32 protein-coding genes and 1 rRNA gene are annotated in these 48,396 nt (G+C 71.2%); 18 read left to right on the plus strand and 15 right to left on the minus strand.

Features of this window, described 5'->3' with window-relative positions:
- Positions 1-1,059: serine/threonine-protein kinase (locus tag QMK24_RS30460; protein WP_283470052.1), on the minus strand; the 1,059-nt coding region annotated here is incomplete at its 3' end.
- A 188-nt stretch (positions 1,060-1,247) separates the two neighbouring features.
- The gene (locus QMK24_RS30465; RefSeq protein ID WP_283470053.1) at positions 1,248-2,963 is read right to left on the minus strand and encodes a serine/threonine-protein kinase; all 1,716 of its coding nucleotides are present in this window, start codon (positions 2,961-2,963) and stop codon (positions 1,248-1,250) included.
- 406 nt (positions 2,964-3,369) lie between these two features.
- Here QMK24_RS30465 and QMK24_RS30470 point away from each other — a divergent pair, with 406 nt between their 5' ends.
- The 9 genes from QMK24_RS30470 (at position 3,370) to QMK24_RS30510 (ending at position 20,175) form a co-directional block, all read left to right on the plus strand.
- A complete protein-coding gene (locus QMK24_RS30470) occupies positions 3,370-6,525 on the plus strand; it encodes an FtsK/SpoIIIE domain-containing protein (RefSeq protein ID WP_283470054.1) in 3,156 nt (1,051 codons plus the stop codon).
- Positions 6,526-6,696: 171 nt separating this feature from the next.
- Positions 6,697-8,073, plus strand: a complete 1,377-nt coding sequence (locus tag QMK24_RS30475) for an ABC transporter substrate-binding protein (protein WP_283470055.1) — start codon at positions 6,697-6,699, stop codon at positions 8,071-8,073.
- Between the two features lie 70 nt (positions 8,074-8,143).
- A complete protein-coding gene (locus tag QMK24_RS30480) occupies positions 8,144-9,424 on the plus strand; it encodes a carbohydrate ABC transporter permease (RefSeq protein WP_283470081.1) in 1,281 nt (426 codons plus the stop codon).
- Positions 9,421-10,272 carry a carbohydrate ABC transporter permease gene (locus tag QMK24_RS30485; protein WP_283470056.1) on the plus strand — a complete coding sequence of 284 codons (852 nt, stop codon included), beginning with the start codon at positions 9,421-9,423 and terminating at the stop codon, positions 10,270-10,272. Before QMK24_RS30480 ends, QMK24_RS30485 begins: the two co-directional genes overlap by 4 nt.
- Positions 10,273-10,500: 228 nt before the next feature.
- The gene (locus QMK24_RS30490; protein WP_283470057.1) at positions 10,501-12,804 is read left to right on the plus strand and encodes a bifunctional glycosyltransferase/CDP-glycerol:glycerophosphate glycerophosphotransferase; all 2,304 of its coding nucleotides are present in this window, start codon (positions 10,501-10,503) and stop codon (positions 12,802-12,804) included.
- Between the two features lie 11 nt (positions 12,805-12,815).
- Complete coding sequence (locus QMK24_RS30495) at positions 12,816-13,781, plus strand: class I SAM-dependent methyltransferase (RefSeq protein ID WP_283470058.1); 966 nt, start codon at positions 12,816-12,818, stop codon at positions 13,779-13,781.
- A 257-nt stretch (positions 13,782-14,038) separates the two neighbouring features.
- A complete protein-coding gene (locus QMK24_RS30500) occupies positions 14,039-17,611 on the plus strand; it encodes a bifunctional glycosyltransferase/CDP-glycerol:glycerophosphate glycerophosphotransferase (RefSeq protein ID WP_283470059.1) in 3,573 nt (1,190 codons plus the stop codon).
- A 185-nt stretch (positions 17,612-17,796) separates the two neighbouring features.
- Positions 17,797-18,414, plus strand: a complete 618-nt coding sequence (locus QMK24_RS30505; protein ID WP_283470060.1) for a class I SAM-dependent methyltransferase — start codon at positions 17,797-17,799, stop codon at positions 18,412-18,414.
- Between the two features lie 150 nt (positions 18,415-18,564).
- Positions 18,565-20,175 carry a serine/threonine-protein kinase gene (locus QMK24_RS30510; RefSeq protein WP_283470061.1) on the plus strand — a complete coding sequence of 537 codons (1,611 nt, stop codon included), beginning with the start codon at positions 18,565-18,567 and terminating at the stop codon, positions 20,173-20,175.
- Between the two features lie 73 nt (positions 20,176-20,248).
- Here QMK24_RS30510 and QMK24_RS30515 read toward each other — a convergent pair whose 3' ends face one another.
- Entirely contained in the window at positions 20,249-25,192 is a 4,944-nt protein-coding gene (locus QMK24_RS30515) for an NAD-glutamate dehydrogenase (RefSeq protein WP_283470062.1), read from the minus strand.
- A gap of 396 nt (positions 25,193-25,588) precedes the next feature.
- Between QMK24_RS30515 and QMK24_RS30520 the strand changes: the two genes are divergently transcribed.
- Complete coding sequence (locus QMK24_RS30520) at positions 25,589-26,161, plus strand: DJ-1/PfpI family protein (RefSeq protein ID WP_283470063.1); 573 nt, start codon at positions 25,589-25,591, stop codon at positions 26,159-26,161.
- Here QMK24_RS30520 and QMK24_RS30525 read toward each other — a convergent pair.
- The 3 genes from QMK24_RS30525 to QMK24_RS30535 all read right to left on the minus strand — a co-directional run bounded on the left by QMK24_RS30525 (position 26,148) and on the right by QMK24_RS30535 (position 28,392).
- On the minus strand, positions 26,148-26,804 hold the full coding sequence (locus tag QMK24_RS30525; protein ID WP_283470064.1) for an HAD family hydrolase: 657 nt from the start codon (positions 26,802-26,804) through the stop codon (positions 26,148-26,150). The two genes, QMK24_RS30520 and QMK24_RS30525, sit on opposite strands and share 14 nt — an antisense overlap.
- Before the next feature lie 10 nt (positions 26,805-26,814).
- A complete protein-coding gene (locus QMK24_RS30530) occupies positions 26,815-27,735 on the minus strand; it encodes a DMT family transporter (RefSeq protein WP_283470065.1) in 921 nt (306 codons plus the stop codon).
- 150 nt (positions 27,736-27,885) lie between these two features.
- A complete protein-coding gene (locus QMK24_RS30535; protein ID WP_283470066.1) occupies positions 27,886-28,392 on the minus strand; it encodes a DUF6912 family protein in 507 nt (168 codons plus the stop codon).
- 192 nt (positions 28,393-28,584) lie between these two features.
- Between QMK24_RS30535 and QMK24_RS30540 the strand changes: the two genes are divergently transcribed.
- Positions 28,585-29,082, plus strand: coding sequence for an Rv3235 family protein (locus QMK24_RS30540; protein WP_283470067.1), 498 nt, complete (start codon positions 28,585-28,587; stop codon positions 29,080-29,082).
- A gap of 128 nt (positions 29,083-29,210) precedes the next feature.
- Here QMK24_RS30540 and secA read toward each other — a convergent pair whose 3' ends face one another.
- Positions 29,211-31,994 carry a preprotein translocase subunit SecA gene (gene secA / locus QMK24_RS30545; RefSeq protein WP_283470068.1) on the minus strand — a complete coding sequence of 928 codons (2,784 nt, stop codon included), beginning with the start codon at positions 31,992-31,994 and terminating at the stop codon, positions 29,211-29,213.
- Between the two features lie 197 nt (positions 31,995-32,191).
- Between secA and QMK24_RS30550 the strand changes: the two genes are divergently transcribed.
- Together QMK24_RS30550 and QMK24_RS30555 are read left to right on the plus strand one after the other, a co-directional pair.
- Positions 32,192-32,779, plus strand: coding sequence for a GNAT family N-acetyltransferase (locus tag QMK24_RS30550; RefSeq protein WP_283470069.1), 588 nt, complete (start codon positions 32,192-32,194; stop codon positions 32,777-32,779).
- 138 nt (positions 32,780-32,917) lie between these two features.
- Complete coding sequence (locus QMK24_RS30555; RefSeq protein ID WP_283470070.1) at positions 32,918-34,114, plus strand: winged helix-turn-helix domain-containing protein; 1,197 nt, start codon at positions 32,918-32,920, stop codon at positions 34,112-34,114.
- A 65-nt stretch (positions 34,115-34,179) separates the two neighbouring features.
- On the opposite strand, the gene QMK24_RS30560 is transcribed toward QMK24_RS30555, so the two are convergent.
- The 7 genes from QMK24_RS30560 to mtnA all read right to left on the minus strand — a co-directional run bounded on the left by QMK24_RS30560 (position 34,180) and on the right by mtnA (position 42,697).
- On the minus strand, positions 34,180-34,920 hold the full coding sequence (locus tag QMK24_RS30560) for a response regulator (RefSeq protein WP_502962677.1): 741 nt from the start codon (positions 34,918-34,920) through the stop codon (positions 34,180-34,182).
- A 108-nt stretch (positions 34,921-35,028) separates the two neighbouring features.
- Positions 35,029-35,706 (minus strand): ribosome hibernation-promoting factor, HPF/YfiA family, encoded by a 678-nt coding sequence (gene hpf, locus QMK24_RS30565; RefSeq protein ID WP_283470071.1) that lies wholly within the window; start codon positions 35,704-35,706, stop codon positions 35,029-35,031.
- A 282-nt stretch (positions 35,707-35,988) separates the two neighbouring features.
- Positions 35,989-36,702: a ComF family protein gene (locus QMK24_RS30570; protein ID WP_283470072.1), complete on the minus strand. Its 714-nt coding sequence runs from the start codon at positions 36,700-36,702 to the stop codon at positions 35,989-35,991.
- Positions 36,703-36,858: 156 nt separating this feature from the next.
- Positions 36,859-38,733, minus strand: coding sequence for an LpqB family beta-propeller domain-containing protein (locus QMK24_RS30575; RefSeq protein ID WP_283470073.1), 1,875 nt, complete (start codon positions 38,731-38,733; stop codon positions 36,859-36,861).
- Positions 38,733-40,640, minus strand: a complete 1,908-nt coding sequence (gene mtrB, locus QMK24_RS30580) for an MtrAB system histidine kinase MtrB (protein ID WP_283470074.1) — start codon at positions 40,638-40,640, stop codon at positions 38,733-38,735. The genes QMK24_RS30575 and mtrB overlap by 1 nt, the downstream gene beginning before the upstream one ends.
- 1 nt (position 40,641) lies before the next feature.
- Positions 40,642-41,319 carry a two-component system response regulator MtrA gene (mtrA, locus tag QMK24_RS30585; protein WP_138358886.1) on the minus strand — a complete coding sequence of 226 codons (678 nt, stop codon included), beginning with the start codon at positions 41,317-41,319 and terminating at the stop codon, positions 40,642-40,644.
- Positions 41,320-41,590: 271 nt separating this feature from the next.
- On the minus strand, positions 41,591-42,697 hold the full coding sequence (mtnA, locus tag QMK24_RS30590) for an S-methyl-5-thioribose-1-phosphate isomerase (protein WP_283470075.1): 1,107 nt from the start codon (positions 42,695-42,697) through the stop codon (positions 41,591-41,593).
- A gap of 87 nt (positions 42,698-42,784) precedes the next feature.
- On the opposite strand from mtnA, the gene QMK24_RS30595 reads away from it, so the two are divergent.
- Genes QMK24_RS30595 through QMK24_RS30615 form a run of 5 tightly spaced genes read left to right on the plus strand, consistent with a single transcriptional unit; the run spans position 42,785 to position 48,218 of the window.
- A complete protein-coding gene (locus QMK24_RS30595) occupies positions 42,785-44,062 on the plus strand; it encodes a DUF7847 domain-containing protein (RefSeq protein ID WP_283470076.1) in 1,278 nt (425 codons plus the stop codon).
- 5 nt (positions 44,063-44,067) lie between these two features.
- Complete coding sequence (locus QMK24_RS30600; protein ID WP_283470077.1) at positions 44,068-44,706, plus strand: DUF4129 domain-containing protein; 639 nt, start codon at positions 44,068-44,070, stop codon at positions 44,704-44,706.
- Positions 44,703-45,929: a DUF4350 domain-containing protein gene (locus tag QMK24_RS30605; RefSeq protein ID WP_283470078.1), complete on the plus strand. Its 1,227-nt coding sequence runs from the start codon at positions 44,703-44,705 to the stop codon at positions 45,927-45,929. Before QMK24_RS30600 ends, QMK24_RS30605 begins: the two co-directional genes overlap by 4 nt.
- Complete coding sequence (locus QMK24_RS30610) at positions 45,926-46,891, plus strand: AAA family ATPase (protein WP_283470079.1); 966 nt, start codon at positions 45,926-45,928, stop codon at positions 46,889-46,891. Before QMK24_RS30605 ends, QMK24_RS30610 begins: the two co-directional genes overlap by 4 nt.
- A 16-nt stretch (positions 46,892-46,907) precedes the next feature.
- Complete coding sequence (locus QMK24_RS30615; RefSeq protein WP_283470080.1) at positions 46,908-48,218, plus strand: DUF58 domain-containing protein; 1,311 nt, start codon at positions 46,908-46,910, stop codon at positions 48,216-48,218.
- Positions 48,219-48,319: 101 nt separating this feature from the next.
- Here the strand turns inward: QMK24_RS30615 and rrf are convergent.
- Positions 48,320-48,396: ribosomal RNA gene (gene rrf / locus QMK24_RS30620) — 5S ribosomal RNA — on the minus strand; the annotation flags it as partial.

Below are 48,396 nucleotides of genomic sequence, written 5' to 3' on the forward strand. Positions count from 1 at the left end.
GCCGCCGGAGGTCCTGGCGGCCACGCCGCGGCCGTAACCGGCCAGCTCCTCGGCGGTGGGCAGCTTCATGCTCGTGTGGGTGTCCCGGCTGGAGTCCGGGGCCGCGCCCCGCACCAGGGGCACGGCTCCGCGGTGGCTCGGCGGCTCGAACAGCCCGATGTCCGGCTCGTACGGGGTGTCGTCGTCGGCGTCGGCCGGGTGCTCATCGGGTGCGTCGATGTCGAGCGGCGGCAGGCCCGCCAGCTGCGGTAGCTGGTCGCGGAGCCGTTCGCCCAGCTCTCCGGCGGTGAGCCGGGACGCGGGGGCCTTGGCGAGGCACTGGGCGAGGAGCTGCCACAGCTCGTCGGGAAGGTCCGGAAGCGGGGCGACCGCCTCGGTGACATGGCGGCGCAGTACGGCGCCGGGGTGGCCGCCGCCGAACGGGGTGAAGCCGGCCAGGAGCTCGTACAGCACGGTGGCGAGGGCGTAGATGTCGACACTGGCACGCGGCGGGAGGCCCTCGATGATCTCGGGGGCGAGGTAGTCCGGAGTGCCGATGATGCGGGTGGCGCGGGTGCGGCGCGGGGAGTCGACGAGGCGGGCGATGCCGAAGTCGGTGAGGAGGGCGGGGGGCGCGCCGCCGGGGCCGGTGGGGGCGGCGGAGTCGAGCAGGACGTTCTCGGGCTTGACGTCACGGTGGACGACGCCGGCGGCATGCGCGGCGGCCAGTCCGTCCGCGACATCGGCGGCGATCGCGACGGCGGCCTCGGGGGCGAGCCGGCGCTCGCGCTCCAGCCGGGACCGCAGATCGGTGCCGCGCACCAGGTCCATGACCAGCGCGAGGTCGGTGCCGTCGACGACGAGGTCGCGGATGCCGACGATCTGCGGATGGTCGAGGGAGAGCAGCGCGGTGCGCTCCTGCACGAAGCGGCCGACGAGATCCTGGTCGGAGGCGAGATCCTCGCGCAGCAGCTTGATGGCGACCGGACCCTCGGGGCCCTCACCCAGCCACACCGTGCCGGCGGATCCCCGCCCCAGCACCTGGTGGGCGGTGTACCGGCTGCCGATCTTCCTTGCCAAAGCCTGCTCCGACTCCTCCGAAGGTCCGTCGCGCCGCAGCGCAGCGCTGTCGCGTTGGCGACAAAACTACGCGGCCCGGCGGCCGTTCGGGGGGCCGGTGGGTGGTGACGTGTGGTTCTGCGGGGGAAATCACCCCCCAGGTGTCGACAAGTCGCCAACGCAACGGGGGTGGTTGGGGCTGGTTGTGGCTAGTTGCCCGATCCGGTGACCTGGGCGATCTTGTCCCAGGCGGTGCTGACCCAGCCGTACGTGGTGTCCCACAGGTTCTTGCCGCTGTTGACCCAGTCCGGGAGCGGAGTGGTGTACCAGACCACCACGAAGATGATGATCAGCACGAGGATCGAGGTCAGACACCCCTTGAGGCAGCCCAGGCCGGGGATCTTCATCGGGTTGGCGCTGCGCGGACGCGGCTCGCGGCGGGCGGCGGGCTGCTCCGGCGGCGGCCGCTGCGGCTCGTACCGCTGCGGCTGTGGCTGCTGGTAGCGCGGCTGGACCTGCTGCTGGGGCTGCTGGGGCTGCTGCTGATAGCGCGGCTGGGGCTGGGCAGGCTGCTGCGGCGCGTACGGCTGCTGCCCCTGCTGCTGGTACTGCCCCTGCTGGCCCTGCGGGTTCTGCTGCCGGCCGCCGGGCTGCCTGCGCGGCCTGCGGCGCAGCGGGTCCTGCTCCGGGTCGAGGTACTGGAGCTCCGTCTGCTCGCCGCGCTGCCTGGCCGCGCTGAGCTGGGACTGCCAGGGGTGGGGGTCCTGGGACTGCGGGATCTGCGGCGTCCGGTCGTCCCCCGAGCCCTGCGGCGGGCCGCCGGGCACCGGCGGCATGACGCGGGTGCGGTCGGCGCCCGGCCCGGCCGGGGCGGAGTGCGGCAGCACACCGGTCGCGCTGTTCGGGTCGTAGCTGTTCGCGTCGTAGCCGCTGTTCGGGTTGTAGCCGTTCGGGTCGTACGCGCTGTTCGGGGCGGAGAGGTGCGAGGGCAGCACCTGGGTCGGGTCGGCGCTGCCCAGGACGGCCGTCGGCGCGAGGTCGGGGCCGAGCAGCGCGGCGGCGGCGAGCGCCGCCTCCGCCTCGGCGGGGCTGGCGTGCGCGCCGACTCCGGCGGCGACCACACGCAGCGCGCGGGCCAGGTTCTCAGCGCTGGGCCGCTCTTCCGGAATCTTGCGCAGGCAGCGCTCGATGACCGTCCACAGCGGCTCCGGCACGGTGCTGGGGCGGCGCGGCTCCTCGCTCAGGTGCGCGTGCAGCACCTCCAGCGCGTTGTCGCCGCGGAACGGCGGGCGGCCGGTGACCAGCTCGTAGAGCAGGATTCCCGCGCCGTACATGTCGACGGCGGAGGTCTGCGGCTTGCCCTGCGCGGACTCCGGGGCGACATAGGCCGGAGTGCCGACGAACTCATGGGTCCTGGTGATGCCGGGCGAGTCCGCGAGGCGGGCGATGCCGAAGTCGGTGAGCATCGGGTGCATGCGCGCGCTGCCGTCGTCACCGTAGGTGGTGGCGATCAGCACATTGGCGGGCTTGAGGTCGCGGTGCACCACGCCGTCGGCGTGGCTGGCGGCGAGCGCGTCGGCGACGGCGGCGGTCAGCAGGGCCGCGCCGACCGGCGAGAACGGGCCATTGTCGCGCAGGTAGTGGTGCAGGTCGGGACCGTCGACGAGGTCCATCACCAGGGCGAGCAGATCACCCTCGACGACCAGGTCCCTGACCCGCACGATGTGCGGGTGGCGCAGCCGTACCAGCACCGCGCGCTCGCGCAGGAACCGCATCACGATGTCGGGGTCGCTCGCGAGCTCTTCCTTGAGCACCTTGATCGCGACGACGCCGTCCTCGTCGCGTACCCGGGCGCGCCAGACGGTGCCCGTCGCCCCGCGTCCGAGTACCTCGTCGAGGAGGTACTTGCTGCCTACCGGCCGCACGTCATGCGCTCCCTGGTCTTGGTGCTGCGTGGTGCCCTGCTTCGCCATGGCCCGTCGGGCCGGCCTTGCCAACTGTAGTGCCGCCGTCCTGACAGCCGCCCGGGATGGCAGGCGACCGGACGGCTGAGCATGGAGTTAGGACGCGAGGGGCCTCCGCTTGGTTGCTCCGCCCGCCGTCCCTCCTTACGACAAGTGGCCTCTTTTCGGTCAACAACCGATCATTCAAGATCACTACTGTCAGGACCGGGGGCGGGTTGTCAGTGGCAAGTGGGAGGATGCTTCCCGTACGGGTGCGGCGGGGGGCAACAGGGGCCTGCGTGCTCGTGCTTGTACGTGTCGACGCGCCCGTGCGCGGTGGGGAGGACACTTCCTGCCGGGCATCAGGGCAGAAGGGACCGCGGACGAGATGCAGATCCGGCTGACCGTCCTCGGGCCGCGCAGCGGCCGAGCGGCGCGCACCTGTGACGTGCTGATTACCGCGCCCGCGGGGACCGCTCTGAGCGCGGTCTCCGGTGCGCTCGCGTCGGGAGCCGGCTCCGGCCAGCCCGCACGCTCCTCCGGTTCGTCCGTCGCGCTGTACTGGGGCGCCGAGCGGCTCGATCCCGGCGCCCTGCTCGGCATGCCCCCGCTCGTCGACGGCGCCGTGCTGTCGTTGCACACCCCGGCGGAGCAGCACGCCGACCCGCGCGGAGGCACCTCGGCCCCGGCCCGGCTGTGCGTGATCGGCGGCCCCGACTCCGGCGGCGTCCATCTGCTGCAGGGCGGCCAGGTCAGGATCGGCCGCTCAGCCGAGGCCGATGTTCCGCTGGACGACCCCGACGTCTCCCGGCTGCACTGCGACGTCACCGTCGCCGCCGACGGCCGGGTCACCGTCGCCGACCTCGGCTCGACCAACGGCACCACCGTCGATGACCGCCCGGTGGGCGACCGGCCGGTCCCGCTCTCCCCCGGCGCGCTGCTCCGTATCGGCGAATCCACCCTCTATCTGGAACCCGGCCGCGGCGGCATCCCCGTCCCGGCGGCGCCGGACAGCGAGGGCCACCTCCGCGTCACCCTTCCCCCGTCCGTCCGTCCGGACGGGGGTCACGGCTCCGCCACGTACCCCGGCGACCGGTGGGGGCCGGGCGGGCCCGGCGCGCCGCCACTGCCTCTGATCCCGCCCTCCACCGAGCCCCCGCGCGCTGAGGCCCCGCGCGCTGAGGCCCCGCGTACCGAGCCGTCGCACGCTGAGGCCCCGCGCACGGAGCCCCCGAGCACGGAGCCCCCGGGCACTGGGCCCTCGCGCCGGCAGGACACCCCGCAGAGCGGTTCGCACGGATACGCGGACCAGGAGGTGACCTACGGCCGCGGCGAGCGGCTGCGGCCCGAGGACGGGGCACCGCCGCCGCGGCAGGGACAGCCCGGCGGCGGACGGGTCGCCGGGACGATAGGAGCCTGGGCACGACGGCTGGCGGCCGGCCGGACGGGAAGCGGCACGGCGGGGCAGGGCGCGGACGGCGCCAGACTGGCCGCCGAGGCGGCCGCGCTGCGGGAACGGTGGCCGGACCCGGCCACCGTGCTGCTGACCGCACTGGGGCCCGGCCAGCGGCTGTGGGAGCGCGGGCCCGGCCACCCGGACGCGCTGACACTGCGGCTGGGCACGGCCGATCTGCCCTCGGAGGACGGCACGGGCACCCTGCGGGCGGTGCCCTTCACGGTCGATCTGCGGGATCCCCACACCTTCGCGCTGGGGCTGGCCGGGCCGCGGCCACGGCTGGCGGGCCTGGCCCGCGCCGTGCTGGCACAGGCCTGCGCGCTGCACTCCCCCACCACGCTGGAGCTGGTGCTGATCAGCGCGGACCGCTCCCGCGGCGCTGAGCAGCGGTCCGACGAATGGGCCTGGCTCAACTGGCTGCCGCAGCTGCGCCCCGCACACGGCCAGGACTGCCGGCTGCTGCTCGCGTTCGACCGTGAGCAGGCCGGCGCGCGCGTCACAGAACTGGCCCGCCGGCTGGAGGACGGACCGCTGGGCTCCGGCTGGGCCGGGGCCGCCCCGGAGGCCGTCGCCGAGGCCGCGGCCCGCAGAGAGGGCCCGTACACCCTGGTCGTGGTGGACGGCGATCCCGGTTCCGCCGCGCTGCGCGACACCCTCGGCCGGATAGCGGCCGCCGGTCCCTCGGTCGGGATGCATGTGGTCTGCCTGGCCGAGTCGCCAGAACGGCTCGCGACGGAGTGCGGCGCGGTCGCCCGGCTCTCGGGCGATGTCGCGACGACACTGCGGATGGATCCGCACGGGCCCGCGCAGGTCGTCGTCGACGCGGTGTCGCCCGCGTGGGCGGAGCGGTTCGCCCGGGCGCTCGCGCCGCTGCGCGAGACGGACACGGCGGCGCCGCGCACCCGCAACGCGCTGCCGCGCACCGTACGGCTGCTGGACGCGCTGGATCTGGCGCTGGCCACCCCCGCGAAGATCACCGCGCGCTGGGACGGCACACCGGATCCCGCACAGACCGAAGCCGAAGGCGGCGAGGACGCCGGGCAGCAGGGCCTCACCGGTTACGCACGGGCCGGCGGCCGGGCGCTGGCGGTGCTGGGTTCGGGTTCCGGCGGCCGGGTCGTCGTCGACCTGGCGGCGGAGGGGCCGCATCTGATGGTGGGCGGCGCCCCCGGTTCGGGGAAGACCGAGCTGCTGCGGTCGGTCGCCTCGGCGCTGGCCGCCGCCGAGCGGCCGGACCGGCTGGCGCTGGTCCTGGTCGACGGCGCGGGGACCGAGCGCGGCGAAGGGCTGCGCGCGGTCACGGATCTGCCCCATGTCTCGACGTATCTGGCGGCCTCCGATCCCACCCGGATGCGCGCGTTCGCCCAGGCGCTCGGCGCCGAGCTCAAGCGCCGCGAGGAGCTGCTCGGCGGCCAGGCCTTCGGGGAGTGGCACGCGGACCGGATGGTGACCGTGCCGAGGCAGTCCACGGCGCGGGGCGACGGCCGCAAACCGTCCGAGCAGGGCGCGCTGCGCGTCCAGACGCGCAACGATTCCGCGCTCCCCCGGCTGGTGGTCGTGGTAGACGATTTCGACGCGCTGGTCGCGCCGGGGCTCGGCAGTACCGGCCGCCCGGCGGCCGGTTCCGTCGTGCGGGCGCTGGAGGCGGTGGCCCGCGACGGCGAGCGGCTAGGCGTCCACCTGGTCGCGTCGACGGGGCGCCCGGAGCGCACCTCGGGCACCGAGGCGGACGAACGGTCCCGGCTGCGGATCGCGCTGCGCACCGAGGATCCGGCGTCGGCCACCCTGCTGGTCCATGTCGAGGACCCGGCGGGGCTGGACGAGGAGCTGCCGGGCCGCGGCTATCTGCGCCGCCCCGGCGGGGCCGTGGCGCCGTTCCAGGCGGGCCGGGTCAGCGGCCGCATCCCCCGTACGGCCACGCTGCGGCCCACGGTGGTGCCGCTGGAGTGGGAGCGGATGGGCGACCCGCCGACCCGAAGGCCGCTGCGCGAGCTGGGCAACGGGCCGACGGACCTCGCGCTGCTCGCCAGCGCGCTGCAGCGGGCCGCCGAGTCGACGGGGGCCGGTGCGGCCGTTCCGCTGTTGTGACGGATCACGTGGTGTGACAGATCGCGCGCGAGGCCCAAGTTTCCGCTGAATAAACCCCGCTGACACCGCATCACGTCATGGTCACGATCAACCCCTATACCCCACCCTTGCCCTTGCGTCGCCGTTCGGCCCGGGCGTAGGACAGACGGACGGGACCGAGGGGATGAGCAGATGCGTACATTCAGCACGCGCGCGCACAACCGCCAGGCACGAACCGCATTGGCCGTCATAGCGGCCACCGCACTGACGCTCACCGCGGCCGGATGCGGCGGCGACAGCAAGAAGGACAGTGGGGCGAAGGCCACAACGCCTTCCTCCTCCGGACTACAGTTGCCGGATCTCAAGGGCCAGAAGCTCGAGGTGGCCGCCGTATGGACCGGCCCCGAGCAGAAGAACTTCCAGAATGTGCTGGACGAATTCAAGAAGCGCACCGGCGCGGAGGTCACCTTCGTACCGACCGGTGACAGCACCTCCACGTTCCTCGGGACGAAGATCCAGGGCGGGGCGCCGCCGGACGTGGCGTTCCTGCCGCAGGTCGGCGTGCTGCACCAGTTCGCGGAGAAGGGCTGGCTGAAGCCGCTGGGCCCGGAGGCCCAGGCGCAGCTGGACAAGAATTTCTCGAAGGGCTGGAAGGATCTCGGCGGGTACCAGGGCAAGCAGTACGGGGTGTATGCCAAGGCCGCGAACAAGTCGCTGATCTGGTACAACACCGCGGCATTCCAGCAGGCGGGCGCGGCGGAGCCGAAGAGCTGGGACGACTTCCTGAAGACCGCGGAGACGGTCTTCGAGTCGGGCACGCCCGCGGTGTCGGTCGGCGGCGCGGACGGCTGGACACTGACCGACTGGTTCGAGAACGTCTATCTGAGCCAGGCGGGACCGGAGAAGTACGACCAGCTCGCACAGCACAAGATCAAGTGGACCGACCCGTCCGTGAAGGACGCGCTGACCACCCTGGCCGGCCTGTTCGGCAAGAAGGACCTCCTCGCGGGCGGCCAGAGCGGCGCGCTGCAGACCGACTTCCCGAAGTCGATCACCCAGACCTTCACCGGTACTCCGCCCGGTGCCGCGATGGTCTACGAGGGTGACTTTGTCGCCTCGGTCATCTCCGCCAGCACCAAGGCGAAGGTGGGCACGGACGCCAAGGTGTTCCCGTTCCCGGCCGTCGGCAGCGGCAAGGCGCCCGTGGTCAGCGGCGGCGATGTGGCTGTGGCGCTGAAGGACAGCAAGGGCGCGCAGGCGCTGCTGACCTTCCTCGCCTCGACCGACGCGGCGCAGGTGTGGGCGAAGCCCGGCGGTTTCCTGTCGCCGAACAAGTCGCTGCCCATGTCGGCCTATCCCGATGACGTCACCCGTGGCATCGCCACGGCGCTGATCTCGGCGGGCGACGACTTCCGGTTCGACATGTCCGACCAGGCGCCCGCCGCGTTCGGCGGTACGAAGGGCGAGGGCGAGTGGAAGGACCTGCAGGACTTCCTGGTGAAACCGGCCGATGTGGCCGGCGCCCAGGCCAAACTCGAAGCGGACGCCACCAAGGCGTACAAGGGCTGAGGCGTCGGTGACCTCGTCGGTGACCACGGGGGGCGCGGCCGGACCGCCCCCCGTGAGACGCAAGAGTCTGATGGGCACCCGCCCATGGGTGGCGATCGCCTTTCTGCTGCCCGCGCTGGTGCTGCTCGGTTCGCTGGTGCTGTACCCGATCGGGTACACCCTCCAGCGCAGCCTGTTCGACGCGGACAACGCGTCGTTCGTCGGCCTGAAGAACTTCGGTGAGGTCTTCAGCGACCCCGGCAATCTGACGGCCGTCAAGAACAACGCGATCTGGGTGGTGATCGCCCCGGTGGTGGCCACCGCGCTGGGGCTGATCTTCGCGGTACTGACCGAGCGGGTGTCCTGGGGCACGGCTTTCAAGCTCGTGGTCTTCATGCCGATGGCGATCTCGATGCTGGCCGCCGGGATCATCTTCCGGCTGGTGTACGAGAACGACCCGGGCAAGGGGGTCGCCAACGCCGTCGTGGTCTCGATCCATGACACCTTCGCCGAGGCGTCCGCCTATCCGGGTGCCAGACCACGGCCCAACAGCGATCTGGCGTCGACGGCGGGCGGCTCGTACACCTCCAAGTCGCAGGCCAGGCCGGGCACCGCGGCGGCGCTGCCGCTGATCGGGATCCCGCAGAACAGGATCCCGGCCGGGGCGCAGGACGCCAAGGCCGCCGCGCCCGCGGCGGACGGCGTCTCGGGCACGGTGTGGCTGGACTTCAAGCCCGGTGGCGGCGGGAAGCCGGGCGTGATCGACCCGGGCGAGAAGGCGCTGCCGGGCGTCAAGGTCGAGGCGGTGAAGGACGGCAAGGTCGTCGCGTCGGCGAAATCCGGTGACGACGGCACGTTCTCGCTGCCGGCCTCGGCGGCGGGAGCCCAACTGCGGCTGCCCGCCTCCAACTTCGCCTCACAGTACAACGGCGTCGACTGGCTCGGCCCGAGCCTGGTCACACCGTCCATCATCGTCTCGTACATCTGGATGTGGGCGGGCTTCGCGATGGTGCTGATCGCGGCCGGCCTGGCCGGTGTGCCGCGTGAACTGCTGGAGCAGGCGCGGGTGGACGGCGCCAGCGAGTGGCAGGTGTTCCGGAAGATCACCGTGCCGCTGCTGGCACCGGTCCTGGTGGTGGTCCTCATCACCTTGATGATCAACGTGCTGAAGATCTTCGACCTCGTCTACATCATCGCGCCGGGCGCGTCGCAGAAGGACGCCAACGTGCTCGCCCTGCAGCTGTACCTGAAGTCCTTCGGCGGCGGCAACGACCAGGGGGTCGGCAGTGCGATCGGCGTCCTCCTGCTGCTGCTCGTCCTGCCTGTGATGATCTTCAATATCCGGCGGCTGCGCAGAGAGGCACGACGATGAGCGCGATCGCGGCGAAACTCGCGGCCTGGGTCAGTGGCGGCGCGGTCCGCGTCTTCCTGATCGTGGTCGCGCTCTTCTGGCTGCTGCCGACCATCGGCCTGCTGCTGTCCTCCCTGCGCGACCCCACGGACATCGCGGCGACCGGCTGGTGGAAGGTCTTCAGCGCCCCTTCCCAGCTCACGGTCTCCAACTACAAGTCGCTGCTCAGCAACGACACCGTCGTCAACTCGCTCGTCAACACGATCCTCATCACCGTCCCCACCACGCTGCTCGTCGTCGTCATCGGCTCGCTGGCCGGCTACGCCTTCGCCTGGATGGACTTCCGCGGTCGCGACTGGTGGTTCCTGGCCGTGGTGGGCCTGCTGGTCGTTCCGGTCCAGGTGGCGCTGATCCCGGTCGCCCAGCTCTTCGGGAAGGTCGGCATCTTCGGTGACATCACCGGCGTGGTGCTCTTCCACACCGCCTTCGGCCTGCCGTTCGCGATCTTCCTGCTGCGGAACTTCTTCGCGGAGATCCCGCGCGAACTGCTGGAGGCGGCACGCCTGGACGGGGCCGGCGAGCTGCGGCTCTTCACCACCGTGATCATGCCGCTGGGCGGCCCCGCCATCGCCTCGCTGGGCATCTTCCAGTTCCTGTGGGTGTGGAACGACATGCTGGTGGCGCTGATCTTCGCCGACAGCAACTCGCAGCCGATCACCGTCGCCCTGCAGCAGCAGGTCCGGCAGTTCGGCAGCAACATCGACATCCTCGCGCCGGGCGCGTTCGTGTCCATGGTGATCCCGCTGGCCGTGTTCTTCGCCTTCCAGCGGCAGTTCGTGTCGGGGGTGATGGCGGGCGCCGTGAAGTAGCCCGGGTCAACACGCGGGCAACCCGGGTCAACACGCGGCCGACCCGGGTCAACGCGCGGGCAAGCACACCCGCGTACGCCGTAACCAGATCACTCTCCGCGACGTTGCGCCCCATATAACGGGCACAGGCCGCGTACATCACTGTTCATCCGATAACCGAGTAATCCTCGCATTTGGTGCGTACGCGGGCGCCCGTCCACAGCGCCCGCGTCGACTCCTGGATGTGCCTTGCCTCGGTTCAGCGTCATCGTTCCCGCCTACAAGGTTCAGGCCTATCTGCACGCCTGCCTGGCATCCGTATTGACCCAGTCCTTCACCGACTTCGAACTGATCGTGGTCAACGACGGCTCACCGGACGGCAGCGGCGAGATCATCGACGAGTTCGCCGGCCGTGACCACCGGATCACCGCCATCCACCTCCCGGAGAACGTCGGCCCGGGACACGCCCGCAACGCCGGCCTGTCCCGCGCCACCGGCGACTATCTGCTCTTCCTCGACAGCGACGACACGCTCGCCCCGGGCTCCCTGCGGGCGATCGCCGACCGCGTCAAGGAGACCGGCGGTCCTGACCTCCTCGTCTACGACTACGAACGCACCTACTGGAACGGCGACGCGCGGCGCAACCGGTTCGCCGGGCTCCTCGCCCAGAGCGGCCCGGCCGCCTTCGTCCTCGACGACCGCCCGGAGCTGCTCCGCCTGCTCACGGTCGTCTGGAACAAGGCGTACCGCCGCGAGTTCGTCGAACGCCGCGGGCTGTCCTTCCCGCCCGGCTACTACGAGGCCACTCCGTGGACCCATGAGGCGCTGCTGGCCGCCGGGTCGATCGCCGTCCTCGACCGGGTGTGCGTCCACTACCGGCAGCGCCGGCGCGGCAACATCCTCGCCACCACGAGCCGCCGGCACTTCGACATCTTCAAGCAGTACGACCGGGTGTTCGCCTTCCTCGACAGCCACCCGGAGCTGGAGCGCTGGCGGCCGGTCCTCTTCGGCCGGATGCTCGACCACCTCACCGCCGTCTACAACGTCCCCGGCCGGCTGCCGCGTTCGGCGCGCGCCGACTACTTCAAGCGCTGCCGCTCCTACTACCGCCGGCACCGCCCGCGGAAGTACCGCGCCCCCCTCGGCGGCCGCTCGGGGCTGCGCTGCCTCCTGGTGCGCCTCGGGGCACGCCGCACCTTCCGGGCGCTCGGCGCCGTCCACCGGCTGCGGCTGCGCTCGCAGGCGCGCGCGACCGCCGGCTGCGGCCGGATCCGCGAGGCCGCGCTGCGGCTGCACTACCGCCTCCAGCGCCGCCGCGCCCTCGACCCGGATCTGGCGGTCTTCTCCGCCTACCGGGACCGTGGCTATGTCTGCAACCCGGCCGCGATCGAGGCCCGGCTGCGGGAGCTCGCGCCGCACATCCGCACCGCCTGGGTCACCACCCTCGAGCACGCCCACACCCTGCCGCCGGGCGTGCGCCGGCTGCAACCGGGCTCGGCCGCCTACTGGACGGCGCTGGCCCGCGCCAAGTACCTGGTCAGCAACGCCGAGTTCGACCACCGCTACACCAAGCGGGCCGGCCAGCTCAATCTGCAGACCCACCACGGCACCCCGCTCAAGCACATGGGCCTGGACCTGCGGGAGTTCCCGGCCGCCGCGCGCGGGACCGACTTCGAACAGCTGCTCCAGCACGTGGACCGCTGGGACTACAGCCTGTCGTCCAACCGGCACTCCAGCCTCACCTGGGAGCGCGCCTACCCGTCCGGCTTCACCACTCTCGAGTACGGCCAGCCGCGCAATGACATCTTCCAGCGGGCCACCACCGAGGACATCCTCCGCATCCGCGCCGAGCTGGGCATTCCGCGCGACTCCACGGCGGTGCTGTACGCGCCCACCCACCGCGACTACCGCGGCGGCTACCGGCCGGAACTCGACGTGGACCGGATGGCCCGGGAACTTGGCCCCGGATTCACGGTCCTGATGCGCACCCATCACCTCTACGACACCGGAGCGCAGCACGCTGCCGGACAGCCGGCCTTCCTCGACGTGTCCCGGCACCCGTCCGTCGAGCAGCTCTGCCTGGCCTCGGACGTGCTGCTGACCGACTACTCGTCGCTGATGTTCGACTACGCCAATCTCGACCGGCCGATCGTCATCCATGCCGAGGACTGGGAGGTCTACCGTGCGTCGCGCGGAGCCTACTTCGACATCACCGCGCAGCCGCCCGGCCTCGTCGCGCGCAGTGAGGATGAATTGACCGACATCCTCGCCACCGACGCCTGGCGCGGGCCGCGCTCCGCCCAGCTGCGCGCCGCCTTCCGCGAGCGCTTCTGCCCGTACGACGACGGAAACGCCGCCGAGCGCGTGGTCCGCCGGCTGTTCCTGGAGGACCACCGGGGCCTGCGGGGCCTGCCGGAGGACACCCTCCCCTCGGTCATCCCCCTCGAGGACCGCCGTCCCGCGCCGGCGCCCGGCCAGGCGCGCGCGCTGTCCAGCCGGCCGCACACCGGGACCCTGTCCGTCTCCGCCTCACTCGCGTCAAGCGACCACTGAACGGAACCCCCATGACCGCCACCCCCGTGGAAGCCCCCGTGGAAGCCCCCGTGAAAACCGCCGAGCAGCTTCCCCTCCCCACGCGACTGGCCGATGTGAAGGGCTGGTTCTTCCCCGCCGACCAGGTGCTCTTCGACTGGTTCCTCAGCCGCCAGCAGGACCTCACCGAGCCCGGCGACCTGCTCGAAGTGGGCGTGTACATGGGCAAGAGCGCCATTTTCACCGGCTCCTATCTGCGGGAGGGTGAGCGCTTCACGGTCTGCGACCTGTTCGACGGGCCCGCCGAGGACACCGCGAACAGCGCCGAAATGGCCAGGTCGTACTCCACGCTCACCCGGCGGGCCTTCGAGGCGAACTACCTCGCCTTCCACCCGGAGCTGCCGACGGTCATCCAGGGCCTGTCCTCGGTCGTGCCCGACCATGTCACCGCCGACAGCTGCCGGTTCGTCCACATCGACGCCTCGCACCTGTACGAGCACGTCCACGCGGACATCGCCGACGCCCGTGACCTGCTGAAGCCGCACGGCATCGTCGTCCTCGACGACTTCCGCGCCGAGCACTGCCCCGGCGTCGCCGCCGCGGCCTGGCAGGCCGTGACCACCGGCGGGCTGCACGCCCTCTGCATCACCGGCACCAAGCTCTACGGCACCTGGGGCGACCCCGCGGCCGTCCGCACCGAGCTGCTGGCCTGGCTGGGGACCCGCGAGGACCTCTGGCACGAGGTGCAGACCGTCGCCGGCGAACAGCTCATCCGCATCAGCGGCAAGAAGGCCGCTCTCCCGGCCCAGCCCGCGCCCCGCCGCGGTATCGCCATCCCGGCCCAGGCCACCCCCAAGGACGGCGCCGCCGCCTCCGCCCCGGCCGCCGCCAAGTCCGCACCCGCACGAAGCCGCCGCTCCCCGCTCCGCCGCTTCGCGGTCAACGTGCTGCCGCCCTTCATCACAAAGGCGATCGTGAAGGCGAAGCAGCGCGACTAGGGCCTACCGGGGGCAGGGCCAGGGCGACGCAGTGCACGGGACAATCACCAAGAGCGACGAGTCCGCTACGCTGGGTCAAACCGAATTCTCCATCGCGCCGGAGCCGCCCAACCCACGGGAGGGGACGGGGTCGTAGGCGCGGGGGTCCGAAATGCTGCCGATCCATTTGTGGGCCGCCAGGCCCGTAAAGAGGCGATTTCGGACCCCCGTGCCGGAGAGCCCGGCCCCGCACCCTGCCCGGAAAGGCCCGCCTCCGAATGACGCCCCGACTGACCGTCGTCGTCCCCGTCCGCAACGTCGAGCAGTACCTGGAGGAATGCCTCCTGTCGGTCGCGGAACAGACACTGGACGGCCTCGAGGTAGTGATGGTCGACAACGGTTCGGCGGACCACGGCCCGGAGATCGCACAGCGCTTCGCCGACCGGGACCCGCGCTTCCGGCTGGTCCGCATGCAGCAGCAGGGCACCGAGGCCGGCACCGGGAAGGCCCGCAACACCGGGACGCGGCACGCGGATCCACGCACCACCTACCTGGCATTCCTCAACGGCGACGACCTCCTGCCGCCGCGGGCGTACGAGCGGCTCGTCGCCCTGCTGGACCGGTCGGGGTCGGACATCGCGACCGGAAACGTCTACCGGCTGACCTCGCGGGGCCGCAGCCAGGCGCGGCAGCAGCGCGGTATGCGCGAGACCGTGCGGGGCACTCACATCACCAGGGACCTCACGCTGCTCGCCGACCGGACCGTAAGCAACAAGGTGTTCCGCCGCACGTTCTGGGACGAGCACGCCCTCGTGTTCCCCGAAGGAGTGCACTTCGAGGACGCCCCCGTCACCATCCGGGCGCACTTCCTCGCCGAAGCCGTCGACGTCTTGCACGAGCACGTCGTCCACCGGCGGATCCACGAGGGCTTGGACACCCGGCGGCGCACCGACGTCAAGGGCCTGCGGGACCGCGTCGCGGCCGTCGACGGGGTCAGCCGCTTCCTCGCCCGCCCCGGCGCCAGCCCCGGCCTCGGCGCCAGCCCCGGCCCCGGCAACACGCCCTGGTCCGCGTACAAACGGGACTACGACCGTTCCGTCCTGGCCGATGATCTGCTGTCCTGCGCCCGGGTCCTGCCGATGGCCGGCCCGGAGTACCGCGAGGTCTTCCTGGACCGCGTCAGGGACTTCCTGACGCGCGTCGACCCGGCGCTCCACGGTGAACTCCCGGTGGAACTGCGGATCACCTGGCACCTGGTCCGCGAGGGCCGGCTCGGCGAGCTGCTGACCGTACTCGCCCACCAGGAGCGCAACGCGTCCGGCTTCACCGTCGCGGGCCCGCCGCTGCGCCGGCGCGCAGAACTCCCCGCCGAAGGAGGCGGCACGATCCGGCTGCCGCGCGCGACGACCGCGCTGTCCGCCGGTGACCTCCCGGTGCGGGCCCGCCTCCTGGAATCCCGCTGGGAGGACGGCAAGCTCGTCCTCACGGGCTATGCGTACATCCGCAACCTGGACGCCTCCAGCCGGCGCAGGTCCCTCAAGACCGCGTTCCTGACGTCCGGCCGCCGCAAGCTGCTGCTCCCGCTGCGTAACGTGCCGTGCCCCGAGGCCACCGACACCTCGGGGCAGGAGCAGCACTGCTACGACTGGTCCGGCTTCGAGATCACCGTCGACCCGAAGCGGCTGCGGCGCGGCGAGCGGTGGGTCGCGGGCCAGTGGCGGCTCGGCATCGCCGTGGCGACCTCCGGCGTCGTCCGCCAGGCCGCAGTGCGCGCCGGGGACAGCGGCTCGGGCGCCTCACCGCTGCCGCACGCACTGGGGAAGGGGTTGCGCCTGGTCCCGTGGTTCAAGGACGGGCGGCTGAAGCTGTCGGTCGAGCCGGTCATGGTCCGGCTGACCGGTCACCGCGCCCTGGACGACGACGGCGTCGAGCTGATCGCCGCCAACAGCGGTGACCAGCAGCCGCGCACCCTGCGGCTGACCCACCAGGCGTCCGGTACGGCCTTCGACTACCCCGCCGTCTGCCGCCCGGCCGGTCCGGCGGGGAGCGTGATCACGGTCCGGCTGTCCCTCGCCGACCTGGCGGGCACCCGCCCCACCATCGCCGACGGCCCGCAGGGCGTCATCGACGGGGCGACCGAGACCTGGGACGCGGTCTTCACCCTGCCCGACGGGCGGAATCCGCGGATCGTTCTCGACCGGCCGGTGCCGCCCGGCCGGTACGGGCTCGGCACCGACCCCCGGCTCGGCGGGATCCACCGCGAGCTGGTCTTCGAGGCCGGCCCCGCCGGGAACCTGGCGCTGCGCGACCGTACGCCCCAGCCGCTGGCCGACCGGGTCGTCCGGCGGCCCGACGGCTCGCTGCTCATCGAGGGCGACCTGCCGCCCGCCACGCCCGCCGGGGCCGAGCTGGTTCTCAAGCACGGCACGCACCGGGCGGAGGCCGTGTTCCCGGTCACCGCGGACGGGGACCGATTCAGGGTGACCGTTCAGCCGGCGGACGCGGCGCCGTGCGAAGGCCGCTGGTACCTCCACCTGCGTGCCGCGGAGACCGACGCCCCCATGCGCGTCGCCCCCGCCGCGTTCCCCGCCCTGCCGCTGTCGCTCGCCCTGCCGTACGGCGGCCGGGCCCTGGCGCTGAACCGCCGCCACCACGACCAGCTGATCCTGGACGCCGGTCCCGCCGTGCCGCCCGAGGACCACGGCCCGTACCGCCGGCGGCTGCTGCGCGAGCGGCACTATCCGCAGGCCCGCGGCCGGGAGCTGCGGGACTCCGTGCTCTACAGCAGCTTCGACGGCCGCCAGTACTCGGACTCGCCGCGCGCCGTCCATGAGGAGCTGGTGCGCCGCGGCGCCGCCCTCGACCACCTGTGGGTGGTCGGCGACGCCCGGGTGCAGCTGCCGCCCACCGCGCGCGCCGTCATCCACGGCAGCGCCGCATGGCACGAGGCGCTCGCGCGCAGCCGCCACCTCGTCACCAATACCCATCTGCCCGCCTGGTTCCAGCGGCGCGAGGGCCAGCGGGTCGTCCAGACCTGGCACGGCACCCCCGTCAAGCGCATCGGCCAGGACCTGGCCGGCACCCTGTGCGCCGACCTCAGCCACCTGTGGCCGCAGCCCCGGCGCGGCCACCAGTGGGACGTGCTCATCTCCCCGAACCCGTACAGCACACCGCTGCTGCGCCAGGCGCTCGGTTACGACGGCGAGGTCGCCGAGACCGGGCTCCCGCGTACCGACGTGTTCTTCGCCGACGACCGCGACAAGCTCGCCGAGGAGGTCCGCTCCCGGCTCGGCCTCCCGCCGGGCAAGCGGGTCGTCCTGTACGCCCCCACCCAGCGCGACGACCAGGCGTACGACGAGCGGCACTACAAGCTGGACCTCGCCCTGGACCTGGCCGCGGCGGAGTCGGCGCTCGCCGCCGATCACGTCCTGCTGGTCCGCGCCCATCCGCTGGTCGCCGACCGGGTGGCGGTCAACGGCAGCGGCTTCGCCCGGGATGTCTCCGGCCACCCGGATCTCGCCGAGCTGCTGCTCATCGCCGACGTGCTGGTCACCGACTATTCGTCCGCGATGGCCGACTTCGCGAACACCGGCCGCCCCATGCTCTTCCTCACCCCGGACCTGGACCACTACCGCGACACCCTCCGCGGCTTCTACCTCGATTTCGAGGCCCAGGCCCCCGGCCCCCTCCTGCACAGCACCGCCGACCTGATCGGCGCGCTGCGCGATCTGGACGCCGTCACCCGGCACAGCGCGGACAACTACGCACAGTTCCAGGCCGCATTCTGTCCCCTGGATGATGGATTGGCCGCCTCCCGAGTCGCTGACCTGCTGCTTTCCGTCCGCAGCTGAGAGTCCCCCGCACCGGTGTCCGGCTGCCCTGGTGTTCGCCGTCACCGCGCTGCTAGCGTTCATGACCAAAGCTTCCGGCGTCGGCCGGCTCAGCCGGGGGCCATCCCCGCCGCTGGTCTCCCGACCGGCCGGCTCGTCACCGCCCCGAGTTCATTCCGTTCATCCCAGAGAAGGCACTCCGGCTGATGTCCGACACCTCGCAGGACCGCAAGAGCACCGCCGACGCCGACTACACCGAGCGCCTGGCGACGCTGGAAAAGTCCGGTCTCAAGCGACTGCTTCCCACCCAGGCCCCCTACCGCTGGAACCTGCGCCGCCTCAAGCTGGGCCGGGTGCTCGACATCGGCTGCGGGCTGGGCCGCAACCTCCAGAACTGCGGACCGGACAGCGTGGGCGTCGACCACAACCCGACATCGGTGGCCACCGCCCGCGAGCGCGGCCTGAACGCGTATACCCCCGATGAGCTGGCCAAGGCGCCGGAGTGCGCGCCCGGCTCCTTCGACAGCCTGCTGTGCGCGCATGTACTGGAGCACCTGGACGAGGACGTCGCGTCCGGTCTGCTGGCCCAGTACCTGACGTATGTGAAGCCCGGCGGCTCCGTCGTCCTCATCACTCCGCAGGAGGCCGGCTACCGCAGCGACGCCACGCATGTGCGCTTCATCGGCTTCGAGGAACTGCGGGCCTACGCCGACCAGGCGGGGCTGACCACCCGGCGCACGTACTCCTTCCCGTTCCCCCGCGCCGCGGGCAAGGTCTTCCCGTACAACGAGTTCGTTCTGGTCTCCTCGGCGCCGACTGCCTGACCGGTACGCCTCTACGCATCGCCCGCGCGCCCGCTCGCCCGCCCGTTCAGCCGGGCCCGCGGGTGGCGCGGAGCCTCCGAAACGGCCAGATTCCCGTGCCATGGACAGGAGTTCGGGCCGATAGCATCGTCCCTCGATCACCAATCGGGGGTGTCGGACATCACCAGCAACGACAGCGGCAGCGGGCTCAGCGCACTGCGGCCGGAGGATCCGCGCGAGGTCGCCGGGTACCGGCTGATCGCCAGGATCGGCGAGGGCGGCTTGGGTTCCGTCTATCTGTCGCACACGCGGGGCGGCCAGCCCGTCGCCCTCAAGGTGATCCGCCGGGAGTACGCGCGGGACGAGGAATTCCGCCGCCGTTTCCAGCAGGAAGTGCGGTCCGCGCGCCAGGTGCGGGGCTACCACCTCGTCCCGGTCGTCGACCATGACACCGCCGGCAGCGAGCCGTGGCTCGCCACCGCCTACGTACCCGGGCTGCCCCTCGACGACGCGCTCGTCTCCTTCGGGCCGCTCCCGCTCCCCGCCGCACTGCAGCTGGTCGGCTGCGCGGCCGAGGGGCTGCGCGCGGTGCACGCGGCCGGTGTCATCCACCGCGATCTCAAGCCGGGCAGCATTCTGCTCGCCGACGACGGCCCCTGGGTGATCGGTTTCGGCATAGCGAGGGCCGCCGACTCCACGCACCTCACCCGGAGCGGCGGCCTGATCGGAACCCCGCAGTACATGTCGCCCGAGCACGCCAACGGGCACTCCCTCACCCCCGCGACCGACATCTTCTCGCTCGGCCTGCTGGCCGCCGTCGTCGCGACCGGCCGCCATCCGTACGGCGACGGCGGTGCGATCACGGTGGCCACCCAGATCGCCAATACCGCCATCCGGCCGCCGGACCTCACCGGCTACCCGGAGCGATTACGCCCGCTGCTGGAGCGCTGTCTGGCCGCCGATCCCGCAGGCCGTCCCTCGCCCGCCGAACTGGCCGGGATGTGCGAGCGGGCCGCCGGACGTCCGCTGCGCGACTTCAACGGCTGGCTGCCCGCACCGGTGGCAGCGGAGATCACCCGGCGGGAGGCGGCGGCCCAGCGGCCGCCCGAGCCGGAACCGGTGGCCGCCCCCGCCGCCGCTCCCCCGCCGGCCCGCCCCTCGTACCCGGCCAACGCCCCGGAGCAATGGCCCCGTGCCGTCTGGTCCAACTGGGGCACCGGCACACCGGACACACCGCCGGTGGGAGGCAGATACCGCCAGCAGACGCTGCTGGCGATCGCCGGCAGCGTCGTCGCCCTGGTGCTCGCGGTGACACTGACCTACGCGTTCCTGCGGGACGACGGCAGCGCCGCCACGGCCACCGCGCCACCGCCCGGGTACCGGACGCTGTTCCAGGACCGGCCGATGACGCTGCGGCCGGTCGATTCCTCGCACGACACCCGGGTGGACCTCGATCTCCCGGTGGTCGATCCCATGGCGCACCTGGACCTATCGGACATCGAGATCAGCTACGGCTACGGCGCCATGACCTTCCACACCCCGATGGGCAGGAGTTCCGGGCTCTCGCCCGAGGCATGCCGGGCCGCCGCGGAGACCCATCCGTTCCCCGGGACCATGGAGTGGAAATCCCTGCGGGACTCGGTCGCCGAAGGCGATCTGCTGTGCACCCTCACCCGCGCCCATCACCTCGCGATGATGCGGATCACCGGTATCACCCCCGGTCGGACCGCCGCTCAGGCGCCGACCTGGACCGTCCGTGTAACGCTCTGGCAGCTGACGTGACGCACGATCGCCGACCGGGCCCCGATGGTGCGGGGCCCGGCCGGCGATCACGGTCGTATGCCGTTCCGGCCGGCTAGCGGCGAGCGCGCAGCAGCGTACGGAACGTTCGCATCGCGACCGACAGGTTCGCGAGGTCGAACTCCTCCGAGCCCTGGATCTCCTCGAGGGTGGACCTGGCGCGGCCGATGAGTGCCGCGTTCTGCTCCTCCCACGCCTTGAAGCGCTGCTCCGGCGTGGAGGTCCCGTTCCCGGCGGAGAGCACGTCGGCGGTGAGTGACGCGTGCGCCGCGAAAAGGTCCTCGCGGATGGCCGCGCGGGCCATCGAATGCCAGCGGTCGGCCCGCGGGAGCTCGATGATGCGGTCCAGCAGCTGAGTGATCCGGAGGCGGTCGGCGAGGTCGTAGTAGATCTCGGCGACCTCCAGCGGGTCCTTGCCCGTGCGGTCCGCGACATCGACGATGTCGAGGGCCGGGAAGGCGGAGGAGAAGCCCGCGACCTGGGTGGCCAGCTCCTCCGGGACGCCCGCGCCGGTCAGTTCGTCATGGATGTCCTGGTACCACTCCAGATCCGTGCCCCGCACCAGCTTCGGCAGCTGCGACCAGACGGTGGACACGCCGTCGCGGAAGAACTCGATGGTCTCGGCGATCTCCAGCGGCTGCGGCCGGTTGTTGAGCAGCCAGCGGGTGGCGCGCTCGACGAGGCGGCGCGAGTGCAGCCGGATCCGGGTCAGCACATCGGCGGCCACGACGTTGTCGAGCGCCTCGACCTCGTCCCAGATCCCGGAGAGTCCGAAGATCGCACGGGCCGCGGTGTGCGCCCGGACGATCTCCTCGCCGGTCGCGCCGATCTCCTCGCGGAAACGGTGCAGGAAGGTCGTACCGCCAGTGTTGACGGTGTCGTTGACCAGCATCGTCGTGACGATCTCGCGGTGCAGCGCGTGGTTCTCGATCTGCGTCGTGAACCGCTCGCGCAGCGGCTTGGGGAAGTAGTCGTGCAGCAGCGTGCGCAGGTACGGATCCTCCGGCAGCCCGGTGTGGATCAGCTCCTCGGCGACGGTGATCTTCGTGTAGGCCAGCAGGACGGCCAGTTCCGGCTGGGTCAGGCCCTGGCCGTTGGCGAGCCGCTCGCGGATCTGCCGGTCGGTGGGCAGGAATTCCAGCGCCCGGTCCAGCCGGCCGTCGCGCACCAGCTTGCGCATGAAGCGCTGGTGGGCGTGGAGCAGGCTGGAGGCCTGTGCCATACCGTTGCCCAGCACGATGTTCTGCGCGTAGTTGTTGCGCAGCACGAGGGCGCCGACCTCGTCGGTCATCGAGGCGAGCAGCTTGTTGCGCTGCTTGACGGTCATGTCGCCGTCCGCGACGACGCTGTTGAGCAGGATCTTGATGTTGACCTCGTGGTCCGAGGCGTCCACACCGGCGCTGTTGTCGATCGCGTCGGTGTTGATCTTGCCGCCGTTGACGGCGAACTCGATCCTGCCGAGCTGCGTCAGCCCCAGGTTGCCGCCCTCGCCCACGACCTTGACCCGCAGGTCGGCGCCGTCGACGCGGATCGCGTCATTGGCCTTGTCGCCGACATCGGCGTGCGATTCGGTCGAGGCCTTGACGTACGTGCCGATGCCGCCGTTCCACAGCAGGTCCACCGGGGCCTGCAGGATCGCCTTCATCAGCTCGGCGGGCGTCATCTTGGCGACCGTCGTCTCGATGCCGAGCGCCTTGCGGACCTGCGCGGTGATCGGGATGGACTTGGCGCTGCGGGGGTGGATGCCGCCGCCGGCCGAGATCAGCGAGCTGTCGTAATCCGCCCACGAGGAGCGCGGCAGCTCGAACATCCGGCGCCGCTCGGCGAAGGAGACCGCCGGGTCAGGGTCCGGGTCCAGGAAGATGTGCCGGTGGTCGAAGGCGGCGATCAGCCGGATGTGCTCGCTGAGCAGCATGCCGTTGCCGAACACATCGCCCGACATGTCGCCGACGCCGACGACCGTGAAGTCCTGGGACTGGGTGTCGTGGCCCGTCTCGCGGAAGTGCCGCTTCACGGACTCCCACGCGCCCTTGGCGGTGATGCCCATCTTCTTGTGGTCGTAGCCGACGGAGCCGCCGGAGGCGAAGGCGTCACCCAGCCAGTAGCCGTAGCTGACGGCGACCTCGTTGGCGATGTCGGAGAAGGACGCGGTGCCCTTGTCCGCGGCGACGACCAGGTACGTGTCGTCCTCGTCGTGCCGCACCACGCCGTTCGGCGGGACGACCTCGCCGCCCACCAGATTGTCGGTGATGTCGAGCAGGCCGGAGATGAACGTCTTGTACGAGGCGATGCCCTCGGCCAGCCACGCGTCCCGGTCCACCGCCGGATCGGGCAGCCGCTTGCCGACGAAGCCGCCCTTGGCGCCGACCGGCACGATCACGGTGTTCTTGACCATCTGCGCCTTGACCAGGCCCAGCACCTCGGTACGGAAGTCCTCGCGCCGGTCGGACCAGCGCAGACCGCCGCGGGCGACCTTGCCGAACCGCAGGTGGACGCCCTCGACCCGCGGTGAGTACACCCAGATCTCGTACGCCGGGCGCGGCGCGGGCAGATCGGGGATCTCCTGCGGGTCGAACTTCATGGACAGGTAGCTGTGGGGCTGCCCGTCGTCACGGCGCTGGAAGAAGTTGGTGCGCAACGTGGCCTTGATGAGGGTGAGGAAGGCCCGCAGGATCCGGTCCTCGTCCAGCGAGGCGACCTGGTCCAGCGCGCCCTCGAGTTCCTCCAGGAGCCCGTCGGTAAGTTCCTTGCCGGCCCGCTGGTGGTCGGGGGACATCCGGGCCTGGAAGAGGTTCACCAGCAGCCGGGTGGTGTGGACGTTGTTGCGGAGAGTGTCCTCCATGTAGTCCTGGCTGAAGGTGGAGCCGGCCTGCCGCAGGTACTTGGCGTAGGCGCGCAGCACCATGGCCTGGCGCCAGTTCAGCCCGGCGCGCAGCACCAGGGAGTTGAAGCCGTCGTTCTCCGCCTCGTCGGTCCAGGTCGCGGCGAACGCCTCCTGGAAGCGCTCGCGGGCGTCGTCGCCGAGGTCGCCGAGGGAGGGGTCGAGCCGCAGTCCGAAGTCGTACACCCAGGCGCGGGTCTGGTCGGTGCGGCGCAGCTCGTACGGCCGCTCGTCGACGACCTCCACACCCAGCTTCTGCAGCACCGGCAGGACGGCGGAGAGCGAGACGGGTGCGCCGGTGCAGTAGATCTTGAAGCGGCGCTCCTCGGGTACCGCGCCGACCGGCTCGTACAGGCTGAGGGTGAAGTCGCCCTCGGGCTTGAGCTGCTCGATGTGCTGCAGGTCCGCGACGGCCGAGCGCGGGGTGAAGTCGGCCCGGTAGCCGTCGGGGAATGCCTGGGCGTAGCGGCGGGTCAGCTCGGCGGCCCGCTCCTCGCCGCATTCGGCGTTGAGCGCCTCGCCGAAGCCGTCGGCCCAGGAGCGGGCGGCCTCGACGAGCCGGGCCTCGATCCGGTCGATCTCGGCCTCGGTGAGGTCGGTGAGGCTGGCGCCGGGCGCCACGCGGACGACGAAGTGCAGCCGGGAGAGCACCGATTCGGTGTTCCAGGCGGTGAAGTCGACGCTGTGGCCGTTCAGCTCCTCCTGGAGGATGTTGGTGAGCCGCAGCCGTACCGCCGTGGTGTAGCGGTCGCGCGGCAGGTAGACCAGCGCCGAGTAGTAGCGGCCGTACTCGTCCTGCCGCAGGAACAGCCGCAGCCGGCGGCGCTCCTGCAGATACAGCACGCTGGTGACGATGGAACGCAGCTCGTCGGCCGGGGTCTGGAACAGCTCGTCGCGCGGGTAGGTCTCCAGGATCTGCAGCAGATCGCGGCCGTCGTGGCTGTCCGGGGTGAAGCCGGCGCCTTCCAGCACCTCCTCCACCTTGCGGCGGATCACCGGGACCCGGCGTACCGATTCGGTGTACGCGGCGGAGGAGAACAGCCCCAGGAACCGGCGCTCGCCGATGACATTGCCCTCGGCGTCGAACTTCTTCACCCCGACGTAGTCGAGGTAGGAGGGCCGGTGGACGGTGGAGCGGCTGTTGGCCTTGGTGAGGATCAGCAGCTTGTGCTCGTGGGCCTTGGCGCGGGCGCGGGCCGGCAGCCGGCTGAACGACGGCGAACCGGGGTGGGTGCTGTCCGCGTCCCGGTGCGAGGGGTCGGAGCGCAGGATGCCCAGGCCCGTGCCGGGCACCGCCGTCAGGAAGTCCTCGGAGCTCCCGTCCGGGCCGGTGTCGGTGGTTAGCTCGTACTCGCGGTAGCCGAGGAAGGTGAAGTGGTCGTCGGCGAGCCAGCGCATCAGCTCCCAGGCCTCGCCGACCTCCTGCTCGGGCAGCGGCGGCGGCGTCGCGGCCAGCTCTTCCGCGATCCGGAGGGCGGCCGCGCGCATCTTCGTCCAGTCCTCGACGGACTCACGGACGTCGGACAGCGCACGGCGCAGCTCGGCGGTGATCTCCTTGAGGTCGCCGCGGTCGGTCTCGCGGTCGATCTCGACATGGATCCAGGACTCGGTGACCGCGTCGTGCGGCAGATCCCCGGGGGCGACACTGTCGTGCAGCGAGCAGCCGGAACCGATGATCTCCAGGAGCTTGCCCGTCACATCGCGGCGCACCAGCATCTGCGGGTGGACGACGACATGGATCGCCCGGTTCGCCTGCGAGAGGGCATTGGTGACCGAGTCGACGAGGAAGGGCATGTCGTCGGTGACCACCTCGACGACGGTATGGCTGCACTGCCAGCCGTTTTCCTCGACGGTGGGGGTGTGGACCCGGACGTTCGCGGTGCCCTGGGGCCGTCGTTCCGCGAGCCGGTAGTGGGACAGCGCCGCGCCGAACACGTCGACCGGATCGCGGTCGAGCAGGTCCTCCGGTGCGCTGTGCAGGTAGTAACGCTGGAGGAACGCGGTCAGCGCCTCTGCATTGAGGCCCTGGCCGGGGTGTCCCCCTGCCGGGCTGTTCTCAGCTACCCGGGCCGCCCTTGCGAGCAGCTCGGCCTTGGCTTCGTCCAGCTTGGTCTGCATGTCCTCTGACTCCTGTCGCGCGCCGTTGCGTGACGTCGGGTGATGGCACGACGTCCCGGGGCGCGGGTTCACCGCTACGGGACGACGCTATGCCGGGATGTAGGTTCGTCGTGCCGTTGTTTACGGATTGGATCCACCTGCACGGATCAACGCTGATCACGCAGTAAGGCTATCGCTCCGGGCCGGGGGGCTGTCAGGAGACTCCTCTGTACAAAACCTGACCCGATTCTTGGACCAAATGGACAGCACGTGAACAGCGGCCGCGTGCGAGGCGGACGCCCGCGCGGGCGCCCGCGAGGATGGCGGTGGCAGGCCCTCTTGGCAAAGCCGGGGAGCGGGTGCACGTTGGGGCGGACACCCATCCCGTATGCCCCCTGCCCGGAAGGCGGTGCCGCCATGGCGGCCAAGATCCTCATCGTGACCGGCGACGCGGCGGAGTCACTGGAAGTCCTCTACCCCTATCAGCGGCTGCGCGAGGAGGGCTACGAGGTCCACATCGCCGCGCCCAGCCGCAAGCGGCTGCGCTTCGTCGTCCACGACTTCGAGGACGGCTTCGACACCTACACCGAGAAGCCCGGCTACACCTGGGACGCCGACCTGTCCTTCGCCGAGGTCGACCCCGGGCGGTACGCCGCTCTCGTGATCCCCGGCGGCCGGGCCCCGGAGTACCTGCGCAACGACCCGGAACTGCGGAAGATCCTCAAAGCGTTCTTCGACGCCGACAAGCCCATCGCCCAGATCTGCCACGGCCCGCTCATCACCGCGGCCATCGGCGCGCTCAGCGGACGCCGGGTGACCGCCTATCCGGCGCTGGAGCTGGACATGCAGACCGCGGGCGCGAGCTTCCAGGACTCCGAGGTCGTGGTCGACGGCATGATCGTCTCCTCCCGGGCCTGGCCGGACCACCCGGCCTGGATGCGTGAATTCATCGAGATCCTGCGCGCCAAGGCTCCCGTCACCCAGCGATGAGCCACTCGGCGGCCTCCACCGCCTCCGCGAGGGAGTCCACCACCGGCACCCCGGCGGCCTTCAGACTGATCCGGCTGTGCGACCCGCCGGTGTAGAGAACGGCGTGCGCGCCCGCATGGGCCGCCGCCAGCGCGTCGTCCACCGCGTCGCCGATCACGACGACGCGGTCGGGCGCGACGCCTTCCAGGGCGGCGAGGTGGCGGACCATCTGGCCGGCCTTGCCGGTGCCCGAGGGGCCGACGGCGCCATCCACCCGGACGAAGTGCCGCTCGATGCCGTGGGTGCGCACGATCGGTATGAGCCGGTCGTGCGGGGTCAGCGAACAGAGCGACTGGGTCAGCCCCGCGATCTGCTGGGCGGCCAGCAGCTCGGCGGCGCCCTCGGCCAGCCCGCAGTTCACCGCTCGCTCCCAGTAGTGGCGGTGGAAGGTCTCATCCATCACCAGCCACTCGGCGTCGGTGGGCAGCCGGCCGAGCAGCCGCTCGTAGAACTTCGGCACCGGCACGCAGTACAGCTCGCGGTAGCGGTCGAGGGTGATCGGGTCCAGGCCGAGCTCGGCGAAGGAGGCGTTCGTGGCCTCCAACACCGCGTCGATGTCGTGGAAAAGGGTCCCGTTCCAGTCCCACACCAGATGCGCGTTCACGGGAACGACGTTACCCGGCGGGTATGACAGCCCGGCGGCCCCAGGTGGTTCCGGCCAGAACCAGCACCGCACCGGCCAGTCCGAGAGCTCCTGGACGGTCCCCGGCCAGCGCGATGCCGACGGCGGCGGCCCACACCGGTTCTGTGCCCAGCAGCAGGCTGACGCGTGACGGCGAGGTCCGCCGCACCGCCCACATCTGCGTGAAGAACGCGAACAGGGTGCAGAACACCGACAGATACAGCAGCCCGAGCCACTCGCCGGTCCCGAAGCCCGCCGCGACCGACCACGGCGACCGCGTCACCCCCGGCGCACAGGCCAGCACGGCGAACACCGCCACCGCGCTGCCCAGCTGCACCGTGGTGAGCGACAGCGCGTCCGCGCCCCGGACCGACCGCATCCGGGACATGGCCAGCACGTACACGGTCCTTCCCACCGCGGCGAGCAGCATCAGCAGGTCCCCCGCCGACGGCTCGGTGAACCCCGCGCCCTGGGTCAACAGCAGCACGCCCAGCACCGAAAGACCGGCGGCCGCGGCGAAGGCACCCGGCACCGGGGTCCGCCTCAGCGCGGCCTCCGCCAACGGCGTCATGATCATGGTGAGGCTGATGATCAGGCCCGCGTTGGTCGCCGAGGTGTGCACCACCCCGTACGTCTCCAGCACGAAGATCGCGCTCAGGATCACCCCGAGCAGCCCGGCACCACGCAGCTGCGCCGGCCGCAGGGCGCGCAACTGCCGCCACCCGGCCACCACCAGCACCGGGAGCACCGCGGCGAAGCGCAGCACCAGGACGGCCAGGACGGTGTGCGCGGTGGTGATCCCCTTGGCCGCCAGATAGCTCGACCCCCAGACGGCCGCCACCAGCAGCACGGGCAGGTCGGTCAGCCAGGCGCGGCGTTGCGGCAGCGTGGAGACAGCTGTGGTCGCAGACATGGAATCGGGCTCCTCGGCAGGTGCGAGCGGCGCCCCGGCGTACCGGGATCGCCTCGCGGCATCGCCAGGGACCCGCTCACCGGCCTGCGCTCGCGCGTGGGTGCGGGGTCGTCCCCCGGAGAATCCCGGCACCACGCCGTGCCTGGGGGCTCAGCTGATCAGGTTAGGGATCTCCTGCGTCGCGTACCAGAGCAATTCGTGATCCTCCGCGCCGTCGACCGTGAACTGGGCGTCGTCGTCACCCGCGTCGGCTGCTCCCAGCGCCTCCGCGGCGGCCGTCACGTCCTGCTCCGCGTCCGGGGCGTCCAGGTGCACGGCGGCGGCCTTGCTCATCGGCACGGCGGCGGCCAGCCGCACCTCGCCGAGGCTGGCGGAGTCCAGGCCGCGGTCCGGGTCGAAGGAGACGGCCGACTCCGGCACGTCGACCGCGATGACGATGCGGCGGCGCGGGGCGTCGGCGAGCAGGGCGAGCTGCCGGAGCGAGGCCTGGGCGGCCCGGGTCAGGGCCGCGTACTCCAGCTCTTCGATGTCGTCGGAGACGTACCACTCGCGCAGGCTGGGGGTGACCGCGTAGGCGTCCAGCGGTGTGGGGCCCAGCTCGCCTGCCTTGTGGGCCTCGGCCAGGCCGGGCAGGGTCGTGGGGATGTAGACGCGCATGGCCGTCAGCATACGTGCGTTACGGCGCCACCACGCGGATAGGTGAACCCTCCGCCCGCGCCCGGCGCCGCCGGCCGGCCATTGCCCCCGTTCCCACCGCCCCGTACAACCGGGTTACCGAACGGTAGAACCCGGCAGAACCCGGGAGAGACCGGCGGATTCCCGGCAGCACCACACCACGGGGGCATCAGCATGGCCGTCACCTCACCCGCGTCCACCCGTCCAGGCCCCGGCCCCGGCCGTTCCCATCGGGCCGGGCCGCCCAACCGGCACGACCACCGGCGCCCGGCGGTCCGGGCGGACCGGCGCACCGCCGTACCGCCGCACCTGTGGTTCGCCGACCGGCTGCTCACCGTCCTCACCGGGCGGCAGCCCATCAGCTGCCTGGCCGGCCGGGTCCGCGGTACGGCCTACGACCGGCTCTGGGAGTTGGTGAACTCGCGCGCCGACTGGCGGCGGCGGGCCCACGGGCAGGCCCCGTACGTCCACAGCTGCCAGGTCGCACGGCAGCACGACGGCGCGCTGGAGGTGACGGCCGTCGTCGCCCTGACCCACGACACCTTCCGCGCCATCGCCTTCCGCCTGGAACGCGGCCCGACGGGCGGCGGGACAGGTGACGGGACGCGTGGCGGAGCGGGCGGGCGGACCGGCGCGGACGTCTGGCGGTGCACCGCGGTCGAGGCCCGGTGAACGGCCGCCGCCACGAACGCGGCCGGGGCCGGACCCCCGCGATGGGAGTCCGGCCCCGGCCGGTGCCGCGATACGTGCCATACGCCGGCACTGCATCGCCGGCGCTACGCCACCGCTACTGCTTGCGGCTACTTCTTGCGGCGCTTGCCGCCCTTGGCGGCCTTGCGGCGCTCCGCGCGCGTCTGGCCGTCCGAGTCGGAACCGCCGCCCTCGTTCTCGTTCTCGAAGTCGCCCTCGACCACGCCGCCCTCGCCGTCAACCGAAGGGGCGGAGAAGTGCAGCTGTGCGGGCCGCTGCGGGGCGTCCAGGCCCTTGGCACGGATCTCGGGACGGGCGTCCTTGACGAGGGACGGCGGCGCGTCCTCGACCGGGACCTCCTCGACCTGCTGCTCGACCTGGACATCCAGGTTGAACAGATAGCCGACGGACTCCTCCTTGATGCCGTCCATCATGGCGGTGAACATGTCGTAGCCCTCGCGCTGGTACTCCACCAGCGGGTCGCGCTGCGCCATGGCGCGCAGCCCGATGCCCTCCTGGAGGTAGTCCATCTCGTAGAGGTGCTCGCGCCACTTGCGGTCCAGCACCGACAGGACCACGCGACGCTCCAGCTCACGCATGACGTCGTCGGTGAGCTGCCGCTCGCGCTCTTCGTACTGCTCGGTGATGTCGTCCTTGACCGTCTCGGCGATGAACTCGGCGGTAATGCCGGCCCGGTCGCCCGCGGCCTCCTCCAGGTCATCGACGGTGATCTTGGCCGGGTAGAGCTGCCCGAAGGCGTTCCACAGCCGGTCCAGGTCCCAGTCCTCGGCGAAGCCTTCCTTGGTCTCGGCCTCGATGTACGCCTCGATCGTGTCGTCCATGAAGTGCCGCACCTGCTCGTGCAGGTCCTCGCCCTCCAGGACGCGGCGGCGCTCACCGTAGATGACCTCGCGCTGGCGGTTGAGGACCTCGTCGTACTTCAGGACGTTCTTACGGATCTCGAAGTTCTGCTGCTCGACCTGCGACTGGGCCGACGCGATCGCCCGCGTGACCATCTTGTTCTCGATCGGGACGTCGTCCGGCACATTGGCCATCGACATCACGCGCTCGACCATCTGGGCCTTGAACAGCCGCATCAGGTCGTCACCGAGCGAGAGGTAGAAGCGGGACTCGCCCGGGTCGCCCTGACGGCCGGAGCGGCCGCGCAGCTGGTTGTCGATCCGGCGGGACTCATGGCGCTCGGTGCCCAGCACGTACAGGCCGCCGAGCTCCTTGACCTCTTCGAACTCCGCCTTGACGGCCGCCTCGGCGCGCTTGAGCGCTGCCGGCAGCGCGGCCGCCCACTCCTCGACGTGCTCGACCGGGTCCAGACCGCCCTGGCGCAGCTCCGCCTCGGCGAGGTCGTCGGGGTTGCCGCCGAGCTTGATGTCGGTGCCACGGCCGGCCATGTTGGTGGCGACGGTGACCGCGCCCTTGCGGCCGGCCTGGGCGACGATGGACGCCTCCCGGTCGTGCTGCTTGGCGTTGAGCACCTCGTGCGGGACACCGCGCTTGGACAGCTGCGCCGACAGGTACTCGGACTTCGCGACCGAGACGGTGCCGACCAGGACCGGCTGGCCCTTCTCGTGCTTCTCGGCGATGTCCTCGACGACGGCCGCGAACTTCGCCTCTTCGGTGCGGTAGATCAGGTCGGCCCGGTCGATACGCGCGAGGTCGCGGTTGGTCGGGATCGGGACGACGCCGAGCTTGTAGATCTGGTGGAACTCGGCGGCCTCGGTCATGGCCGTACCGGTCATGCCGGAGAGCTTGCCGTAGAGGCGGAAGAAGTTCTGCAGGGTGATCGTGGCGAGGGTCTGGTTCTCGTCCTTGATGTCCACCCCTTCCTTCGCCTCGATCGCCTGGTGCATGCCCTCGTTGTACCGGCGGCCCGCAAGGATACGGCCGGTGTGCTCGTCGACGATCATGACTTCGCCGTCCATGACGACGTAGTCCTTGTCGTTCTTGTAGAGCTCCTTGGCCTTGATCGCGTTGTTCAGGTACCCGACGAGCGGGGTGTTCACCGACTCGTAGAGGTTGTCGATGCCGAGCCAGTCCTCGACCTTGGTGACACCGGTCTCGTGGATGGCGACGGTGCGCTTCTTCTCGTCGACCTCGTAGTCGCCGGTCTCCTCCGTGCCGATGCTGCCGGCCTCGCCCCTGTTCAGACGCTTCACGAGGCGGGCGAAGTCGGCGTACCACTTGGTCGCCTGGTCGGCGGGGCCGGAGATGATCAGCGGCGTACGGGCCTCGTCGACGAGGATCGAGTCGACTTCGTCGACGATCGCGAAGTTGTGGCCGCGCTGCACCAGCTCGTCCTTCGACCACGCCATGTTGTCGCGCAGATAGTCGAAGCCGAACTCGTTGTTGGTGCCGTAGGTGATGTCGCACGCGTACATCTCACGGCGCTGTGCCGGCGACATGTTGGCCAGGATGCAGCCGACCTCCAGGCCGAGGAATTTGTGCACCCGGCCCATCCACTCCGAGTCACGCTCGGCGAGGTAGTCGTTGACGGTGATGAGGTGGACGCCCTTGCCGGAGATCGCGTTCAGATACGCGGGCAGGGTGCCGACCAGGGTCTTGCCCTCACCGGTACGCATCTCAGCGACATACCCGAGGTGGAGAGCGGCGCCGCCCATCATCTGGACGTCGTAGTGACGCTGGCCGAGCACGCGCTTGGCGGCCTCACGGACCGTGGCGAACGCCTCGGGAAGCAGGTCGTCGAGGGTCTCGCCGCCCTCGAACCGCTCCTTGTACTCGTCGGTGAGGGCCCGCAGCTCGGCGTCCGTCAGATTGACGAAATCCTCTTCAATGGAATTGACCTGGTCCGCGATGCGGTGCAGCTTGCGCAGGATCTTGCCTTCGCCTGCACGCATGAGCTTGTTGAAGACGGACACGTAGGCTGGCTCCTTGCCGGTCGGGCCTGGCACGTAATCTCGCGCTGGGCACAGCGGGATGCACTCCGCCGCAACGGCCATCGTAAGCGAGGACACCATCGGGCCGGGAGGTCCGTCAGCACACCAGTCCCGCATCACCCCGCGTAGTGATACAAATCGCTTTTTCAACCGGCCCGGCAGTCAGGAATACTCCGCTCATGGAGCCGATCACCCTCACCACTGAACGCCTCATCCTGCGCACGCTGGAACCGGGCGACGCCGACGCGGTGTACGAAGCCTGCCAGGATCCCGAGATCCCGCGCTGGACCAGCGTTCCCTCGCCCTACACGCGCCAGAACGCGGCGGACTTCACCGGACCCGTGAGCGCGGACGGCTGGGCCGATGACAGCCTGTACAACTTCGGCGCCTTCACGAAGAGTGGCGGCACGCTGGTCGTGTCGGTCGCGCTGGTACGGCTCGGGCACCTGGCCGCCCCCGACCACCAGGCCGAACTCGGCTACTGGGCGGTCAAGGAGCAGCGCGGCCGCGGCTACACGCCGGAGGCCGGCCGGGAGGTGTGCCGGTGGGCGTTCGAGGACCTCGGCGTCGAGCGCATGGAGTGGTTCGCGGACGCGGGCAACGAGGGTTCGCGGGCGGTCGCGCGCAAGATCGGCTTCGTGATGGAGGGCACCCTGCGGTCCAAACTCGTGCACAACGGGACACGACGCGACACCTGGACCGGTTCCCTACTCCCCTCGGACCTGGGCCTGCCGACGGCGACACCGTACGTGCCCTACCCCGGCTGAATATGCAGCCCGTCCAGGGGGCACCTCCCAGCGGTAGCTGGGGGGATTGAGGACGAACCTGAGCCCGGCCCCGGACCCCGGGTTCAGGGGCTCCCCGGCTCCCAGGGCGTTGTCAGTGGTGCCGCCTAGGCTTCCGGCATGACAGCGCTGCCCCACCCCGTAGCCACCCTGTCCGCGGACGACGCCCGCCGGATCGCCCTGCGCGCGCAGGGCCTGCTCGGCGTGCCCGACCGGCGCGCCGGGGTACGCGGTGTGCTGCGCCGGCTGGGCGCCGTACAGCTCGACACCATCTCGGTGCTGGCGCGTTCGCACGAGCTGATCCCTTACGCGCGGCTGGGCGCCGTCGGCCGCGATGCCGTCGAGAAGGCGTACTGGACCGAGTCGCACGCCTTCGAGTACTGGTCGCACGCCGCGTGCGTCCTCCCCATCGAGGAGTGGCCGCACTTCGCCTTCCGGCGCCGCGCCCGGCGGGCCCGCGGCCACCGCTGGCATGTGCTGGAGGACGCCGACCGCTCGTGCGGCGCCGTGCTGGACCGGCTCAAGGCCGACGGGCCGCTCACCTCCACCGAACTGGGCGGCGCCAAGAACGGCGGCCCCTGGTGGGACTGGTCAGAGACGAAGATCGCGGTGGAGTGGCTGCTGGACACCGGCCAGGTGGTCTGCACCGAACGGCGCGGCTGGAAGCGCGTCTACGACCTGGCGGAACGCGCCATTCCCGACGCGCTGCTGCACGACGACATCGATGACGCCGAGTGCATGCGGCGGCTCGTCGCGCAGGCCGGGGCGGCGATGGGCGTGGCCACCCGCGCCGATCTGGCGGACTACCACCGTCTCAAGGGCGAGCAGGTGACCGCGGTGATCGAGACATCGGGGCTGGTCCCGGTCGAGGTGGAGGGCTGGGGGAAGCCCGCCTGGGCCGACCCGCAGGTGCTGGACGCCGAGTCCTCGGCGAAGCGCGGCCGGCACCGCACCACGCTGCTGTCCCCGTTCGACTCGCTCGTCTGGGACCGGCCGCGCACCGAGCGGATCTTCGGTTTCACCCACCGGCTGGAGGCCTATGTGCCGAAACCGAAGCGGATCCACGGCTACTTCGCGATGCCGCTGCTGGCGGGCGGGAATCTGGTGGGCCGGATCGACCCGGCACGTGAGGGCACCACCCTCGTGGCCCGCCAGGTGACGCTCGACGGCCCGAAGGCGGTGCAGCCGGCGGCCGAGGCGATCGCCGAGGCGGCGGGCTGGGTCGGCTGTGTGGAGGCGCGGGTGGAGCGGGTACTGCCCGCAACGTTGCGAGAGCCACTGACCGCCGCGTTGCGGCAGACGCACGACCACCGCTGACCGGCACCTGCCGGATACCGGGTAGCGGATACGGGTAGCGGATACCGGCTGTCCGTTGAAGCCGGCTACCGGATCTCGAGGATCTTCTCCCGCATCGCGTAGACCACGGCCTCCATCCTGGAGTGCAGCTGCAGCTTCTCCAGAATGTTGCGCACATGGTTCTTCACGGTGTTCTCGCTGATGAACAACTGCTTGGCGATGTCCCGGTTGTTCAGGCCGGTCGCCACGAGCTTGAGCACTTCCAGCTCCCGGTCGGTGAGCCGCGGCGCGGGCACCAGCCGCCGCTCATCGGTCCGCTGGATCATCGACTTGAATTCGGTGAGCAGCTTGGACGCCATCGACGGGCTGATCTGCGACTGGCCGTCGGCTACCGCGCGAATGGCGGTGGCGACCTCGTCCGTGGAGATCTCCTTGAGCAGATATCCCGTCGCGCCGGCCTTGATCGCTTCGTAGAGGTCGGCCTCTTCGTCACTTATCGTCAACATGATGATCTTGGCGCTGGGGGCGACTTCCTTGATCGAGGTGCAGGCCTCGATACCGCCACGCCGGGGCATCCGGACGTCCATCAGCACGATGTCGGGCAGCAGGTCGGCGGCCTTCTCGACGGCCTCCGCGCCGTCCCCCGCCTCGCCGATGACCTGGATGTCCTCCTCCTGGGCGAGCACGATCTCCAACCCCCGGCGGAAGAGGGCGTGGTCGTCGACGACCAATACCCTGATGGGCTCCTTGCGGGGCACTTCCATGTGGTCCCTCGCAGGGGCTTGCCCCTCGTCGCTGATGTCTGCGGGCTCGAAGCTGTCCGGCATCAGATCCTCCCCCTCAGGCCAGAGTTGGCAGCTTGACCCATGCTGTCACGCCCAGGCACGGCGTCGCCCCCAGGAGAGCCCCGGGGGCGACGCCATCAGTGCGGCGAATCAGCGGCGCAGAGCGCCGCCCGCGCCCGCGGGCGCCTCCTCAGCGGACGGGTCCGCCTTCAGGTGAATGACTCCGTAGTCGTAGCCGTGCCGCCGGTAGACGACACTCGGTGATCCCGTGTCCGCGTCGATGAACAGATAGAAGTCGTGCCCGACCAGCTCCATCTCGTAGAGAGCCTGGTCGAGCGCCATCGGCGCCGCGGCGTGGGTCTTCTCGCGCACGATCAGCGGGCCGTCCCCCTGCACCTCCAGCGACCCGATCCGGGTCGTGGGCACGGTGCTCTCCACGGCCGGGGCGACCGCCGAGCCGTTCAGCTCACCGGTCAGTGAGGCCGTGGCCTGGGCCACGCTGGTAGGCGTACGTCCTCCGCCGTGGTGCACGCGCCGCTTGTCGGCCGCCTTGCGCAGCCGCGCCTCGAGCTTGGCCACCGCGAGGTCGAGCGCGGCATACGGATCGGCCGCCGAGGCCTCGGCACGGACGACGGGGCCGCGGGTATTCAGTGTGATCTCCACCCGGTCGGAACGGTCCGACTGCCGGGGGTTGAGCTCTTTGGACACCTCGACGTCAAGACTGATCACCTTGCCATCGAGCTTCTGGATCTTGTCCAGCTTCTCGGTCACGTGCTTCCGGAACCGATCAGGCACCTCGGTCTTGCGGCCCTTGATGACGATGTCCACTCAGAACTCCGTTCCCGGATCGCTCCGAACACGCGGAGCGCATCCCATTTCGCCTAGGCCGGCCGGGCGCCTGTCCCGTCCAGCGCTGCGTCAGCTGCTGCCTCGCCTGCCCCGGAACTCTCCGGAGCCACCGAAGCGGCCGCTTTCACCTCCTTCTCCCCCACCGGCAAGATCAACACCCCACGATGTTCACCTTCCCTCACAACCGAACATAGTCCTGGAGAGCGGAGGTCGGCATCCCCAGCATCGGTATACCTCCGTTCGGGTGAACGCCCGGCTGTACTAGCTGCAACGATGTGTTTCTGGGCAAAGTTCCGTTTCCATCGGCCCGGCGACCACCGCCGCGCCGGCGATCCGGCCGCCCGCCTCTTCCACTGCCCCGGCCGCCGCGGCCAGCGACGCCCCGGTCGTCATCAGGTCGTCCACCAGCACCACAGGAGCCACCGCCAGCAGCCTGCGACCGCCGCCCGTGGCCACCACAGCACCCGACAGGTTCTCCAGCCGCTCCCGCCCGCTCAGCCGCGCCTGGTCGGCGACCGCCCGCCGCTGCCGCAGCACCGCGGCCACCCGCGCCGGCTTCCCCGTCCGCCGCAGTTCCCGGGCCGCGCACAGCGCGATCCGCCGTGTGGCGTCATGCCCCCGGGCCGCGACCGTCCGCCGCGCCGAAGGCACCGGCACCAGCAGCACCGCCCCCACGACGCCGACTCGCAGAACCGCGCCGGCCAGCGCAGCGCCCAGTGGCCGGGCCAGCCCCATGGCGCCGCGTTCCTTGTGGGCGAGGACCACCGCCCGTATCTCGTCCGCGTACGTCCCCGCCGCGTACACGTCCGGCAGCCCGCCCGGCGCCGGTTCGGGCCGGACCCGTCGGACGGCCGCCCCGTCCAACGAGCCCAGCAGCTCACCGCATTCGCCGCACAGTGCCATACGCGGCCGCCCGCATCCCGCACAGTCGGCCGGCAGTACCAGTCCCGCGATCTCCCGCCACCAACCCGGCATGGCCACCACTGTGCCCCTTGCGCGGGACCTCCACCAGCCCCCCGCCGCGCCTGTGGAAAACTCCGCGCCGGCCGTTCGGAAAGCCGTTCGGAAAGCCGGACGGAACGCCGGACGGAAAGAGGCCGGAAAGAGGCCGGAAACCAGCCGGATGGCCCTTCAGCCCGGGTAGACCGGCCCGGTGCCCTTCGCCGCGATCTGCTTCCAGTTCGCGTCCTGTGCCAGCAGCCGGTAGATACCGCCCTTGTACGCCGCCAGCAGCGGCTTGGTCTGGTCCTCCGAGGCCGCCACCGACGCCGCGTCGCTGATGCCCGGCAGCCCGGGCGTGGCCGGCACCGACCCGTCCGTGTTCATGTACTGGATCTGCTGCAGGCCGCCCGATTCGGTCCCGACCACCAGCAGCCTGCTGCCGCCCGCCCAGGACGCGGCGGTGACATCCTCCAGCTGCGGTGTCACGCCCTTCAGCCCCGCCACCGAGATCACGGGCGCCTCCGGCGTCCCGCTCCGCTGGATCCGCCCGAACTTCAGCTGCGTCCTGCCGTCCTTCTTCACCAGCATCGCGATCCGCACACCGTCCGGAGCCACTCGCAGCGATTCGATCCGCGCGTCACCGAGATCCGGCACCGCGACCTCGTGCTGCTCGTTCGTGCCGTTGCGCAGCATCAGCAGCCGGGACCGTGCGCCATCGCGGTCGGCCACCCACAGATTGCCGTAGCCGTCCCAACTGGGCGCGCTGAGACCATCCTTCGGGGCGTGCGCGGTGCTGGTCAGCGCCGCCCGGCCGGGATCGGCGGAGCCCTTGGTGATGTTCGCGACGATCAGCTCGTGCCCGCCGGTCCTGACGCCGGCGGCGAACTGCCCGTCCCGCTTCACCGCGACCGACACCAGGTTCGCCTTGGACCCGCCGAGCACTCCCGGCACGGGCTCAGCCAGCGAACTGCTGTCGTCTGGCAAGGAGACGAGCTGCTGCTGGTCGTCGATGAAGAACTGCTGGGGCGCCGACCCGCTCAGGGTCTCCGGGGCGAACGGCCGGGCCTGCTCGTCCGACAGCGTGCACGCGGAATCGCCGTTCGCGCGCTGCAGTTCCACCGAGGTGATCTTCGTTGCCGACTGGCTCTGCGCCGTGGGAAGGAGCTGCGCCGCCAGCCGACGGCACTGCGTCGCGCCCATCCGGTCGGCCATCGCGTTCAGCCGCACCCGCAGATGCTGGGAGTCGTCGAGGGAGACGCCGTTGTCCGCGTCCTTGGAGTAGAGCGCCACACCCTTCGGGGCGTCCGAGGTCACCACCGGGGCGAGCCAGTCGGTCGGGCCGCCGAGCATCGCCGACACCGCGGACTCCAGCGAATTTATCCGCCGCCGCAGGTACACCGGATCGGCGACCAGAGTGGCCGGCCCCGCGCCGGACGTCCCGAGTGAGGCGAAGTAGTACATGTTGACGGAGTGGTAGATCCGCTGGAAGTCGGACTCGGTGAGCACCAGCCCGTTGTCGACCGAGTCGATCCGCCACTCATTGTTCTCCTTGACCAGCTGGAAGGAGGTGTGGAACGACGTTCCCTCGCCCGGTGAGTAGGCGTGCTTGTCGTCGACACCCGCGACCTGGCTGCCGGTCAGGCCGAACGAGCGGAAGCCCTCCTTGCGCGCGTTCCCGACCGATTCGTCGATCGGCGACGGGGCGCCCGACAGCACCGTGATCTTGGCGAACGGATCCCAGCGCTTGGCCATCCCCGTCGTCAGATACTCCTTGGCCGTCGCGTACTCGGCCTCGTCGCTGGTGGTCGCCTCCAGGAAGCCGCGCACGATCTCCTCGGGAAACTCACCGCTGTGCGGCTTGATCCCGAGCACCTGCACCTGCTGATCGGAGTCCGCGCTCTGCTCCCCGCCGACCTTGTGCACCTCGCCGCTGCCCGGCATCGAGGCGCACCCCGCCAGCAGCAGCGCGCAACCCACCGCCACTGCCGGCCACAGCCGGGCCGGCCGCATGCCCCGCCGGTCCCGGGTGCTCCGCCGGTCCCGCAGCTCCCCCATCGCCCGCATCAGTTCTCGTCCTCCCGTAGGGCGTCTGCCGGGACGCCGGCCTCATGGCCCACCACCCGCGACCCGTTCCCGGGCAGCGCCGTGGGATTCGCGGACGGCGGCCGCGCCGGGGCGGAGGGCATGGGCGGCAGCGAGGGCGGCAACGGGGCGGTGCGCGGCGCCGGCAGTGCCGGAGCACCCGGGCGCAGCGGCATGCCGGAAGCGTTCAGACCGCGATTGCGGCGCGAGTCCTCGGGCTCCAGGGCGATCGGCGACCCGCGCAGGCTCTCGCCCGCCGTACGGGGCAGCGTCATGCGGAACTGCGAGCCGCCGCCGGGCTCGCCCCACGCCTGCAGCCATCCGCCGTGCAGCCGCGCGTCCTCCACGGCGATCGACAGGCCGAGGCCCGTTCCGCCGGTGGTACGGGCCCGCGCCGGATCGGCGCGCCAGAAACGGTTGAAGACCCGGGTCGCCTCACCGGGCTTGAGTCCGACGCCGTAGTCCCGTACAGCGACGGCCACCGCGCCGTCGGCCGTCGCCAGCCGGATCACCACATCGCGGCCCTCACCGTGTTCCACGGCATTGACCACCAGGTTTCGCAGCACGCGCTCGACCCGGCGGGGGTCGGCCTCCGCTATCACCGGCTGCTCGGCGCCCCTGACGATCACCCGGCTGCCCTTGCGCTCGGCCAGCGGGTCCGCGGCGTCCACGACCCGCCGCACCACATCGCGCAGGTCGATCGGCTCCGCGGACAGGTCCGCCGCGCCCGCGTCGAACCGGCTGATCTCCAGCAGGTCGGACAGCAGCCCCTCGAACCGGTCGAGCTGGCTGCCCAGCAGTTCCGCGGAGCGCGCGGTCACCGGATCGAAGTCCTCACGGGCGTCATGGATGACGTCCGCGGCCATCCGGACGGTGGTGAGCGGGGTGCGCAGCTCGTGCGAGACATCGGAGACGAAGCGGCGCTGCAGCCGGGACAACTCCTCCAGCTGCTGGATCTTGATCTGCAGGGTCTGCGCCATCTTGTTGAACGACTCACCGAGCCGCGCGATGTCGTCCTCGCCCGAGACCTTCATCCGTTCCTGGAGCCGGCCGGCGGCGAGCCGCTCGGAGATCCCGGCGGCCATCCTGACCGGGGTCACGACCTGGCGGGTGACCAGCCAGGCGATGGCCCCGAGCAGCACCACGACGAAGATCCCCGCAGTCGCCAGGGTGCGCTTGACCAGGCCGAGGGTCGTCTCCTCCTGATCGAACGGGAAGAGGTAGTACAGCTGGTACGGCTTGCCGTTCACATCGCTGAGTCGCTTGCCGATGACCAGCGCGTTCTCCGGCTGGGGATCGTTCTCCCGGGTGACCGTCGTGTAGGTCTCGTGCGACCCGGACCGCGTCTCCACGCTGTCCCGGAGGGCCTGCGGAATGCTGTCGTCGGGCACCACAAGACCGGAGGTCCGGGGGCCGCGGGCATTGGACCCGTCGTCGGTCCCGGGACTGAGCGCGACCACCGAATACACGCCCTTGCCGCCACTGGCGAGCTGTCCGACCAGGTTCGTCAGCCAGTTGCCGGAGTCGATCGCCCCGCGGGTGTTCCCGCCACCGGCGCCCGGCACGACGACATCCCGTTCCTTGTCGGCCGCCGCCTGAGCGACGGAGAAACCACCGCTCGCCTGCCCCCGCGACGCCTGCTCCTTCGCGTCGAGAAGCCCGTTCTTCACCTGCCCGATGACGACCACGCCCAGCAGCAGCACGACACCCAGCGACATCAGCAGCGTGACGGCCACCACCCGCAGCTGGATATTGCGCCGCCATAGCCGGACAGCGGGCAGCAGCGGGCGGCGCGCCCAGCGCACGCACGAGCGCAATACCGGCAGCAGACCGCTCAGCGGATCCGCGTGCCGGCTCTCCAGGCGCTCACGCTCGTACGACGCCGACATCTCAGCCCGGGCCGGCCTTGTAACCGACACCGCGGACGGTCACCACGATCTCGGGGCGCTCCGGGTCCTGCTCGACCTTGGAGCGCAGCCGCTGGACATGCACATTCACCAGCCGGGTGTCGGCCGCGTGCCGGTAGCCCCAGACCTGCTCCAGCAGCACCTCACGGGTGAAGACCTGCCAGGGCTTGCGGGCGAGCGCGACCAGCAGGTCGAACTCGAGCGGCGTCAGCGCGATCGGCTGGCCCTCGCGCTTGACCGAGTGCCCGGCCACGTCGATGACCAGATCACCGATCGCGAGCTGCTCGGGCGTCGGCTCCTCCGCCCGCCGCAACCGGGCCCGGACGCGTGCGACCAGCTCCTTCGGCTTGAACGGCTTGACGACATAGTCATCGGCGCCGGACTCCAGGCCCACCACGATGTCGACTGTGTCGCTCTTCGCCGTGAGCATGACGATAGGTACCCCGGACTCCGCGCGGATCAGGCGGCATACATCGATGCCGTCCCGACCGGGGAGCATGAGGTCGAGGAGAACCAGATCAGGCTTGGTCTCCCGGAAAGCAGCGAGGGCCTTGTCACCGTCCGCTACGAACGACGGCTCAAAACCTTCTCCACGCAGCACGATACCGAGCATCTCGGACAGTGCGGTGTCGTCATCGACGACCAGGACTCGACCCTTCATTGCATCATCATCCCATTGTCGTAACCGTTTGATCGACCAGCGTGTTAATGGTCACCCCTCCCCGGGGCGTGTCTGCCGACATCCGCCGCTGACCTGCGGTACCGCTCTCCGTTGATGCCAGGCGCCGGCACCGGGCCGTTCCGGCCCGGCGGAACACCGTCCGTGATCACGTCACTCACCGTGCGGCTGTGCGCCGGATCACATCGGACAGGTTACGCAGGTACGGGCCCGGCGCAGACTGCCGGGCGACGAGGCCGGCCCTGAGAACTGATCATCCGGCGCCGCCCGGAGCAGGGGGAGCAGCGGGAGCAGGGGGAGCAGGGGGAGCACACAGAGCCTTGAGCGCGGCTGCCGTGACAGGAGAGATGACGCCGTTCTCCGTGACGATCGCGGTGATCAATTCCGGCGGTGTGACGTCGAACGCGGGGTTGTACGCCTGAGCGCCGAGCGGTGCCCCGAGATCCGTCACTTCGTGGCCCGGACGTTGCTCCACCTCGATCGAGGCTCCGTCGGGGGTCGTCAGGTCGACCGTCGTGGTCGGCGCCACCACGACGAACGGCACGTTGTGGTAGCGGGCCAGCACGGCCAGCGGGTAGCTGCCGATCTTGTTCGCAGTCGCGCCGTCGGCGGCGATCCGGTCCGCCCCGATCAGAACCGCGTCGACCTCTCCGGCGGTGAACAGTGAACCGGCCGCGTTGTCGGTGAGCAGGGTGTACGGCATTCCGGTGCGCGCCGCCTCGTAGGCGGTCAGCCGGGCTCCTTGCAGCAGCGGGCGGGTCTCGTCGACCCACAGCCGGCGCAGTTCACCGGCCCGGTGCACGGCGAGTACGACGGCGAGCGCCGTGCCCTCGCCGCCGGAGACCAGGGCCCCGGTATTGCAGTGGGTCAGGATCCGGTAGCCGCCTCCCGGCGCCAGTTCCGCCAGGAGCTCCGCACCGCGGCGGGCCATGGACGCACTGGCCGCGGCGTCCTCGGCGTGCAGCGCGCGGGCCTCAGCGAGCACGGCGGCCGCGGCCGCCTCCAGGCCGTCGGGGGCCGCCGCCCGGTACGCGTCCCGCGCGCGGCGCACTCCGTACGCCAGATTGACGGCGGTCGGCCGGGCGCTCGCGAGCAGGTCGGCGGCCTCCTCCACGTCATAGCCGCGGGCCGCGGCGAGGGCTGTTCCGTAGGCCCCCGCGATGCCCAGCAGCGGTGCGCCGCGCACCGCGAGATCGCGGATCGCCCGTACCAGGGCCTGCACATCGGTGCAGACCAGCTCCATTTCCTCGCCGGGCAGCCGGGTCTGGTCGAGAAGCACCAAAACCGGACCTTCCGGTGGTTCCTCCCATCGGAGCGCGGGAATCGCGTCGGCCGCCGGTATCGAGAACTGATCACCCATCTGCCCAGTCTGCCCTGCGGGACCCCGCCAGCGGCAGCCCATGGCACGATGGCCAGCACACTGAACGCAGGCGAAGGGACAGCAGCGATGAACGACACTCCGGGCTGGGCATCGCCCGGATCCTCCGACTCCGACGAGCCGGAGCGTGGCGACAGTCCCCAGGCACCCCCAGCACCTTCCGCACCTTCCGCACCGCAGGACGCGACGGCCCCGAACTGGTCCAAGGAGCAGCCCCCGCCCAGTCAGTGGTCGGCTCCGGCCGGCGGCGGCTGGGGCAGCCCGCCTCCCCCACCCCCGCAGCCCGGCCCCGGCTGGGGCGGAGCTCCGGGCGGCCGGCAGTCGTCCGCGCCCTGGGGCAGGCCCCCTGCGGCCAAGCCCGGCGTGATCCCGCTCCGCCCGCTGGGCGTCGGTGAGATCCTTGACGGCGCGGTCTCCACCATGCGCGCCCACTGGCGGGTCGTTCTGGGTATCTCGCTGGCCGTCGCCCTGGTCACCCAAGGTGTGCTCGTCGTCCTCCAGGGCCTCCTCCTGGACAAGAACTCGGACTTCAGCCGGGTGCAGAACGACCCGAACGCGACCTCCGGCGAGATTCTGCGAGCGGCCGGGGGCGCCCTCGCCGGATCCGGTGTCGCGGCGCTGATCAGCCTGCTCGCCATGATCTTCGCAACCGCGATGCTCACCATGGTGGTCAGCCGCGCGGTACTGGGACGCCCGGTGACCACGGGCGAAGCCTGGCGGGACTCCCGTCCCCAGCTGCTGCGCCTGCTCGGACTGACGCTGCTGCTGCCCCTGATCGCCATCGTGATCATCGTGGTGGGCACCCTGCCCGGCATCCTGGTCATCGCCCTGGGTGTCACGAGCGGCGGCGTCGCCCTCGCCGTGATCGGCGGCCTCGCCGGCTGTGCCGCCGCGGTCTGGCTGTGGGTCCGCTGGAGCCTGGCCTCTCCCGCACTGATGCTGGAGAAGCAGGGCGTCATCACCTCCATGAAGCGCTCGATGAAGCTGGTACGCGGCTCCTGGTGGCGGATCCTCGGTGTCCAGCTGCTCGCCTGGATCCTGGTCACCATCGTCTCCGGAATCATCCAGACGCCGTTCACCCTCATCGCCGGATCCGTCAGCGGAGACGGCATGTCCCCCTTCATGTCCAACAATTCCCAGGTGGGCTGGACCTTCCTCATCATCACCGCCATCGGCGGGGTCATCGGCACCGCCATCACCCTCCCCATCAGCTCCGGTGTCGCCGCTCTGCTCTACATGGACCAGCGCATCCGCCGTGAGGCCCTCGACATCGAATTGGCCCGCGCCGCCGGCGTCCCCGGCTACGGCGAGACCCGGCCCTCGGACCGCATCACTCCCGGGAGCTGACCCACGTGTCGGGGGACGCACCGGTCACCACCCCGCGCGACGCCGCCCGCGAAGCGGCCGAGCACGAACTGTCCAAGGGCATCTACCACCAGAACGACCCGAGCCTGTTCCAGCGCGCCCTGGACTGGCTCTGGGGCAAGGTCGGCGACCTCCTGTCGGCAGCCTCAGGAGCCACCCCGGGCGGCGGGGTCGGCCTGCTGGTCATCGCCCTCATCGTCGTCCTGCTGGCGGCCGCCCTGCGGTGGCGGCTCGGCCGGATACGCCAGACCTCCACCGACGGACCCGGCCTGTTCGGCGACCACACGCGCACCGCCGCCGAACACCGTGCGGCCGCCGAGCGGCACGCCGCCGCCCGCCGCTGGACCGAGGCGTCCCAGGAACGCATGCGCGCCCTCGTCCGCTCCCTGGAGGAGCGGACCGTCCTCGACCCGCGCCCCGGCCGCACCGCAGACGAGGCCGCAGCGGACGCCGGCCGTGCCCTGCCCGACCACGCCGCCGCGCTGCGCGACGCCGCCCGGCTCTTCGACGACCTGACCTACGGCGGCCGCACCGGCACCGAGCCGGCGTACACCGGGCTGCGCGACCTCGACACCCAACTGCTGCGCGCCAAGCCCCAGTTCGCCGCCGGGGGCGCCCGCACATGACCACCTCCCTCTCCGAAGCGCCCGCGCCGGCCACCACGTCGACCTCGCCCACCGCACGCCAGTTGTGGACCCGCTCGCGCGCCCTCCTGGCGGCCGCGCTCGCCGTCCTCGTCTTCGGCATCGGCTACGCCGCCCTGCGCTCCGGGGAGAGCCATGGAGCGCTGGACCCCCGTTCCGCCGACCCCGCGGGCAGCCGCGCCGTCGCCCAACTCCTGGCCGCCCAGGGCGTCACCACCTCCGTCGTGACCACCACGGACGAAGCCGCCGCCACGCTCGGCCGGGACACCACCCTGCTCGTGGCCGTCCCCGACCTGCTCACACCTCATCAGCAATCCCTCCTCCACAGCGCCGCCGAACAGTCCGGCGGCAGCACCGTCCTCCTCTCCCCCGGCCCCACGGCGACCGACGCGCTCGCCCCCGGGGTCCAGGCCATCGCCCCTACCAAGACCCGGACCCTCACCCCGGGGTGCTCCCTGCCCAGCGCCACCCGCGCCGGCGACGTGGAACTCGGCGGCGTCGAGTACGCGACCTCCGTCCCCGCCGCCGACACCTGCTACCCGAGCGGCGGACACCCCACCCTGATCCGGCTGCCTGCCGCCAACGACGGCGACATCGTCGTCCTCGGCTCGGCCGGTCTCCTCACCAACGACCGCCTCGGCGAACAGGGCAACGCGTCCCTGGCCCTCCAACTCCTGGGCGCCCACCCGAAGCTCGTCTGGTACCTCCCCTCTCTCAGTGACGCCTCCGCACTCGACGGCAGCCGCAAGAGCTTCTTCGACCTGATCCCCCACGGCTGGACCTGGGGCCTCCTCCAGCTCCTGATCGCCGCTGTCCTCGCCGCCCTCTGGCGGGCCCGCCGACTCGGCCCCGTCATCGCCGAACGGCTGCCCGTGGCCGTACACGCCTCCGAATCCACCGAAGGCCGCGCCCACCTCTACCGCCGGGCGAACGCCCGCGCCCGAGCCGCCGAGGCGCTGCGCCAAGCCACCCGGGACCGGCTCGCCCCCATCGTCGGCATCTCCCCGGCCCCCGCTCCCGAAGCACTAACCGACGCCGTCGCCGCCCTCCTCGGAACCGCCGGCGCCGACGGCGCCGGCCTCGACCCCGGCGTCCTCCTCTACGGCCCGCCACCATCCGACGACGCGGCCCTGCTGCGTCTGGCAGATGACCTCGATGCCCTTGAACGCCGCATCACTTCCACAGAGAGGTACGCAACTCCGTGAGCGCCCCGACAGCCGACAGCGCCCGCGCCTCACTCGAGGCCCTGCGCACCGAAATCGCCAAGGCCGTCGTCGGCCAGGACGCAGCAGTCACCGGCCTGGTGGTCGCCCTGCTGTGCCGCGGCCATGTCCTTCTGGAAGGCGTCCCAGGTGTCGCCAAGACGCTCCTGGTCCGCGCACTGGCGGCCTCTCTCCAACTCGAGACCAAGCGCATCCAGTTCACGCCCGACCTCATGCCCGGCGACGTCACCGGATCCCTCGTCTACGACGCCCGCACCGCCGAGTTCTCCTTCCAGCCCGGCCCGGTCTTCACCAACCTCCTGATCGCCGACGAGATCAACCGCACCCCGCCCAAAACCCAGGCATCGCTCCTCGAAGCCATGGAAGAACGCCAGGTGTCCGTCGACGGGACCCCACGCCTCCTCCCCGACCCGTTCCTTGTCGCCGCCACCCAGAACCCGGTCGAGTACGAGGGCACCTATCCCCTCCCCGAAGCCCAACTCGACCGATTCCTGCTGAAGCTGATCCTTCCGCTCCCCTCCCGCGACACCGAGATCGATGTCCTCACCCGGCACGCTGAAGGCTTCAACCCCCGGGACCTCGCGGCCGCCGGCCTCCGTCCCGTCGCAGGCCCCGCCGATCTCGAAGCCGCCCGTGACGCCGTCGCCAAGACCTCCATCTCACCCGAGATCACCGGCTATATCGTCGACCTCTGCAGAGCCACCCGAGAATCCCCCTCCTTCACTCTCGGTGTGTCACCGCGTGGTGCGACCGCGCTGCAGGCGACCTCACGCGCATGGGCCTGGCTCACCGGCCGCGACTACGTCACCCCCGACGACGTCAAGGCCCTCGCCCTGCCCACCCTCCGCCACCGGGTGCAACTCCGGCCCGAAGCAGAGATGGAGGGCGTGACGGCCGACTCGGTCATCACCGCGATCCTCGCCCACGTCCCCGTGCCCCGCTAGCCGACAGGACCAGCCCATGGCCCTCACCGGACGCACCGCCCTTCTCGCCGCACTCGGCGCCCTCGCCGTCGGTCTGCTGCTCCCCGGCTGGAGCGGCATCCTCGCTGTCGAAGGCGTCCTTCTGCTCGGAATTCTGTGCGATCTCGCGCTCGCCGCGCCAGTGCGAAAGCTCCATTTCACTCGAATCGGTGACACATCTGTTCGACTCGGTGACATCGCGAGCGTCATGCTGACCGTCACCAACCCCAGCGGTAGGCCGCTGCGGGCCCTGCTCCGCGATTCCTGGCCACCCAGCAGCTGGCACCCCGGTACCGAAGTAGCCGCGTCCCGGCACCGGTTGGCGGTCCCGCCGGGCGAACGGCGCCGCGTCACGACCGTGCTGCACCCCACCCGGCGTGGCGACCGCCGGGCCGAGCGCGTCATCGTGCGCTCGCACGGCCCGCTCGGCCTCGCCGCCCGGCAGGGCTCGCACCTCATCCCCTGGACAGTCCGCGTCCTGCCGCCCTTCACCAGCCGTAAGCACCTGCCCTCGCGCCTCGCCCGGCTGCGTGAACTCGACGGCCGCACCTCACTCCTGATCCGCGGTCAGGGCACCGAATTCGACTCCCTGCGCGAGTACATCCCCGGCGACGACACCCGCTCCATCGACTGGCGCGCGAGTGCCCGCCGCGCGACCGTCGCCGTACGCACCTGGCGTCCGGAACGCGACCGCCACATCCTCATCGTGCTCGATACCAGCCGCACCTCGGCCGGCCGCGTCGGTGACGCCCCCCGGCTCGACGCCGCGATGGACGCCGCGCTCCTGCTCGCCGTCCTCGCCGGCCGTGCCGGCGACCGCGTGGACCTTCTCGCCTACGACCGCGGCATCCGCGCCTCAGTCCAGGGCCGCAGCACCACCGACATGCTTCCCGCACTCGTCAACGCGATGGCGCCGCTGGAACCCGAACTCGTCGAATCCGACGCCCGGGGCCTGGTCGCGGCGGTTCTCCAGCGCGCCCCGCGCAGATCACTCGTCGTGCTGCTCACCGGCCTCGACGCCGCCCCCATGGAAGAGGGCCTGCTTCCCGTCCTCCCCCAGCTCACCCATCGGCACGAAGTTGTCATCGCGGCCGTGGCCGACCCCCGTATCGAAGAGATGGTCCGCGGCCGGGGCAGCCTGAACGCCGTCTACGCGGCGGCGGCCGCGGAACAGTCCCGTGCGGAACGCCGCCGTACCAGCCAGCGCCTCTCGCGGCACGGCATCACCGTCGTCGACGCCCCGCCCACCGAGATCGCCCCCGCCCTGGCGGACGCGTACCTGGCCCTCAAGGCCGCCGGCCGCCTCTAGGCCAGTGGTGGGGCATACGGCCATACGAGTCGTATGGCATACGCACAACGCAAAAAACCGTAGGCCCGAGATCAGAGATCCCGGGCCTACGGCCAATGATTGTTCGGCGGTGTCCTACTCTCCCACAGGGTCCCCCCTGCAGTACCATCGGCGCTGAAAGGCTTAGCTTCCGGGTTCG

This window comes from Streptomyces sp. PH10-H1 (assembly GCF_030063355.1).
Classification (GTDB): Bacteria; Actinomycetota; Actinomycetes; order Streptomycetales; family Streptomycetaceae; genus Actinacidiphila.

Coding starts and splice junctions, on each gene's coding strand:
- QMK24_RS30470 (WP_283470054.1), top strand. CDS start 3,370: ATGCAGATCCGGCTGACCGTCCTCGGGCCGCGCAGCGGCCGAGCGGCG.
- QMK24_RS30475 (WP_283470055.1), top strand. CDS start 6,697: ATGCGTACATTCAGCACGCGCGCGCACAACCGCCAGGCACGAACCGCA.
- QMK24_RS30480 (WP_283470081.1), top strand. CDS start 8,144: ATGGGCACCCGCCCATGGGTGGCGATCGCCTTTCTGCTGCCCGCGCTG.
- QMK24_RS30485 (WP_283470056.1), top strand. CDS start 9,421: ATGAGCGCGATCGCGGCGAAACTCGCGGCCTGGGTCAGTGGCGGCGCG.
- QMK24_RS30495 (WP_283470058.1), top strand. CDS start 12,816: ATGACCGCCACCCCCGTGGAAGCCCCCGTGGAAGCCCCCGTGAAAACC.
- QMK24_RS30500 (WP_283470059.1), top strand. CDS start 14,039: ATGACGCCCCGACTGACCGTCGTCGTCCCCGTCCGCAACGTCGAGCAG.
- QMK24_RS30505 (WP_283470060.1), top strand. CDS start 17,797: ATGTCCGACACCTCGCAGGACCGCAAGAGCACCGCCGACGCCGACTAC.
- QMK24_RS30515 (WP_283470062.1), bottom strand. CDS start 25,192: ATGCAGACCAAGCTGGACGAAGCCAAGGCCGAGCTGCTCGCAAGGGCG.
- QMK24_RS30520 (WP_283470063.1), top strand. CDS start 25,589: ATGGCGGCCAAGATCCTCATCGTGACCGGCGACGCGGCGGAGTCACTG.
- QMK24_RS30530 (WP_283470065.1), bottom strand. CDS start 27,735: ATGTCTGCGACCACAGCTGTCTCCACGCTGCCGCAACGCCGCGCCTGG.
- QMK24_RS30535 (WP_283470066.1), bottom strand. CDS start 28,392: ATGCGCGTCTACATCCCCACGACCCTGCCCGGCCTGGCCGAGGCCCAC.
- QMK24_RS30540 (WP_283470067.1), top strand. CDS start 28,585: ATGGCCGTCACCTCACCCGCGTCCACCCGTCCAGGCCCCGGCCCCGGC.
- QMK24_RS30550 (WP_283470069.1), top strand. CDS start 32,192: ATGGAGCCGATCACCCTCACCACTGAACGCCTCATCCTGCGCACGCTG.
- QMK24_RS30555 (WP_283470070.1), top strand. CDS start 32,918: ATGACAGCGCTGCCCCACCCCGTAGCCACCCTGTCCGCGGACGACGCC.
- QMK24_RS30560 (WP_502962677.1), bottom strand. CDS start 34,920: ATGCCGGACAGCTTCGAGCCCGCAGACATCAGCGACGAGGGGCAAGCC.
- QMK24_RS30570 (WP_283470072.1), bottom strand. CDS start 36,702: ATGCCGGGTTGGTGGCGGGAGATCGCGGGACTGGTACTGCCGGCCGAC.
- QMK24_RS30575 (WP_283470073.1), bottom strand. CDS start 38,733: ATGCGGGCGATGGGGGAGCTGCGGGACCGGCGGAGCACCCGGGACCGG.
- mtrB (WP_283470074.1), bottom strand. CDS start 40,640: ATGTCGGCGTCGTACGAGCGTGAGCGCCTGGAGAGCCGGCACGCGGAT.
- mtrA (WP_138358886.1), bottom strand. CDS start 41,319: ATGAAGGGTCGAGTCCTGGTCGTCGATGACGACACCGCACTGTCCGAG.
- mtnA (WP_283470075.1), bottom strand. CDS start 42,697: ATGGGTGATCAGTTCTCGATACCGGCGGCCGACGCGATTCCCGCGCTC.
- QMK24_RS30595 (WP_283470076.1), top strand. CDS start 42,785: ATGAACGACACTCCGGGCTGGGCATCGCCCGGATCCTCCGACTCCGAC.
- QMK24_RS30605 (WP_283470078.1), top strand. CDS start 44,703: ATGACCACCTCCCTCTCCGAAGCGCCCGCGCCGGCCACCACGTCGACC.
- QMK24_RS30615 (WP_283470080.1), top strand. CDS start 46,908: ATGGCCCTCACCGGACGCACCGCCCTTCTCGCCGCACTCGGCGCCCTC.